The 57,671-nt window shown below is 69.7% G+C and carries 43 protein-coding genes and 3 pseudogenes (2 of these 46 cut by a window edge); 28 read left to right on the top strand and 18 right to left on the bottom strand.

Annotated features, from left to right (window positions below):
* Both J7E96_RS03900 and J7E96_RS03895 read left to right on the top strand, forming a co-directional pair.
* Window positions 1–2,752, top strand: the 3' portion of a protein-coding gene (locus J7E96_RS03900; RefSeq protein ID WP_215127422.1) for a polymorphic toxin-type HINT domain-containing protein. Its footprint begins 4,514 nt before the window's first position; 2,752 of the gene's 7,266 nt are visible here — the last part of the coding sequence; its start codon lies off the left edge, out of view; its stop codon occupies window positions 2,750–2,752.
* Window positions 2,753–2,754: 2 nt separating this feature from the next.
* Window positions 2,755–3,126 (top strand): DUF6188 family protein, encoded by a 372-nt coding sequence (locus J7E96_RS03895; protein WP_215127420.1) that lies wholly within the window; start codon window positions 2,755–2,757, stop codon window positions 3,124–3,126.
* A gap of 125 nt (window positions 3,127–3,251) precedes the next feature.
* Here J7E96_RS03895 and J7E96_RS03890 read toward each other — a convergent pair.
* Window positions 3,252–3,535 (bottom strand): annotated as a pseudogene (locus tag J7E96_RS03890) (tyrosine-type recombinase/integrase); the annotation flags it as partial.
* 72 nt (window positions 3,536–3,607) lie between these two features.
* Window positions 3,608–5,343, bottom strand: a pseudogene (locus J7E96_RS03885) (IS481 family transposase).
* A 606-nt stretch (window positions 5,344–5,949) separates the two neighbouring features.
* On the opposite strand from J7E96_RS03885, the gene J7E96_RS03880 reads away from it, so the two are divergent.
* From J7E96_RS03880 to J7E96_RS38100, 6 genes are all read left to right on the top strand, one after another.
* Window positions 5,950–7,197, top strand: coding sequence for a helix-turn-helix transcriptional regulator (locus tag J7E96_RS03880; protein WP_215127418.1), 1,248 nt, complete (start codon window positions 5,950–5,952; stop codon window positions 7,195–7,197).
* Window positions 7,198–7,354: 157 nt separating this feature from the next.
* Complete coding sequence (locus J7E96_RS03875; protein WP_215127488.1) at window positions 7,355–7,699, top strand: hypothetical protein; 345 nt, start codon at window positions 7,355–7,357, stop codon at window positions 7,697–7,699.
* 51 nt (window positions 7,700–7,750) lie between these two features.
* Window positions 7,751–7,927, top strand: coding sequence for a toxin C-terminal domain-containing protein (locus J7E96_RS38675; RefSeq protein WP_215127486.1), 177 nt, complete (start codon window positions 7,751–7,753; stop codon window positions 7,925–7,927).
* A complete protein-coding gene (locus J7E96_RS03865) occupies window positions 7,924–8,214 on the top strand; it encodes a hypothetical protein (protein ID WP_215127416.1) in 291 nt (96 codons plus the stop codon). The genes J7E96_RS38675 and J7E96_RS03865 overlap by 4 nt, the downstream gene beginning before the upstream one ends.
* Window positions 8,215–8,351: 137 nt before the next feature.
* Window positions 8,352–8,756, top strand: coding sequence for a MerR family transcriptional regulator (locus J7E96_RS03860; RefSeq protein ID WP_215127415.1), 405 nt, complete (start codon window positions 8,352–8,354; stop codon window positions 8,754–8,756).
* Window positions 8,757–8,774: 18 nt separating this feature from the next.
* Window positions 8,775–9,083, top strand: a complete 309-nt coding sequence (locus J7E96_RS38100) for a co-chaperone YbbN (protein WP_285439399.1) — start codon at window positions 8,775–8,777, stop codon at window positions 9,081–9,083.
* A 69-nt stretch (window positions 9,084–9,152) separates the two neighbouring features.
* On the opposite strand, the gene J7E96_RS03850 is transcribed toward J7E96_RS38100, so the two are convergent.
* Window positions 9,153–9,749: an HD domain-containing protein gene (locus J7E96_RS03850; protein ID WP_215127413.1), complete on the bottom strand. Its 597-nt coding sequence runs from the start codon at window positions 9,747–9,749 to the stop codon at window positions 9,153–9,155.
* Here J7E96_RS03850 and J7E96_RS38095 point away from each other — a divergent pair.
* The 5 genes from J7E96_RS38095 to J7E96_RS03830 all read left to right on the top strand — a co-directional run bounded on the left by J7E96_RS38095 (window position 9,748) and on the right by J7E96_RS03830 (window position 14,070).
* The gene (locus tag J7E96_RS38095; protein WP_285439398.1) at window positions 9,748–9,882 is read left to right on the top strand and encodes a hypothetical protein; all 135 of its coding nucleotides are present in this window, start codon (window positions 9,748–9,750) and stop codon (window positions 9,880–9,882) included. The two genes, J7E96_RS03850 and J7E96_RS38095, sit on opposite strands and share 2 nt — an antisense overlap.
* 51 nt (window positions 9,883–9,933) lie before the next feature.
* On the top strand, window positions 9,934–10,815 hold the full coding sequence (locus J7E96_RS03845) for an NAD(P)-dependent oxidoreductase (RefSeq protein ID WP_285439397.1): 882 nt from the start codon (window positions 9,934–9,936) through the stop codon (window positions 10,813–10,815).
* A 42-nt stretch (window positions 10,816–10,857) separates the two neighbouring features.
* Window positions 10,858–11,262: a MerR family transcriptional regulator gene (locus J7E96_RS03840; protein WP_215127411.1), complete on the top strand. Its 405-nt coding sequence runs from the start codon at window positions 10,858–10,860 to the stop codon at window positions 11,260–11,262.
* Between the two features lie 18 nt (window positions 11,263–11,280).
* Complete coding sequence (gene trxA / locus J7E96_RS03835) at window positions 11,281–11,610, top strand: thioredoxin (RefSeq protein WP_251069332.1); 330 nt, start codon at window positions 11,281–11,283, stop codon at window positions 11,608–11,610.
* 150 nt (window positions 11,611–11,760) lie between these two features.
* On the top strand, window positions 11,761–14,070 hold the full coding sequence (locus J7E96_RS03830; protein WP_215127410.1) for an ATP-binding domain-containing protein: 2,310 nt from the start codon (window positions 11,761–11,763) through the stop codon (window positions 14,068–14,070).
* On the opposite strand, the gene glgB is transcribed toward J7E96_RS03830, so the two are convergent.
* From glgB to J7E96_RS03800, 6 genes are all read right to left on the bottom strand, one after another.
* Window positions 14,057–16,612 (bottom strand): 1,4-alpha-glucan branching enzyme, encoded by a 2,556-nt coding sequence (glgB, locus tag J7E96_RS03825; RefSeq protein ID WP_215127408.1) that lies wholly within the window; start codon window positions 16,610–16,612, stop codon window positions 14,057–14,059. The genes J7E96_RS03830 and glgB overlap by 14 nt on opposite strands.
* A 211-nt stretch (window positions 16,613–16,823) precedes the next feature.
* Window positions 16,824–18,347, bottom strand: coding sequence for a phosphotransferase (locus tag J7E96_RS03820; RefSeq protein ID WP_215127406.1), 1,524 nt, complete (start codon window positions 18,345–18,347; stop codon window positions 16,824–16,826).
* 203 nt (window positions 18,348–18,550) lie between these two features.
* Window positions 18,551–20,272 (bottom strand): maltose alpha-D-glucosyltransferase, encoded by a 1,722-nt coding sequence (gene treS / locus J7E96_RS03815; protein WP_215127405.1) that lies wholly within the window; start codon window positions 20,270–20,272, stop codon window positions 18,551–18,553.
* Window positions 20,269–22,257 carry an alpha-1,4-glucan--maltose-1-phosphate maltosyltransferase gene (locus J7E96_RS03810; protein ID WP_215127403.1) on the bottom strand — a complete coding sequence of 663 codons (1,989 nt, stop codon included), beginning with the start codon at window positions 22,255–22,257 and terminating at the stop codon, window positions 20,269–20,271. Before J7E96_RS03810 ends, treS begins: the two co-directional genes overlap by 4 nt.
* 348 nt (window positions 22,258–22,605) lie before the next feature.
* Window positions 22,606–23,814: a S8 family peptidase gene (locus J7E96_RS03805; protein WP_215127401.1), complete on the bottom strand. Its 1,209-nt coding sequence runs from the start codon at window positions 23,812–23,814 to the stop codon at window positions 22,606–22,608.
* Between the two features lie 244 nt (window positions 23,815–24,058).
* Window positions 24,059–24,997, bottom strand: coding sequence for an SDR family oxidoreductase (locus J7E96_RS03800; protein ID WP_215127399.1), 939 nt, complete (start codon window positions 24,995–24,997; stop codon window positions 24,059–24,061).
* Window positions 24,998–25,124: 127 nt separating this feature from the next.
* Between J7E96_RS03800 and J7E96_RS03795 the strand changes: the two genes are divergently transcribed.
* Both J7E96_RS03795 and J7E96_RS03790 read left to right on the top strand, forming a co-directional pair.
* The gene (locus J7E96_RS03795; RefSeq protein ID WP_215127398.1) at window positions 25,125–26,075 is read left to right on the top strand and encodes an AraC family transcriptional regulator; all 951 of its coding nucleotides are present in this window, start codon (window positions 25,125–25,127) and stop codon (window positions 26,073–26,075) included.
* A gap of 329 nt (window positions 26,076–26,404) precedes the next feature.
* On the top strand, window positions 26,405–26,929 hold the full coding sequence (locus J7E96_RS03790) for a hypothetical protein (protein ID WP_215127396.1): 525 nt from the start codon (window positions 26,405–26,407) through the stop codon (window positions 26,927–26,929).
* Between the two features lie 232 nt (window positions 26,930–27,161).
* Here J7E96_RS03790 and J7E96_RS03785 read toward each other — a convergent pair whose 3' ends face one another.
* Window positions 27,162–27,716, bottom strand: a complete 555-nt coding sequence (locus tag J7E96_RS03785; RefSeq protein ID WP_215127393.1) for a GNAT family N-acetyltransferase — start codon at window positions 27,714–27,716, stop codon at window positions 27,162–27,164.
* 282 nt (window positions 27,717–27,998) lie between these two features.
* Here J7E96_RS03785 and J7E96_RS03780 point away from each other — a divergent pair, with 282 nt between their 5' ends.
* The 5 genes from J7E96_RS03780 to glgP all read left to right on the top strand — a co-directional run bounded on the left by J7E96_RS03780 (window position 27,999) and on the right by glgP (window position 36,471).
* A complete protein-coding gene (locus tag J7E96_RS03780; RefSeq protein WP_251069331.1) occupies window positions 27,999–29,477 on the top strand; it encodes a 4-hydroxyphenylacetate 3-hydroxylase family protein in 1,479 nt (492 codons plus the stop codon).
* On the top strand, window positions 29,474–30,898 hold the full coding sequence (locus J7E96_RS03775) for an MFS transporter (RefSeq protein ID WP_308295826.1): 1,425 nt from the start codon (window positions 29,474–29,476) through the stop codon (window positions 30,896–30,898). Before J7E96_RS03780 ends, J7E96_RS03775 begins: the two co-directional genes overlap by 4 nt.
* 303 nt (window positions 30,899–31,201) lie before the next feature.
* Window positions 31,202–32,386 carry a monodechloroaminopyrrolnitrin synthase PrnB family protein gene (locus tag J7E96_RS03770; protein ID WP_215127390.1) on the top strand — a complete coding sequence of 395 codons (1,185 nt, stop codon included), beginning with the start codon at window positions 31,202–31,204 and terminating at the stop codon, window positions 32,384–32,386.
* Between the two features lie 14 nt (window positions 32,387–32,400).
* Window positions 32,401–33,687, top strand: coding sequence for a flavin-dependent oxidoreductase (locus J7E96_RS03765; protein WP_215127388.1), 1,287 nt, complete (start codon window positions 32,401–32,403; stop codon window positions 33,685–33,687).
* A 138-nt stretch (window positions 33,688–33,825) separates the two neighbouring features.
* Window positions 33,826–36,471, top strand: a complete 2,646-nt coding sequence (glgP, locus tag J7E96_RS03760) for an alpha-glucan family phosphorylase (protein ID WP_215127386.1) — start codon at window positions 33,826–33,828, stop codon at window positions 36,469–36,471.
* Between the two features lie 80 nt (window positions 36,472–36,551).
* Here glgP and J7E96_RS03755 read toward each other — a convergent pair whose 3' ends face one another.
* From J7E96_RS03755 to glgX, 4 genes are all read right to left on the bottom strand, one after another.
* Window positions 36,552–38,579, bottom strand: a complete 2,028-nt coding sequence (locus J7E96_RS03755; protein ID WP_215127384.1) for a M4 family metallopeptidase — start codon at window positions 38,577–38,579, stop codon at window positions 36,552–36,554.
* A gap of 236 nt (window positions 38,580–38,815) precedes the next feature.
* Entirely contained in the window at window positions 38,816–40,729 is a 1,914-nt protein-coding gene (locus tag J7E96_RS03750; protein WP_215127382.1) for an ABC transporter ATP-binding protein, read from the bottom strand.
* Window positions 40,726–42,531 carry an ABC transporter ATP-binding protein gene (locus J7E96_RS03745; protein ID WP_215127381.1) on the bottom strand — a complete coding sequence of 602 codons (1,806 nt, stop codon included), beginning with the start codon at window positions 42,529–42,531 and terminating at the stop codon, window positions 40,726–40,728. Before J7E96_RS03745 ends, J7E96_RS03750 begins: the two co-directional genes overlap by 4 nt.
* Window positions 42,532–42,574: 43 nt before the next feature.
* Window positions 42,575–44,866, bottom strand: coding sequence for a glycogen debranching protein GlgX (gene glgX, locus J7E96_RS03740; protein ID WP_215127379.1), 2,292 nt, complete (start codon window positions 44,864–44,866; stop codon window positions 42,575–42,577).
* A gap of 165 nt (window positions 44,867–45,031) precedes the next feature.
* On the opposite strand from glgX, the gene J7E96_RS03735 reads away from it, so the two are divergent.
* The 6 genes and pseudogenes from J7E96_RS03735 to J7E96_RS03710 all read left to right on the top strand — a co-directional run bounded on the left by J7E96_RS03735 (window position 45,032) and on the right by J7E96_RS03710 (window position 51,633).
* Window positions 45,032–46,231, top strand: a complete 1,200-nt coding sequence (locus J7E96_RS03735) for an Ig-like domain-containing protein (RefSeq protein ID WP_308295825.1) — start codon at window positions 45,032–45,034, stop codon at window positions 46,229–46,231.
* 161 nt (window positions 46,232–46,392) lie between these two features.
* Window positions 46,393–47,655 (top strand): Ig-like domain-containing protein, encoded by a 1,263-nt coding sequence (locus J7E96_RS03730; protein WP_215127375.1) that lies wholly within the window; start codon window positions 46,393–46,395, stop codon window positions 47,653–47,655.
* A gap of 80 nt (window positions 47,656–47,735) precedes the next feature.
* Complete coding sequence (locus J7E96_RS03725; protein ID WP_215127373.1) at window positions 47,736–48,503, top strand: enoyl-CoA hydratase/isomerase family protein; 768 nt, start codon at window positions 47,736–47,738, stop codon at window positions 48,501–48,503.
* Between the two features lie 259 nt (window positions 48,504–48,762).
* Window positions 48,763–49,278 carry an ATP-binding protein gene (locus J7E96_RS03720; protein ID WP_215127372.1) on the top strand — a complete coding sequence of 172 codons (516 nt, stop codon included), beginning with the start codon at window positions 48,763–48,765 and terminating at the stop codon, window positions 49,276–49,278.
* Window positions 49,279–49,667: 389 nt separating this feature from the next.
* Window positions 49,668–50,458 (top strand): annotated as a pseudogene (locus J7E96_RS03715) (polysaccharide deacetylase family protein).
* Complete coding sequence (locus J7E96_RS03710) at window positions 50,455–51,633, top strand: YncE family protein (RefSeq protein WP_215127368.1); 1,179 nt, start codon at window positions 50,455–50,457, stop codon at window positions 51,631–51,633. Before J7E96_RS03715 ends, J7E96_RS03710 begins: the two are co-directional and overlap by 4 nt.
* 69 nt (window positions 51,634–51,702) lie before the next feature.
* Here J7E96_RS03710 and J7E96_RS03705 read toward each other — a convergent pair whose 3' ends face one another.
* On the bottom strand, window positions 51,703–52,893 hold the full coding sequence (locus J7E96_RS03705) for a cytochrome P450 (RefSeq protein ID WP_215127367.1): 1,191 nt from the start codon (window positions 52,891–52,893) through the stop codon (window positions 51,703–51,705).
* 488 nt (window positions 52,894–53,381) lie between these two features.
* On the opposite strand from J7E96_RS03705, the gene J7E96_RS03700 reads away from it, so the two are divergent.
* On the top strand, window positions 53,382–53,597 hold the full coding sequence (locus tag J7E96_RS03700) for an EF-hand domain-containing protein (protein WP_215127365.1): 216 nt from the start codon (window positions 53,382–53,384) through the stop codon (window positions 53,595–53,597).
* 35 nt (window positions 53,598–53,632) lie between these two features.
* On the opposite strand, the gene J7E96_RS03695 is transcribed toward J7E96_RS03700, so the two are convergent.
* The 3 genes from J7E96_RS03695 to J7E96_RS03685 are packed head-to-tail and all read right to left on the bottom strand — an operon-like array spanning window position 53,633 to window position 56,760.
* Complete coding sequence (locus tag J7E96_RS03695) at window positions 53,633–54,214, bottom strand: PadR family transcriptional regulator (RefSeq protein WP_215127363.1); 582 nt, start codon at window positions 54,212–54,214, stop codon at window positions 53,633–53,635.
* 26 nt (window positions 54,215–54,240) lie between these two features.
* A complete protein-coding gene (locus J7E96_RS03690; protein ID WP_215127361.1) occupies window positions 54,241–56,289 on the bottom strand; it encodes an NADPH-dependent 2,4-dienoyl-CoA reductase in 2,049 nt (682 codons plus the stop codon).
* Between the two features lie 60 nt (window positions 56,290–56,349).
* On the bottom strand, window positions 56,350–56,760 hold the full coding sequence (locus tag J7E96_RS03685; protein ID WP_215127359.1) for a MerR family transcriptional regulator: 411 nt from the start codon (window positions 56,758–56,760) through the stop codon (window positions 56,350–56,352).
* A 139-nt stretch (window positions 56,761–56,899) separates the two neighbouring features.
* On the opposite strand from J7E96_RS03685, the gene J7E96_RS03680 reads away from it, so the two are divergent.
* On the top strand, window positions 56,900–57,671 hold the 5' portion of the coding sequence (locus tag J7E96_RS03680) for a SulP family inorganic anion transporter (protein WP_251069330.1). The gene runs 719 nt beyond the window's last position; the window shows 772 of its 1,491 coding nt (coding positions 1–772); its start codon is at window positions 56,900–56,902; its stop codon lies beyond the right edge, outside the window.

Genomic DNA, 57,671 nt, shown 5'->3' with positions numbered 1-57,671 from the left:
TCCCGCCAAGGGCGGCCTGGCCGCGGAGAAGATCGTCACCCGCTACAACGAGGACGGACTGCCGCAGTCCACGTCCGGCGACACGTGGTACACCGCGGACGTCACCTACTCGGCCTACGGCGAGGCGATGCGCACGGTCAGCGGTCCGCAGCCGTACCGGGTGTGGACCACCAACTTCCTCCACGACAACACCGGCCAGCTGCGTCGCACCGTTGTGGACAGGGAGACGGCGAACTCGCACCGCGTCGGCGACGCCCGCTACTCGTACGACAATGCGGGAAAGATCACCTCCTTCGGCCAGAAGCTCACCGACGGAAGCCTGTCCACCAACGACAACCAGTGCTTCACGTACGACGCGATGGGCGAACTCGTGCACGCCTGGACCTCGAACGTGGCGTCCTCGGCGGGTGGCGCGGCCTGCAAGAGTCAGGACGGTTCGTCGTGGGGCTACCGCACCGATGGCCTCGCAGTACGCGGACCGGTCGCGGAAGCACCAAACGCGGTCGCCGACACGGCAGCCCCGGACGCGGCTCTCACCGCCTCACTGAACGGCGCAGCCCCCCTGGCGGGCACCGTCTCGGGCGGTACCACGGGCTACTGGGACAGCTACACCTTCGATGTCATCGGAAATCGGGCCGGACTCACGATCCACAACCCGGCCGACTCGACGAAGGACATCAGCCATTCCTACGCCTACGGGAGAACCGTCGCAGGCAACGGCACCGCGCCCCCCGCCAAGACCCAGCCGCACACACTGGCGTACGTGACTTCCACGCCTAGCGGCAGTGGGAGCGTCTACACGAACGACTCCGCGGGCAACACAGAGGTCCGAGACCTCCCGGCCGCGACTCAGCGGCTGACCTGGACCCGGGACAACAAGCTCGCCACCATCACGGACGACGGCGTCACCACCAAGTACGTCTACGACGCCGCCGGCAACCGCCTGCTGGAGAACACTCCTTCGGGCAGCGTGCTCTACCTCGGCGAGACCGAGCTGACGACGGCGGCGGGCAAGATCACTCGCGCGACACGGGCGTACTCCCACCCCGGCGCCCCGATGGTGCTGCGCTCCACCACGAACGGCGCGGCGACCGGCCACAAGCTGGACGTCCTGATCAGCGACCACCTCGGTACGGCGACCACGGTCATCGGCATGGGCGCGACCCAGCCGGTAGCCCGCCGCGCGTTCAAGCCGTACGGAGAGATCCGCGGCACCAAGACGTCGTGGCCCAACACCCGTACGTATCTGGGCGTCGGCATCGACGACCCGTCGGGCCTGACCCACATCGGTGCCCGCGAGTACGACCAGGCGGCCGGACGCTTCATCTCGGCGGACCCGGTCATCGATTTCGCCGACCCGCTCCAGATGAACGGCTACGCGTACAGCAACAACAGCCCGATCAGCTCGTCCGACCCATCGGGCCTGTTCTGCGACGGCTGTGGCATGGACGAGGGCTCGGCCTGGACCCCGGACCACGGCCCGGGCTGCACGACGCAGGGCTGCTACGACACGGACGGGGACTACCTCTACAACCCCAACACCTCGTCCACCACGACCACGTCGACGACCACCACGTCGCCCAAGCCCGCGACGCCCGCCCAGACCGTCAACATCAAGACCGACGGTAAGGGCGTCACCTGGGTCGCGGGCATGCGCCTCCCCTCAGCCCAGGAACTCGCGGCCCGCTTCCCGTTCGCCAAGACCGAGGAAGCGCGCCTCAAGCAGTGGGCCCAGGGGAAGTGCTATCTCCCTGAGGACCAGGGCAGCAGTTTCTGCGGGGCCGCCGAGCAGTTGGGCCTGGTCTCGTACGAGCAGTCGGCGTCCCAGAAGGTCGTCACGGCGATCATCGTGGGCGTCGTCGGCCCGGACGTCGAAGCATGGCAGGGCTGCCTTGGCAGCCCCAACCTTTCCGATTGCGGGGCCGCCGCTCTGGATGTGCCCATATTCAAGGTTCTTAAGGGACTAAAGGTCACTCACAAGGTCATCGACAAGATCGACGACATGTGCGAGATCAACAGTTTCGTACCGGGGACGCTCGTCCTGATGGGTGACGGAACGACCAAACCTATCGAGGACGTCAAGGCCGGCGACAAGGTACTTGCCACCGATCCGGAAACCGGAAGGACCCGGATCAGAGAGGTAACGGCGACGCGCGAGGACACGGCACAGAAGGATCTTGTCCGCGTGAAGGTCGACACCGACGGGGAATCCGGTGGAGAAACCGCCGAGATCACCACCACGGCGGGCCACCCCTTCTGGGTTCCCGAACTCGGCGAATGGCTTGACTCAACTGACTTGATCGCCGGTCAGAGCCTTTCGACCGGGACGGGCTCCCAGGTGCGGATCTCGGCAGTCACGCGTGAGTCGCGACCCGCAACAGTGCACAACTTCACGGTCGCTGAACTCCACACGTACTATGTGCTGGCGGGCTCGACGCCGGTACTCGTTCACAATTCGACACCGTGCCCTACTGCCATCAATCTTGGTTCGCGTCCCTCTGGCGTCGGTGACGATTGGGTGGGGCGGGGTGCTGATAACGGAAAGGGAATCGTGTGGCAGAAGCCTGGGTCGACTGGAAATGCTGACATGGTTCGCGTGATGGATTCGACCGGCAGGTATCCGGATGGCTATGTGCGCTTCCATAACAAGAGTGGCCAGCCGATTGGACTCGACGGGAAACCCGGCTCGAAGGCGGATACGCATATCCCGATGAATCCTGATGGCACTTATCCACTTCCCGCGGGGTGGTAGGCATGAACCTGAACCTTCGAGGTCAAGCAGTTACCCGCGTCTGCTTCGACGCGGCTCTCACGGTCCTGACCAGTGGGGATTGCGAACTCCGCGTCGAGACCGAGGCGATTCTTCAAGCCTCGGCTGGGGATCATGTGTCTTTCGATCCAGAATCACCGGAAGTTGCGGCTCCCCATCTCGTCAGACTGGTCCGTGACGTGATTGCTGAGGCTGAAGTAGGAGGAGTCGGTGATCTCGTGATCGAATTCGAAAGCGGCACGAAACTGACTGTCCTGCCGGACGAGGAATATGAGGCTTGGGGGATTGTCGGGCCTAAGGGGAAGCGAGTGACCTGCATGCCCGGAGGGGAGATTGCGATGTGGAGTGGTGAGTGATATCCGGCCGTAACAGGAGAACCTGATCTCGCATCGCACCTGTATGCAGGAGCAAATTTGTGGCCCCGTCGGGAGCGTTCCGACGGGGCCACAGAGGTGTCTGACGGCAGTAATTGACGGCAACATCAGTGGACGGGTGCTGCGCACAGCGGGGGGTCGTCGCTGCCGTCGGGCTGACTGTTGGCCTCAGCGGGGTTGCGGAGGGCGTGGCCAAGAAGGTCGATGGCGTCGCGCTGGAGGCGGAGCCGGACGTGGGCGTAGACGGTGGCGGTGACGCCGATGTGGGCGTGGCCGAGGAGTTCCTTGATCACGACGAGATCGACGCCCTGTTCCAGGAGCAGGGTGGCGGTCGAGCGCCGGAGGTCGTGGAAGCGGATGCGGCGGAGAGGCCGGCCTTGCGGAGGAGGGTGGTTCAATCCGAGCCTGTCGAGTCTCAGTTGATGATTGACGGGTTGGCGTCGGGTGATGCTTGACGTCTGCCCTAGACGATCTTCCGGCGGTTGTGTTCGCCGGAGTTGCGGACGACCACCTCCTTCCTGGTGACGCGCGGGACGGTGGTGATCAGTTCTTGGTCGTGGAAGACGCGGATAGTGTCCTCGCTCAGGTGGGCGGTGACGACCTGGTGGGCATAGCCGCGGCCGAGCTGGATGCGCTGTCCGGCGACCATGAAGCCGCCGACGTTGCTGACGGTCCGCTCGGCGATCTGCTCGGCGGGCGGTGGCAGCTGCGGCGGTGGGCCGGCCGGACGGCCGCCTTGCGGGCGTCCGCAGGCGGAAGGCGGCAGCGGGCTGGGCAGGGTGGCCTGCAGGACACGCTGCTCGTTCAGGACCTGCAGGACTTTGCCGTCGAGGCGGAGGGTGACCCGCTGTCCGGCGAACGGCCAGCCGATCAGGACCTTGTCGCCGCCCAGGCCGACGTAGCCGACCGCGTTGACGGTCCGGTCCACTTCCACCACGCCGCCGGCGGTCCGCGCTGGGCCGGGGTCGTCCACCCAAGGTCGCGCGGGACGGGCGCCTCCGCCCGCCAGCAGGGCTTTGAGGTCCCGGCCGGACAGCTTGGAGGGCAGGGTCTTGTGCCGTGCGCCACCGATGAGCACATGCAGCCGGTTCACGTCGATCCGCAGCATCACCGTGGTGCCGGCCAGGGCCGGACCGAGCCAGATCTGCTGCCCGCGCAGGCTCAGATTCCCCGACGTCGGCACCACCCGCTCCACCTCGACCGCACCGACCTCACCCTCGGCCATCGGCCAGGCCCGTGCCACCGGCTCTGGTTCAGGCTCCGGTTTTGCGGGCGCCGGGGCGGGGACCGGGTCGAGGCGGGCGGGCAGGACCACCGGCAGCGCGTCCTGCTCGGACAGCGGCCTGGGCACGAATCTGCTGGCCGGGACGGCCATGTCCAGTGCCTGGTGCGGCCGCATCCGGTTGTAGTCCTCCAGCCATCCGTCCACCGTCGTCTGCGCGGCCTCCAGGTCGGCGAACGGCTCGCAGGCATCGAGGAGTTCACGCCGCAGGGTCTGATGAAACCGTTCGATCTTCCCGGTGGTGGTCGGGGACTGCGGGCGGGTGAGCCGGTGGGTGATGCCGTTCTCCCGGCAGATCCGGTCGAACATCGTCTCCCCGGGCTTGCCCGGCGAGAACCGGGCGGTGAACTGCTTGCCGTTGTCGGTCAGCACCTCTTCGGGCGCTCCGAACCGCTCCAGCGCTTGACCGAAGGCCAGACACACCGTGAGTGGTCGTCGATCCCGGTGACCACCTTGCACTCACTTCCATTGGCCAGCAGGATGCCGCCGACGATGTCCATCTGCCACAGCTCCATCGCCGCCGACCGCTCCCACCTGCGGTAATCCGACCGGCGCCGCCTGCGGACCCCGGGCTCGACCAGGCCGTTGCGGATCAGAACCCGATAGACCGTCGCCCTGGAGGGCACTGGTGTGATGCCTCTGCGTTCCAGCTCGTGCACCAGTCTGCGCGGACCCCAGCCGGGATGCCGGCGCCGCAGCTCACACACCACCGCCTCCACCTCCGCCGCGATCCGGTGCGGGCACGAGGCCGGCCGATGCGACCGGTCCGCCAGCCCCGGCAGACCCGACTGCTCGTACTTGCGCACCCACGAGTGCACCGACTGCCTCGACACCCCATACCGGGCCGCGACTTGAGTGACCGGAACCCCCGCGGCGACCTCCATCACTGCGTGATACCGCTGCTCGACCACGCTCAACTCCACCAGCACGGCCCCGACCCTCCCCGCGCACGCCAATCGGACGTGCACAGCCAAGCCGAGGCAAGCGGTGTCAAGCATCAGGTGAAGCCACAACGTCAAGCATCAACCGAGACAAGACATGGTTCAATCCGAGCCGAGCTGTTCAGAGTTTCTTTACTGGTTCAAGGCGGTCCGCTGGCGCGGGCCGCGCGCGCTCCGGCCCGGCGGGGCCGCCGCCCGCTCCTGTCTCCGCCCCGCCGGCGACGACCCTGCCGGTCCGGGCGCGCAACAGCCAGCACAGCAAGCCACCTGGGGCCCTACCCCAGACCCCGGCCCTCCCTCTGAGGGGCAGCGGGGCCGAGTGCGGGTGCGGCTTCGTCGTGGTGAGTGGTCGCGGGTGGGGTCCCTCGTCGCCCGGTCACCGGAGGCGTACCAGGAACCCCCGGGGGCCGCCAAGGCCGAGCGCACGCGTCACGGTGTGAGCCTTGGCGGCCCCCGGGGAACCCTGGCACGGCGAAGCTGCCCGACCGACGAGGGACCCCTCCCGCTCAGCCCGTGATCCTGCCGGAGCCCGGCCCGCCGACTGGTCTCCCGGCGTACCGTGGGGTCGGAGGTGGTGAGTTGATGACTACGGAACTGGCCGACAACGTCCGCAAGTACCGGCGCCGCGCGGGGATGAGCCAGGAGGAACTGGCCCACAGTGCAGGCGTGTCGCCGGGCACCGTACGCAAGGTCGAACAAGGCGGCACCGTCCGCATGGAGACCCTGCACATCCTCGCCCGTGCACTGCATGTGACCACCGCGACCCTGCTGGCCCCGGACGCCCCACAACCCGTCGGACGGGGAGAGGATCCGAACCGGGTCAACCTGATCCAGCTCCGCGCCGCCCTCACCCCACCCGTGGGACTTGCCGACACGGACGGCGAGAGGGCCGAGGAAGAACCGAACCTGCGGCGCTTCCGCCGCACCGTCCACGACGGCGCGGTGCTCTACCACTCCGACAGCTACCAGAGCGTCGCCTCCCAACTGCCCGCCCTCCTGCGCGACGCCAACACCGCAGTTGCCCACTTCGACCACGGCGAAGAACACCACCAGGCCCTTCTGGCCCGCGCCGAGGCGATGCAACTGGCCGGCCGCTACCTGACCCAGGTACGCCAGTACGACCTCGCCTACACCGCCCTGTCCCACGCGATCACCGACGCCCGCCGCACCGGGGACACGCTCACCGCGGCCTCTGGCGTCATCGGCATGTGCTGGCTCCTGCTGCGCCAGGGCCGCCTGGACGAAGCCGAACAACTCGCCGCCCAGACCGCCGACGTGATGGAACCGAGGCTCTCCCGCGCGACACCGGACGAGTGCGCGGCCTGGGGATGGCTTGGCCTGCGCGCCGCCGCAGCCGCAGGCCGCAACAACCGCCCCCAGGAAGCCCGCCAGTACCACCGGGTGGCCACCACCGCCGCAGCCGCCGTGGGCCGGGAGCACACCGGATCGTTCTTCCGGCACTGGACCACCTTCGGGCCGCTCACCGTCGGGATGAAGGGCGTCGAGGACGCCATGGTCCTGGGCGACGCCCGCACTGTCGTCCGCAAGTCCAGCGAGGACGCGATGTCGCCCAAGGCGTGGAAGTACACCGGCAGGCCGAGCGACGACAACTGGAACCGCCACCGGCTCGATGTGGCCCGCGCCCACGCCCGCACCGGCGACCTGACGACGGCTATGGACGAGCTGGCCGGCGTCCGCCGCGCCTCCCCCGAATGGCTGCGGCACCAGCGGATGGCCGCCGAGACCATGCAGGAGATTCTTAAGAAGCGCAAGCGCACCCTCACCGCCGACATGCGCGAGATGGCCGACCACCTGGGCGTCATCGGCTAACTGCCACGTAGCGCAACACGTTCCGCACCGTGTGTCACCAACTACCGTGGCGCGTACCTGGGGTGGCGGGCGGTCAGTGCCTACGGTCCTTGTGTCTCTATCAGCGACCCAGGCCCGGGGGTACACGGTGAACCAGCCCAGGAGCGACGCGGACCGCATGCGCCGCAGGGATCTCCACGACACGGCAGCAGGACTGCCAGGCCCGCGCCTGCTGCCGTGGACCACCCCCGAGGGGAAGCCCTGCTACCTCAGCACCGACGGCCGCGGCTACCTCTCCACCCTCGCCGACAACATCGAGTCGGTGCAGCTGGGCATGGGCAAGGAGCTGCTGGAGTACGCCCGCGACACCACGGCCCCCGGCGCGAAGAGCCTGTCGGCAACCGAATACCGCTGGCTGGCCTGCCGGTTGACCGAAGCTCTGGCCGACGCGCTCCGCGTCGCCGACTCGCGCGGGCAGCGCCTCCGGGACCCGGAAGAGGAGGAGGCGGACGAGGGTGCCTGACTCTGCGGACACCGACGCACCGGTCCGCGACTCCGCACGGGGGCGCTACCGATTAAGGAACAGACGGTATTCACGAACGGGAAGACGTTTATCTCGCAAGATATTGGTAACGGCGATGGCTCGCATAATGGTGGAACCTGGAAGATTGCGAAATCGGTGGAGGACTTGGGAGCGAAAGCGACCAGGACGGCCACTACAGACGCACTCTTGAACAAGATCGGTTGTTGATCAGTATGAGCGGCGACGGCGCCAACGACCAAGAGCTCTATTGGGGCATCGATGTTCCAGGCCTGACCGAGGAAGACGCGTCTCGGTTGGCGTCGACCATCAGGAGTAGCGGGTTGAGTCCTGAGCCGATTTTGGTCAACCCTGAAATGTTTCTGACCCTTCGTATCGACCGGGAAACAGCAGGGGCGTTGAGGTCGGCATTGCTGCGAACTCAGCTGAATCCGATCATCGACGGCCTGCGGGAATCAATCGATGATTGGCTGGATTCCACTGCCGAAGACCTGTGAGGTTCGTCGATGGCAGTGGTGCGGCTTGGTGCTGGAGGCTGAGCCGGACGTGGCGGTCACGCCTGAGTACTGACCATGACGTTGGCCTGCGAGGGAAGCTCTTGCCTTGACGTCGACGTCAAGGATTACCGTCGGCCATGAGAATCGGCGAGCTGGCGGAGCGGGCGGGGACGACCACCCGGGCGCTGCGCTACTACGAGTCCCGCGGGCTCATCCCCGCCCGGCGCGCGGTCAACGGCTACCGCACGTACGACGAGGAGGACCTGCGGCTCCTCCAGCAGATCCGGACCCTTCAGGACTTCGGGTTCGACCTGGAGGAGCCCCGTCCCTTTGTGGACTGCCTGCGGGCCGGCCATCCGGCGGGGGACTCCTGTCCGGCCTCGCTGGACGTATATCGGCGCAAGCTCGACGAACTCGACTCGCTGATCGGGCAGTTGGGCGCCGTACGCACGCAGGTGGGCGCCCAGCTCGCCCGTGCGGAGCTCGAAGCGGGAGCGGCAATACCCGGTGGTCCCGAGCCGCGCTGTGAACTGACGGACTGACGGACTGAGGAGATACTGATGGTGCGAGCAGTGGGTGTGGACGCGGTCACGGACGCGACCTTCGACGATGAGGTCCTGAAGGCCGGTCTTCCTGTTCTTGTGGAGTTCACGGCCGACTGGTGCGGGCCGTGCCGACAACTCGCGCCCGTACTCAGCGACGTGGCCCGGAAGGAGATCGACAAGACCCGCGTCGACCAGGTGCTGGCAGGCCTGGCCCCCTTCGACGAGAAAACCCTCCTCGACGACCACACCGAGGCACCGGACGCGGCGGAGTCGCGGGACCTCCCGGAGGCCCGGAACGACGACAAGGCCCCGGCGAAGGTGTGACCCGCTGACGCGCTGACCCGCTGACGTGACCCGGCCGGTACGGAACCCGATTCCGCACCGGCCGGACGACTATGCGTCGAGCGGGTTCACGACGATTCTGGCGGCGATGTTGTTACGTACCGCCGCTGCCGCCGAGCTGTCCGGCTTACGCTCCGCCTGGTTGCGGAAACACGACAGGAACTCCTCGGCGAGGCCGTGCCGGGGGTAGCGTTCCAGGACTTCGGCCCGGAAGCCGGCAGGGAAGTCGTCCACGTTTCGGCCCGAGATGTCCGTACTGGTTGAGCGCTCCAACAGGTGGCCCTCGGCGTCCATGGCCACGTCGACCTGATCCCACATGTGCCTGACGATCACCTCCGACAGGCGCGTACGGCGCTCCGCGGGCCAGCCGGCACCGGCTGCGAACACCCACGCCACGTGCCCGCCGGCCTCATCGAACGACACTGTGTGGTTGTCGAACTCAGTCGCCAGGCCGATGTCATGGAGCATCGACGCCACATACAGCAACTCCGGGTCGAACGTGATGTCTCGCGACGAGCCGTAGGCCGCCGCCCATATGTAGGCGCGCGCCGAATGGTTGAGGAGCGCAGGGGAACAGTAGGCGGAGGCCACTTCGAGGGCTGCGGCGCACGCGGAGGTACTGGGGATCACCAGATCATCGAGTTTCATGCCGCTGATTGTGGCCTCCGGGATCGAACTGCGTGGACTGGACCCGCAGGCTCTCGACCCGCAGTCGCTGTCGACGCACATCCGGGAGCACATCTTCGCCACCATCACCGAGCTGAGCGTGTACGGGTACTGACTAAAAAGTGGGTACTTGTCGGATGGGCTGCGGCGCCGAAGCATGGTGGTCATGACTTCACACGATCTTGTTCCCGTTACCGTCATCGGGCTCGGCGCCATGGGGCGCGCGCTCGCCGGTGCTTTTCTCGATGCCGGGCATCCCACCACTGTCTGGAACCGTTCCGCCGGCAAGGGTGAGGACCTCGTCGCGCGTGGCGCGGTCCTTGCTCAGACCGCCGAAGAGGCCGTGCTGGCAAGTGAGTTGACCGTCGTGTGTGTTGTGGATTACGACGCCTCGCAAGCCATCCTTGAGCCGCTGGGTGACGTCCTCGCCGACCGCGTGCTCGTCAACCTCACCTCCGACTCGCCGGAGCGGGCCCGTACGGCCGCCGCCTGGGCGGACGCGCACGGCGTCGCGTATCTGGACGGCGCCGTGATGGTGCCGACCTCGCTCGTCGGCGGGCCGGAGGCGCTCATCCTCTATGCCGGGTCGCGGCCGGCTTTCGAGAAGTACGAGAGTGCCCTGAAGGCGCTGGCCGGCAACGCCGCCTACCTGGGTGAGGACCACGCCCTTGCCGCCGCCTACGACCTGTCGATGCTCGACTTCTTCTACGCGAGCATGTCCGGGCTCGTGCACGCCTTCGCCCTGGCGCGCGAGGACAACGTGGCGGCCCAGGCCCTCGCGCCGTATCTGAACACCATCACTGCCATCCTGCCGCCCATCGCCGCCGAGATGGCGTCCGCCATTGACGCGGGCCAATACGACGGAGACGAGGCCAACCTGAGCATGATGACCGCGAGCGTCGACCACCTTCTGCACATGTCGCGGGACCGCGGCCTCGACACGGGTCAGCTGGAGGCGATCAAGTCCGTCGCCGACCGTGCGATCGCCAAGGGGTACGGGGCCGACGGCTGGGCGAGCACGTTCGAGGTGCTCAAGCTCAAGGGCTGACGTCCTTGCCTTGACGTCGGCGTCAAGGATTACCGTCGGGGCATGCGAATCGGCGAGCTGGCGCAGCGCGCGGGGACGACCACCCGCGCACTGCGCTACTACGAGTCCCGCGGGCTCCTCCCCGCCCGGCGCGCGGTCAACGGCTACCGCACGTACGACGAGGAGGACCTGCGGCTCCTCCAGCAGATCCGGACCCTTCAGGACTTCGGGTTCGACCTGGAGGAGACCCGCCCCTTTGTGGACTGCCTGCGGGCCGGCCATCCGGCGGGGGACTCCTGTCCGGCCTCGCTCGACGTGTACCGGCGCAAGCTGGCCGAACTCGACGTGCTGATCGGTCGGTTGGACGCCGTACGCACGGAGGTCGGCGCCCAGCTCGCCCGTGCGGAGCTCGAAGCGGGAGCGGCAATACCCGGTGGTCCCGAGCCGCGCTGTGAACTGACGGATTGACGGACTGAGGAGACATTGATGGTGCGAGCAGTGGGTGTGGACGCGGTCACGGACGCGACCTTCGACGATGAGGTCCTGAAGGCCGGTCTTCCTGTTCTTGTGGAGTTCACGGCCGACTGGTGCGGGTCGTGCCGACAGCTCGCGCCCGTACTCAGCGACGTGGCCCGGGAGGAAGCCGACCGGGTCAAGGTCGTTCAGCTGGATGTGGACTTCAATCCCGAGACGACGCTCCGGTACGGCGTGCTGTCGATGCCGACGCTCATCGTCTTCCGTGACGGTGAGCCGGTGAAGCAGATGGTCGGCGCCCGGCCCAAGCGAAAGCTGCTCCTGGAGCTGGCGGACGCGTAGCCGAGCGACAAGCTGCCACAGGCAAAAGAAATACCCCGGGGAATTGACACCCGGGGTATTTCTCTGCGTATATTGAGCGTTTCCGTGACTTCGTATAAATTGGGTCACAGAGGTGCCGTGTGAACACAGCGTAGCTTGTTGGGAGCTGAATTGTCAACCGAGGAATTTCAGAAAGAGCAGGAATTCATCACCGGTCTCTACGCGCGCCTCGATGACCTGCGTGAAGAGGCCGAGTTCGCCGTGCAGTCCGCGTTGACGCAGGTGAGGACCGGCCAGCAGGCGAAGCTGGAGCGGGATGTGCTGGTGGCCGAGCAGTCCGGGCTGCTCGCCGCATTCAATGCGGGAGAGAGCGGGCTCTGCTTCGGACGGCTCGACTTCCAGGACGGACGCCAATACCACATGGGGCGTATCGGAATCCGGCAGAACGACGCCGAGCGCACGCCACTCGTCGTCGACTGGCGGGCCGACATTGCCCGGCCCTTCTATCTCGCGACCGGTTATTCCCCGATGGGCCTGCGCCGCCGGCGCCACATCACCACCGAAGGCCGCACCGTCACCGCTCTGCACGACGAAATCCTCGACCTCACCGACACCACCCGCACCGGCTACGAGGGCTCCGCCGCCGACACCGTGCTGCTCGCCGCGCTGGACGCGGCGCGCTCCGGACGGATGCACGACATCGTGCAGACCATCCAGGCCGAGCAGGACCGCATCATCCGCGCCTCGCCCCAGGGAGTCCTTGTAGTCGAGGGCGGCCCCGGCACCGGAAAGACCGTCGTTGCCCTGCATCGCGCGGCGTATCTGCTGTACGCCTACCGTGAGCTGCTCGCCCGTCGCGGTGTGCTGATCGTCGGGCCGAATCCCGCCTTTCTCGCCTACATCGGCGAAGTGCTGCCCTCGCTCGGCGAGACCGGGGTCCTGCTCGCGACCGTGGGCGAGCTCTTCCCCGGCGTCGCCGCCACCGGTACTGATACTCCCGCTGCCGCCGAGGTCAAGGGCCGCGTCGCGATGGCGGACGCCCTCGCCCGTTTCGTACGGGGCCGGCAGACCGTGCCCCACCCGGGCATCGAGATCGCGCACGACGACGGCACGCTGGTGCTGGACCGGGCGATGGCGGAGGACGCCCGGGCAGCCGCCCGCCAGACCCTCCTGCCGCACAACCTCGCCCGTCCCCACTTCGCCTTCCGGATCATCGACGCGCTCACCGACCAGCTGGCCGACCGGATTGGATTCGACCCGTACGGCGGCCCCAACTTCCTCGGCCCCGACGACATCGCCCAGCTCGGCAAGGCCATCGCGCTCAGCGACGAGGTGCACGCGGCCATCGACTCGCTGTGGCCGCCGCTCACCCCGCAGCAGCTGGTCGCCGACTTCCTCGTCGATCCCGTTCATCTGCCCGACGTTGATGCCGAGTTGATCCGGCGCGACGGCGGCGAGTGGACGCCCGCCGACGTGCCGCTCCTCGACGAGGCCGCCGAACTTCTCGGCGAGGACGACTCGGCCGCGCGGGCGGCCGAGGAGGCCGAGCGGCAGCAGCGCATCGCGTACGCCCAGGGCGTGCTGGACGTCGCGTACGCCTCCCGAAGCTACGAGTTCGAGGACAAGGAGGACATCGACAAGGACGCGTCCGAGATCCTGGGCGCGCAGGACATCGTCGACGCCGAGCGGATGGCCGATCGCCACGAGGAGGCCGACCACCGCAGCGCCGCCGAACGGGCCGCCGCCGACCGCACCTGGGCCTTCGGTCACATCATCGTCGACGAGGCGCAGGAGCTGTCCGCCATGACCTGGCGGCTGCTGATGCGCCGCTGCCCGACGCGCTCCATGACGCTCGTCGGCGACCCGGCCCAGACCGGGGACGCGGCGGGCTGCGACTCCTGGCAGCAGATCCTCGACCCGTACGTCGGGAGCCGGTGGCAGCACACCCGGCTCGGCGTGAACTACCGTACGCCCGCCGAGATCATGGAGGTCGCGGCCGGTGTACGGCGGGCCGAGGACCCGGCCTTCGAGCCGCCGGGCTCGGTCCGCTCCACCGGTGTACGCCCCCGTGCGCGCGCCACCGAGCCGGACGACCTCGCCCGTACCGTCGCCGAAACGGTGGCGGACGAGGCACCGGCGGAGACGGAAGAGGGACGGCTCGCCGTCGTCGTGCCGCGCGAGCTGCACCCGGCACTGGCCGCCGCCCTCCCCGACGCCGCGCACGGCCGCGCACCCGACCTCACCAGGGCCGTCGTGCTCCTCGACCCCCGGCAGGCGAAGGGCCTGGAGTTCGACACGGTGGTCGTCGTCGAGCCGGGACGGATCCTCGCCGGGTCGCCGCGCGGCGCCAACGACCTGTACGTGGCCCTGACCCGGGCCACGCAGCGCCTCACCGTCGTACACACGGGAGCCCTTCCCGAATGCCTCCGGGAAGGGCTCGCGCAGGGACGGACAGCGGACAAGGGGATCAGGCCGGCTTGAACCACACCGTCGCCAGCGGCGGCAGTGTCAGCTCCAGGCTCGGCCGGCCCCCGTGCGCCCCGCCCGGCTCCGGCTTGAGCGGTTCCGTATTGCGTACGTCGCTGCCGCCGTACCGGGCCGCGTCCGTGTTCAGGACCTCCGTCCAGGCCGGGATGAGGTCCGGGACGCAGAGCCGGTAACCGTGCCGTACGACCGGCGAGAAGTTGGAGACCGCCAGCAGCGGGCCGCTCTTCGCGTCGAAGCGCAGGAACGCGAAGACATTGTCCTCGGCGGCGTCGCCCAGCACCCACGAGAAACCGTCGGGGACCGTGTCCAGCTCCCAGAGGGCCGGCGTGGCGACGTACAGCTGATTGAGGTCGCGGACCAGGTCACGTACGCCCCGGTGGTCCGGCTCCGCCGAGTACGCCGGGTCCAGCAGCCACCAGTCGGGGCCGTGCCCCTCCGACCACTCCGCCCCCTGGGCGAACTCCTGCCCCATGAAGAGGAGCTGCTTGCCGGGGTGCGCCCACATGTAGCCGAGGTACGCGCGGTGGTTGGCGCGCTGCTGCCACCAGTCGCCCGGCATCTTGCTCACCAGGGCCTGCTTGCCGTGCACGACCTCGTCGTGGGAGATGGGCAGCACGTAGTTCTCGCTGTACGCGTACACCATCGAGAACGTCATCTCGTTGTGGTGGTACTTGCGGTGCACGGGCTCCTTGCTGATGTACACGAGCGAGTCGTGCATCCAGCCCATGTTCCACTTCAGGCCGAAGCCGAGGCCGCCGCTGTCGGTCGGGCGGGTCACGCCGTCCCACGCGGTGGACTCCTCCGCGATCGTCACGACGCCGGGGTTGCGGCGGTAGACGGTCGCGTTCATCTCCTGGAGGAAGGAGACGGCGTCCGGGTTGTCGCGCCCGCCGAACTCGTTCGGCGCCCACTCGCCGTCCTCGCGCGAGTAGTCGAGGTAGAGCATCGAGGCGACCGCGTCGACGCGCAGCCCGTCGATGTGGAACTCCTCGCACCAGTACGTGGCGTTCGCGACCAGGAAGTTACGCACCTCCGGGCGCCCGTAGTCGAATTCGAGCGTGCCCCAGTCGGGGTGCTCGGCGCGCCGCCAGTCCTCGTGCTCGTACAGGTTCGGGCCGTCGAACCGCGCCAGCGCCCAGTCGTCCTTCGGGAAGTGGGCCGGGACCCAGTCCATGATGACGCCGATGCCGGCCCGGTGCAGCGCGTCGACCAGGTAGCGGAAGTCGTCGGGCGTGCCCATGCGGGCGGTCGGGGCGTACAGGCCGGTGACCTGGTAGCCCCACGAACCGCCGAAGGGGTGCTCGGCGACCGGCATCAGCTCGACGTGGGTGAAGCCGAGGTCGGCGACGTAGGCGGGGAGCTGTTCGGCCAGCTCGCGGTAGCTCAGGCCGGGGCGCCAGGATGCGAGATGTACTTCGTAGACCGAGAAGGGCGCCTTGTGGATGGGGCGGTCGGCGCGGTGCGCCATCCACTCCTGGTCGTGCCAGGTGTGGTGCGAGGCGGTGACGATCGACGCGTTCGCGGGCGGGCACTCGGTGCGGCGGGCCATCGGGTCGGCGCGCATCGTGTGGCTGCCGTCGGGACGCATGATCTCGAACTTGTAGAGCGCGCCCTCGCCGACGCCGGGCACGAACAGCTCCCAGATCCCGGACGAGCCGAGGGAGCGCATCGGGAACCCGGTGCCGTTCCAGTAGTTGAAGTCGCCGCTGACGCGCACGCCGCGGGCGTTCGGCGCCCAGACGGTGAAGCGGGTGCCGGTGACGCCCTGGTGGACCATCGGCTGCGCGCCGAGCGCCTGCCACAGCTCTTCGTGGCGGCCCTCGCCGATGAGGTAGAGGTCGAGCTCGCCGAGGGCGGGGAGGAAGCGGTACGGGTCCTGGGCCTCGTGCTCGATGCCGTCGTACGTGACGAGCAGGGTGTACTCCGGCGGTACGGCGTCCAGGGGCAGTACGCCGGAGAAGAGGCCGTCGCCGTCGTCGTGGAGTTGCGTACGGTGGCCGTCGGCCAGGACGGTGACGGCCTGGGCGAAGGGGCGCAGCGCGCGGAAGACGACGCCGGTGGGTGCGTTTGTTTCCTGGAACGGGTGGGCGCCGAGGAGGCCGTGCGGGTCGTGGTGGCCGCCTGACAGGAGCCGGTCCCGGTCACTGCCTTCGAGGGCGCCCGGCCGCCGCTTCTTGGGCGTGGGGGGCTTCGCGGGCGTGTCGCTCTCGGCGTCCTGCACGGCCTTCGGCGCGGAGTCCGGCGGTCCTTCCACCGGCTTCGGGGCCCGGCGCGGCTTGGCGGTCTTGGCCGGCTGCGCCTTCGAACGGCCGCGCGCGCCGGTGCCCGGTCCGCGCCCGGTTTCGGCGTCCTGGGCGGCCTTGGGCGCGGAGTCCGGCGGTCCTTCCGCCGGCTGCGGGGCCTGCGGCGACTTGGCGGCCTTGGCCGGCTTCGGGGCCGTGGCGCGCTTGGCGCGCTTGCGGGGCGGGGTGGGCGGATTGGACGGTGCGGGCTGCTCGGCGTCGGGGGACTTGCGGGACGGTGGACGGGGGGTCACGGGTGCGGCCTCCTCGGGAGGATCCGGTCGGGTGCGGTGGACGGGGTCGGGGTTGCTGAATCGCGCCGCGCGAAGGCGGAGGTGCGGGGGCACGGCGGGCCCGCCGCGCGCCGGAGCCACAGGCGGGCCCGGCCGCGCCCGGCCAACTGGGTCGCGCGCATTTTCAGCGGAAGGAAAGGATCCGCCGGCCACGCCCTGGGCATGCGCTGGGTCATGGTGTGGGTCCTGGGGTGCGGTCGGTGGCCGGGGCCGGGCTGCTGTTTCTCGGTGAGCCCAGCGGTGGGGAAGTGGACGAGGCCAGGCGGTGGATGGCCGCCAGGGGGACCGGGAGCCAGTCCGGGCGGTGCCTGGCCTCGTAGAGGACCTCGTACACCGCCTTGTCCGTCTCGTACGCCCGGAGTAGCTCCGGTTCCTCGCGCGGGTCCGTGCCGGAGGCCTTCGCGTAACCCGCGCAGAACGCGTCGCGGCACCGCGTCGCCCACTCCGCGTTCCACGGCTGGTGGGAGCGGGCGGCGTAGTCGAAGGAACGCAGCATGCCCGCCACGTCACGTACGACCGGCTGCGGGCGGCGCCGTTCCGTGAGCGGGCGCGACGGCTCGCCCTCGAAGTCGATCACCGACCATTCGCCGCCCGGTGCGCGCAGCGTCTGACCCAGGTGCAGGTCGCCGTGGACGCGTTGGGCCGGCCACGCCCTCCCCGCCCGCCCCCGCGCCGCGAACGCGTCGAAGGCGGTGCGCAGCGCCGGAACGTACGGGACCAGCGCCGGCACCGCCTGCGCCGCCGCGTCGAGGCGTTCGGTCATCGCCGCGGCCAGCAGTTCCGTCTGCTGCCGGCGCAGGGTGACGGTGGGCAGGGCGCCGGCCAGCGCCGTGTGCACCTCGGCGGTGGCCCGGCCCAGGGCCTGGGCGTCGGCGGTGAAGTCGTTGCCGACGGCGAGGGCCCGCAGCGCACGCTGCCAGCCGTCCTCCGAGCCGCGCAGGAAGGGCTGGAGGACCCCGAGGGTGTACGGCTCGTAGGGATCGTCGGCGTTGTCGGCCTCGTACCAGGCGACCGGCGCCGGCACCCGGTCGCAGCCCTTGTGGGCCAGCGCGAGCGGCAGCTCCAGATCGGGGTTGGAGCCGGGGCTGACCCGGCGGAACACCTTGAGGATGAACGAATCTCCATAGACGAGGGAGGAGTTGGACTGTTCGGCGCCCAGCGGCCTGGGAGTGAGGCCGGGCGGGATTTCCACCGACGGATCGCGCTCGAAGCGCAGCGCCCCCGGTGCGCCCGTGTTGCGCAATCGTTCCAGCAGCAGGCCGGCCAGGCGCGGGTCGAGCAGTGCGTCGTAGACCGTGAGGCCGGCCAGCGGCCCCTCCTGGACGTGCCCGATCAGGGCCTGCGCCAGGCGCGGCGGCAGCGCGGACCGTACACCGAGCAGCAGTTGATAGCAGTCGGCGACCGGCGGCGCCGGTGGGCCGTGGGTGGGCCCGGCGGGCTGCTGGACGCTCACCAGCAGATGCAGCAGGCCCGGAGCGCCCGAGGCCCCCGCGCCGGAGCCGCCCCTGGCGGGCAGCAGTTCCGTGGCGGCGACGAGCGAGAATCCTGTGACCGGGCGTCCCTTGCCCGCGAACCACCGCTGCCTGGGCAGCCATTCGTGCAGCAGCGGCGCCAGCGAGGGGAGCAGCGCCGGTGGAGGGGCTGGAGGAGTGGCGCGGCGGGCGGCCGTACTCCGGATGGATGCAGCCTCCGACATGGCATCGCGTCCTTTCCCCGGGCACACCACAGGATGCGCAGAGTGTCCCGGATTGCGACCGTAGCTGTCCGGGCGGTGCGTGGGGTTCTCCCCGCAGCCGAAACGCGGGAAGTGTCGGGTCGGGGATCGTCCGTACGGACCCGATATGAGGGGGAGAGTGCCCAGGGCGGGGCGGTGGAAACCGCCCCGCACCGGACGGCACTTCAGACGCGCTTGGCCGGCAGGGGCGCCGGGTCCTTGCGCAGCCGGAACCAATAGAAGCCGTGACCTGCGAGGGTCAGCAGATACGGCCATTCGCCGATGGCCGGGAAGCGCACCCCGCCGATCAGCTCGACCGGATGCCGTCCGTTGAAGGTCTGGAGATCCAGTTCCGTCGGCTGCGGGAAGCGCGAGAAGTTGTGGACGCACAGCACCAGGTCGTCCTTGTACTCGCGCAGGAATGCGATGACCGCAGGGTTGGTCGACGGCAGCTCCGTGTACGAGCCGAGTCCGAAGGCGTGGTTCTGCTTGCGGATCTCGATCATCCGCCGGGTCCAGTGCAGCAGCGAGGAGGGCGAGGTCATCGCCGCTTCGACGTTGGTGACCTGGTACCCGTAGACCGGGTCCATGATCGTGGGGAGGAACAGCCGTCCCGGGTCACAGGACGAGAAGCCGGCGTTGCGGTCGGGCGTCCACTGCATGGGTGTGCGTACGGCGTCCCGGTCGCCCAGCCAGATGTTGTCGCCCATCCCGATCTCGTCGCCGTAGTAGAGGATCGGCGATCCGGGGAGGGACAGGAGCAGAGCCGTGAACAGCTCGATCTGGTTGCGGTCGTTGTCGAGGAGGGGAGCCAGCCGCCGCCGGATGCCGATGTTGGCGCGCATCCGCGGGTCCTTGGCGTACTCCGCGTACATGTAGTCGCGCTCTTCGTCCGTGACCATTTCGAGGGTCAGCTCGTCGTGGTTGCGCAGGAAGATGCCCCACTGGCAGTTGGACGGGATGGCCGGGGTCTTGGCCAGGACTTCCGACACCGGGTAGCGGGATTCACGGCGTACGGCCATGAAGATGCGGGGCATGACGGGGAAGTGGAATGCCATGTGGCACTCGTCACCGCCCTTCTTGAAGTCGCCGAAGTAGTCGACGACGTCTTCCGGCCACTGGTTGGCCTCGGCGAGGATCACGGTGTCGGGGTACGACGCGTCGATCTCGGTCCGTACCCGCTTCAGGAACTCGTGGGTACGGGGAAGGTTCTCGCAGTTCGTGCCCTCCTCCTGGTAGAGGTAGGGGACGGCGTCGAGGCGGAAGCCGTCGATGCCCAGATCCAGCCAGAAGCGCAGGGCCGAGATCATTTCTTCCTGCACGGCCGGGTTCTCGTAGTTGAGATCCGGCTGGTGGGAGAAGAAGCGGTGCCAGAAGTACTGCTTGCGGACCGGGTCGAAGGTCCAGTTGGACGTCTCCGTGTCGACGAAGATGATCCGGGCGTCCTGGTACTGCTTGTCGTCGTCGGCCCAGACGTAGTAGTCGCCGTAGGGCCCGGTGGGATCCGCCCGGGACTCCTGGAACCACGGATGCTGGTCGCTCGTGTGGTTCATGACGAAGTCGATGATGACGCGCATGCCGCGGTGGTGTGCGGCGTCGACGAACTCCACGAAGTCGGCGAGGTCACCGAACTCAGGGAGGACGGACGTGTAGTCGGAGACGTCGTAACCGCCGTCGCGCAGCGGGGACTTGAAGAACGGCGGCAGCCAGAGGCAGTCGACACCGAGCCACTGGAGGTAGTCCAGCTTGGCGGTGATGCCCTTGAGGTCACCGACGCCGTCTCCATTGCTGTCCTGGAAGGAGCGGACGAGCACCTCGTAGAACACGGCGCGTTTGAACCACTCCGGATCGCGGTCCTTGGCGGGAGTGTCCTCGAAAGTGTCGTGGACGGGCTCGTTGACGATCATGATGTGGGTGACCCTCCGATCGGCGGGGACGGTCGCAGGACGACGATGTGCGCGGGCGTACGGCCCGGCTCGAGGCGCACATAGTTGGCCCTGCCCCAGTGGTAGGTCTCGCCGGTGAGCTCGTCGCGCACCGGGACGGAATCGGACCATTCGAGGCCGAGTTCCGGCATGTCCAACGAAACCGTGGCCTCCTGGGTGTGGTGCGGGTCGAGGTTGACGACCACCACAACGATGTTCGAACCCGAACGCTTCGAGTACGCGATGACGGAGTCGTTGTCGGCATGGTGGAAGTGCAGGTCACGGAGTTGCTGGAGCGCCGGATGGCGGCGGCGCACGCGGTTGAGAGTGGTGATCAGCGGGGCGATCGAGCGGCCCTCGCGCTCGGCCGACTCCCAGTCGCGCGGCCGCAGTTGGTACTTCTCCGAGTCGAGGTACTCCTCGCTGCCCGGCTTGGCGGGCGTGTTCTCGCACAGCTCGTAGCCCGCGTACACGCCCCAGGACGGCGCCAGCGTGGCGGCGAGCACGGCGCGTACCTCGAAGGCGGGACGGCCGCCCTGCTGGAGGTAGGCGGGCAGGATGTCCGGGGTGTTCACGAAGAAGTTCGGGCGCATGTAGGAAGCGGCGTCGCCGGTGAGCTCCGTGAGGTACTCGGTCAGTTCGTGCTTGGTGTTGCGCCAGGTGAAGTACGTGTACGACTGCTGGAAGCCGATCGCGCCGAGGGTGTGCATCATCGCGGGGCGGGTGAAGGCCTCGGCGAGGAAGATGACGTCGGGGTCGGTGCGGTTGATGTCCGCGATGACCTTCTCCCAGAAGACGACCGGCTTGGTGTGCGGGTTGTCGACGCGGAAGATCCGTACCCCGTGATCCATCCACAGCCGCAGCACTCTGAGCGTTTCCTTGACCAGGCCCGGCATGTCGGCGTCGAACGCGATCGGGTAGATGTCCTGGTACTTCTTCGGCGGGTTCTCGGCGTACGCGATCGAGCCGTCGGCGCGGTGGTGGAACCACTCGGGGTGCTCGGTGACCCACGGGTGGTCCGGCGAGCACTGCAGCGCGAAGTCCAGCGCGATCTCCATGCGCAGGTCGTGGGCGCGCGCGACGAAGGCGTCGAAGTCCTTGAACGTACCGAGGTCGGGGTGGATCGCGTCGTGGCCGCCGGCCGCCGAGCCGATCGCCCACGGCACACCGACGTCCTTGGCGGACGCCGACAGCGTGTTGTTGGGGCCCTTGCGATGGGTGGTGCCGATGGGGTGGATGGGCGGCAGGTACACCACGTCGAAGCCCATCGCGGCGACGGCGGGCAGCCGCTCGGCGGCCGTCTTGAACGTTCCGCCCTTCTGCCGCCCCCTCTTGTCGGTACGAACGCCCTCCGAACGCGGGAAGAACTCGTACCAGCTGCCGTACAGCGCACGCTCACGCTCGACCAGCAGCGGCATCTCGGGCGACGAGGTGACCAGCTCGCGCAGCGGGTGGCGGCCGAGTGCGGCCTCCGCTTCCGGGTCGAGCGCGGCGGCCAGCCGGACGGCCGGGGGCCTCTTGGTGTCGCGCAGCGCGTCGACGGCGGCCAGGACGGCCTCGCGGCCGTCCTTCTTCGGTACGCCGGACGCGGCGCGCTCGTACAGCTCCGCACCCTCCGCGAGTACGAGTTCGGTGTCCTGGCCCGCCGGGATCTTGATCCGGGCGCTGTGGCGCCAGGTGGCCACGGGGTCCGACCAGGCCTCCACGGCGTACGTCCACTGCCCCTCGGCGAGAGGCGTCACGCGCGCCCCCCACCGGTCGGTGCCCGGCGCGAGCTCGCGCATCGGGGTCCAGGGGCCCTCCCGGCCCGCCGGGTCACGCAGGACGACATTGGCGGCGACGGCGTCGTGGCCCTCGCGGAAGACGGTGGCGGTGACTTCGAACGTCTCACCGGCCACCGCCTTCGCCGGCCTTCTGCCGCAGTCGACGGCGGGACGTACGTCCAGGACAGGGATGCGACCGATCATTGGCTCACCTGGGGGCTGTGCGGCCGCGGAGGAGAGCGGCTCGCGTTCGGGGGCTTTCTTGGGGTCTGTCCTTTTTATCTGCTCCGTTGGCGACTGGCGGGGTGCGGGCATCACCGCTCCTGTCCACGTTCACTCGGGTGGACCGACTTGGACGGACTTGGGACGCGTGGGGGGTGCGTAACGTGCGTACCGGAGGAGCCTTCCCTCGTACGTCGGGTGCGCAATCCGGGGCTTTGTTAACTACTGCCGCGTAACGGTGGCTAAAAAAATTGGGCCCGGGCGCCATGCGAAACGGCCCCGCCTTTCGGGCGGGGCCGTCCGTTTTCCGGTGTGCGTGGTGCCGCTGGATCAGTTGTTCACCTGGAGCAGGCGGTTCGGCGTGGCGAGACCCGCGCCGGTGACCTTGCCCTGGACCGCCTTCGCGGTCAGCGCCGTGCTCACGGCCGCCGGGGTCGCCGACGCGTGGTCGGCCAGATACAGCGCCGCCGCGCCCGCCACGTGCGGGGTCGCCATGGACGTACCGGATATGGTCTTTGTCGCCGTGTCCCCCGTGCTCCAGGTGGACGAGATCGCCACACCGGGAGCGAACAGGTCGAGGCCCGGGCCCCAGTTCGAGAAGCCCGCGCGCGCGTCATTGACGTCGGTCGCGCCGACCGTGACCGCTTCCGCGACGCGGGCGGGCGAGTACAGGTTCGCCGGCAGCCCGTCGTTGCCCGCCGCGACCGCGTACGTGACGCCGGACGCGATCGAGTTGCGTACGGCCGCGTCCAGCTGGGTGTTGGCGTAGCCGCCGAGGCTCATGTTCGCCACGGCGGGCTTCCTGGCGTTCTTGGTGACCCAGTCGATGCCCGCGATCACCTGGGCCGTCGTACCCGAGCCCGCGTTGTCGAGCACGCGTACGCCGACGACCTCGGCCTTCTTCGCGACGCCGTACTGCGCGCCCGCGACGGTGCCGGCCACGTGTGTGCCGTGCCCGTTGCCGTCCTGGGCGATGGCGTCGTTCTCGACGAAGTCCCAGCCGCTGCTCGCCCGGCCGCCGAAGTCCTGGTGGGACGTGCGGATGCCGGTGTCGATGACGTACACCTTCACGCCGCCGCCGGCGCTGTCGGGATAGGTGTACGACTTGTTCAGGGGGAGGCCGGGCTGGTCGAGCCGGTCCAGGCCCCAGGTCGGGTTCGTCTGGGTTTGGTCCAGCGACACCATGGTGTCCTGGACCACGGAGGCGACGTCCGGATCGGCTGCGAGGCGCTTGGCCTGCGCCTCGGTCGCTCTCACCGCGTAACCGTTGAGCGCGGTGCTGTACGTGTGGCGGATGTCCGCCCCGTACCGCTCCGCGAGGTCGCTGCCGGCCTCGGACGGAGCCAGGATTCCGCCCGAGCCCGTCTTCAGCGTGACGATGTAACTGTTGCCGACCGAGCCGGGTGAACCGGCTCCCAGTATTCGCCCCTCGGCGGGAGCGGCCTGCGCGGGCAGCGTGATGGCCGAAAGAACCGCTGCCGTGGTGACAGCGGTGACGGCCCCCGCAAGACGCGGGCGAGTATTTCGCGTTTGTGCCATGTGCTGAGACGCCTCCTCAACTTGGCGCACGTACTGCGGAGTTGGCCCGGCCCTCGCTGCCGGTCCCTCGTGCTGCTGCCACAGACGAAGCCTGTGGGAAGCCTCTCGTGCGCTGTGAAGCACTACAAGACCGCACGTGGGGGCGGAATTGGCCATATCGCCGGTGAGGGCATTGAGGAGGTGATCACTCAGGTCGTTCGCAGGTCGTCCAGAACGAGGAGACCCCGGACCGGAAGACTTCGGGCTAGGAGGCCGCGGCCACGTCGTCCGACCAGATCTGCCACGGCTGCCTGGCCACCCACTCGTCCACCGGCGCCGGCTTCACGGACAGCGCCTCGGCGGAGCTGCCGTCGTCGCCGGCCATCAGCTCGGGGCCCGCGCCGCTCGCCATGTAGTGGTAGATGCCCGCCACACCGGCCGCACCCTCGGGGCCGATGACCTTCGCCAGCCCCTCCTCGAAGACGTGCGGCGGGAGCGCCACGTAGTGCACGTCCCGGCCGAGGCCCTGCGCGAACGCGTCCGCGAGCTCGTCGCCGGTCAGGCTCTGCGAGCCGCCGATGTCCAGCGTGCGGCCGGCGACACCGTCCACGGTCAGCGCCGCGTACACCGCCTCGGCGAGATCCCGGTGGGAGATCCAGGCGGTCCTGATGTCGGCGGGCAGCGGGTAGGCGAGTACGCCGTCCCTCGCCAGCGCCGGGCCGTTCCACGGGCTGAAGAGGTTGTCGAGGTAGACCGGCGGCCGCACCACGACCAGCTCCACCCCGCTCCCGCGCAGGCTCTCCCGCAGCACCGTCTCGGCGAGCCGCCGGGTCTCGAAGGCCGCCACATTGGTGGAGGCCTCGGGGACGCGTGTGTTGGCGTTGTAGACGACCCTGCGCACTCCGGCCCCACGCGCGGCGTCCGCGATGTTCTGCGCGTACGTCCGGACTGTCTCGGTGTCGTACACCAGCGGCATCACGACCGAGGCGTGTGTGGCGCCCTCGAAGAGGTGGCGTACGTCGTCCGGGTTCGCGAGGTCGCCGGCGATGAAAGCGGCTCCGTCGAGCTCGGGGCGTTCGCTGTCGGGCTTGCGGGTCAGTGTGCGGACGCGGTGGTTCCGCTCGGCCAGCAGACGGGCCACCGCGCCACCCTGGAAGCCGGTCGCCCCCACGACCGCGACGCGCATCGAAATCTGATCGGACATGAGTGTGTAGAGCCCTTCGATAGGGTGAGGCTGTTGCCGTGAACGGCCTTTCCAGGCTGACGGTGGGGGCTTCGGCCGATCAATTAACAAACCGGGGCGAGGGTTGAGGGATCGTCCAATGGACGGCATGGAACGTGCAGGCCACGATGGTGAAGACCTGCTCAGCGAGCTGCTGAAGCCCTTGCGTCTCACCGGCGTTTTCGACAGCCGATGGCATGTGAACGCCCCGTGGGCGATCGAGGGCGACGCCGAGCAGAGTTGCGCCGTACTCCACTACATCGTCGAGGGCGGCTGCTGGATCAGCGGTGAGGGCCAGACCCCTCTCGAACTGGACGCCGGCGACCTCGCCGTCTTCCCGACCGGGACCGCGCACCGGCTCTCCGACCGGCCGGACCGGCAGGGTGTGCCGCTGCGGGCCGTGCTTCCCGAGCGGCAGCCCGGTACGTCCGGCGAGATCAGGATCGAGGGCAGCGGGCCCGCGAGCCGGCTGCTGTGCGCCGGGTTGCACTACGACGCGAGCGCCGCCACCGGCCTGTACAAGGCGCTGCCGTGGGCCCTGGTCCTCGACGGCCCGCAGGTCGCCGCCGAGCCGCTGCTCCGGGACACGTTGCGCCTGCTGGCGGCCCCGGACCGGCCCGTCGGGCCGGGCGACCGGCTCATTACGCTACGCGCGTTCGAAATGGCGCTGGTGCTGGCGCTGCGGCCGCTCCTGCGGGATCTGGCGGACAATCCGGCCGCGCTGCCGGTACTTCGCCACCCCGGCATCAGCAGGGCCATGGTGATCATCGCGACCCGGTTCGCGGAGCCGTGGACGATCGAGTCCCTGGCCAAGGAGGTCGGCATGTCGAGGTCGGCCTTCACCGCCGCCTTCCGCAGTCTCGTCGGGGACGCGCCGGCACGGCATCTGACGGGGCGGCGGATGCAGGAGGCGGCGCGGTTGCTGGGGGAGACGACGGTGGCGCAGTCGGCGGTGCCGCAGCGGGTCGGTTACCAGAGCGCTGTGGGCTTCCACCTCGCATTCCGTAAATGGTTCGGGACGACGCCTGGGGAATACCGGATCGCTGCGGGCCTGGCGTAGGGCGTGCCGCTGCGCGCCCTACGGCGCTCACCGCGACACTTCCCCGACCCCTAGCGGCCGAGGGCAACAACAAGTACGTGGGTGCGTATAACCCCTTGCCCGAACCGCCCAGTCCGCAGACGTGAAGGCCGGCGTAAACGAGAAGGCCTCCGCGAGGTAGGAACCTCAGCATTCGGCAGGCAGGCCGTTTCCCTAGCCGCCGAGCAGTCAGTTAAATGCGTCTGAGCGCCGTTTGCTGCGACGCATCTCTGCTGCTGAGTTCACAGCGCCGCCCCGAGGCCATTCAGGTTTCGTGGGTGGCGCTCGCTCTCGCTCTTGAAAGGAGACTCGTGACCAGTCCCGACAGCGCATTCCTCACCCGCGCGTCCGAGGCCGCCTTCGAGCTCGGCGCAGATGGCTACCGCCTGTCCGCAGTGACGATCAGGTCTCGGCATATCGCTTTCACCGACACCGGGACCACACCAGATCCGCCGCTCTACGCAGACGGCGAGCCGCCCCCCGTGCCGGGGCGCGCAGGACGGCGCGAATACGATTGGCAGCCCGCCACCGACGCACCGGCGTGGATGAACATGGCGTGGCTGCTAGAAGACCTGGCCGCCTGGATTGGGCCGATGGCGGAGGAACACGTCACGCTCGTCGGTGTGGAGTCATCGCACCCTCACTGGTGCGATGTGCTGGTTCGCGATGGCGACACGCCGTATCGGGTGCGCATCGCGCTGGCCGGCCGGAGGGACCCGCTGGACTTCCCCGGCATGTATCTGCGCGACCTGTTCTCCGAAGGACGCGCCCGCGACCATCTCGCCCCAGAGACCGAGGAGGGCACGCCCATTGTGGACCTGCGCACGGTGCTCTGAAGCGGTCTTGGACGCACGGCAGTGTCTCGTGACGCAGGGCGTCCGATTCAGGCGTTCGATGCAACAGTGCAGCGCCGCGACGGTACGGAGGAACGGGGCACGGTGGGCGCCTACGCCAACAACACCGGTGGTTCGGGGCCCGGTATGCAGCGCTCAGCTCGGCAGCCGAGCGTTTCTGGTAGTCCTGGTTGCGCCAACGGATGCCTTAACGCGCGAGGCGTCTGCCATGCGCTCAGCGCAGGTCGAGCAGCATCACGTTATGGAGGTCCGCGCCCTCCCACGGCCGTGCCTCGCCGATCTTGCGGTAGCCCCACGTCCGATACGCGGCTGACGCCGCCTTGCTGTCCGGGTGAACGTTGAGCAGCACCCGCTCCGCCTCGACACCGTCGATCAGCGCCTCGTGAAGGCGCCGCGCAACGCCCTGCCCTCGCCACGGTGCGCGTACGGCAAGTTCCATGAGCCCCAATGTCCGGTGCCCGTCCTCGCGGCGCATGTCGGCGGGTACGGGCTCGGTCAGTCGGTCCCACCATTCCGCGTCGGACCCGAGCGAGTGGCCGTATGCCATACCGACCGGCTCACCATCCCCGGTACGGGCCAGGGCGGCGCGAAAGGTGGCTCTGCGTGTCTGGGAGTGGAAGCGCCGGAACGTGGCCGTGACGTCGTCCTCGGTCTCGTTGTACGGCGGTTGTGCGAACGCTTCGGCGTAGACCAGCCTGAACGCGTCCTCGGCACGCTCGGCGGCCGGCCCGTCCATGCGCTCAACGGTGACGGTTCCCTGCTGCGTCATGTGGTGCCCCTTCGGACGGTCTCGTGTACCCGGCCGCCTGCCGTAACTGCGCCAGTCTGCTCACGAACCCGCCTGCCCGCCTTGCGACTTCGGTTTTTCTCTCACCATAGTCCGCCAAAACGTCCGGCCCGCTGTGCCGGCCGATGACGGAACAGCCCCGCAGGGCCCGCCGCGCGCTCGCCGACTGGCCGGTTCATAAGGACCGGTGGACGGGTGTTCATTGCCCGGGCGGGCGCGGCGAGACAGGCTCGGCAGCGGCAGTGCCGTTCCGCATGAGGAGAAATGGTGACGAGGTCCGGTCAGGATTATCTGGAATCGCTGCGAGACGGCCGAGAGGTGTGGCTGGACGGCGAGCGCGTCAAGGACGTCACCCGGCACCCGGCTTTCCGCAACACCGCGGGATCCATCGCCAGTCTCTTCGACCTCGCCCACGACTCGGAGCACTCGTCCGTGCTCACCTCGGACGGTGTGCACCGGGCGTACGCCATCCCGCGATCGTACGAGGACCTGGTCGCCCGGCGCCAGGCGTACAAGGTGTGGGCGGAAGCCAGCTTCGGCTTCCTCGGCCGTACGCCCGACTACATGGCCGGCGGCGCCGCCGGATTCGCCGCGCTCCCGCAGGTCTTCACCACGGAGTCGTTCGACGGAGCGGCGAACGCGCTCGCCTATCACCGGCGGCTCGCCGACGGCGACCTCTATCCGACGTTCACCATCACCAATCCGCAGATCGACCGCACCAAGTCCGCCTCCGAGCAGGAGGAGGACGACCTAGTGGTCCGCGTCGTCGCGGAGCGGGACGGCGGGATCGTCGTACGCGGCGCCAAGATGATCGGCACCGGCGCTGTCTTCGGCAACGAGGTCATCGTCGGGACGATCGAGCCGCTCGCCCCGCAGGACATCGAGCACGCCGTCTGCTTCTCCGTGCCGATCGACACCCCGGGGCTCAAGTTCCTCTCGCGTACGTCGTACGAGGCGCAGGCGCGCAGCGTCTTCGACAACCCGCTCTCCTCCCGGTTCGATGAGAATGACGCCCTGCTCGTCTGCGAAGACGTCTTCGTGCCGTGGGAGAACGTCCTCGCCTACCGCAACGTCGACGCCAGCTTCAAGATGTGGTGGCAGACCCCGGCGTACGTCAACTTCGTGCACCAGGCGGCGACCCGGTTCTGGACGAAGCTGGAATTCCTCACCGGGCTCGCCATCCTCATGACCAAGGCCAACAACACCTACAAACTGCCGCCCGTCACCCAGGCCATCGGCCGGCTGATGGGCAAGGTCGCGCAGGCCAAGGCCTTTGTGCTGGCCGCGGAGGCGTCGTACGAGAACGTCGAGGACGGGCAGGGCGTCAAGCCCGGCAAGGAGATCTCCTTCGCGCAGCGCATCATGGCCGGCGAGCTCTACCCGCAGGCCGTGCAGGAGATCAAGATGCTCGCGGGCGGCGGCGTCATCCAGCTGCCCGCCTCCGCCGAGGACCTGCTGCACCCGGAGCTCGGGCCGCTCGTGAGGAAGTACATCCGCTCGCCCGGACACCCCGCCGAGGACCGGATCAAGCTGCTGAAGCTGGCCTGGGACGCGCTCGGTTCGGAGTTCGCCGGACGGCACGAGCAGTACGAGCGCTTCTATCACGGCGCCCCGCACATCTACCTGATGCAGCAGGCATGGGAGGGCGACACCGGAGCGTGCGAGTCGCTCGCGCAGGCCTGTCTCGACGGCTACACGCTGGGGGCGGGCGGGACGGGCGGCGAGGAGCGCTCGGCGCTGTGAACCGCTCTCCGAAAGCCGCGCTCGCCCTGCTCGCCTCCACCCAGCTGCTGCTCATCATGGACACCGCGATCATCAACGTCGCGCTGCCCTCCATCGGTGAGGATCTGGGCTCGGGCTCGGCGGGACTGTCGTGGGTGGCCAACGCCTATCTCATCACCTTCGGCGGGTTGTTGCTGCTCGGTGGGCGTACCGCCGATCTGCTCGGCCACCGGCGGCTGTTCGTCGCCGGGCTCGGTGTGCTCGCCGCCGCTTCCGCCGTCGGCGGGCTCGCGCAGAGCTCCGGCGCGCTCGTCGCCGCCCGCGCCGTCCAGGGCGTGGGCGCGGCGCTGGCCGCGGCCGCCGCGTTCGCGCTGCTGCTGATCCTGTTCCCGGACGGGCCCGGGCGGCACAAGGCGCTCGGCGCGTTCGCCGCGATGGGCGGGCTCGGCGGCGTACTGGGAACCGTCTTCGGCGGGGTGCTGACCGACCTGCTCGGCTGGCGCTCCACCTTCTGGCTCAATGTGCTCGTCGGGCTGCTGCTCGGCGTACTCGCCCTGCGCCTCCTCGACGGCGGTACGCGCTCCGCCGAGCGCGGCTTCGACCTCGGCGGCGCGCTCACCGCGACCGGCGGGCTCGGGCTGATCGCGTACGCCCTCGTCGGCGCCGGGGATGCGGGCTGGACCAGCGGGCGCACGCTCGCCGCCGGCGGCGCCGGACTGGTGCTGCTCGCCGCCTTCGCCGTACTCGAAGGAAAGATCGCCCGGCCGCTGGTGCCGCCCGCCGTGCTGCGGCGGCCCGCCCTGCGGCTCGCCAATGTGCTGAGCGCGCTCGCCCAGATGGCGCTCTTCCCGATGTTCTTCCTGGTGAGCCTCTACCTCCAGAGCGTGCTCGGTTACTCGCCGCTCGTCGGCGGGCTCGGCCTGCTGCCCCTGTCGATCGTCGTCGTTCTCACCGCGCCCCAGAGCGGGCGCCTCATCGCCAGGCTCGGACTGCGCGCCACGATGATGCTCGGCTTCGGGCTGCTCTTCGCCGGTACGGCCTGGCTGGCCCTCGCGCTCGCCGCCGAAGGCACCTTCTTCACCACCGTCCTGGCCCCGAGCCTCGTGCTCGGCGTCGCCCTGCCGCTGGTCATGGTCACCACCAACGTCGCCGCGACCGCCGACGCGTCGCCCGAGGAGACGGGGCTCGCCTCCGGGCTCATCAACACCAGCCAGCAGTTCGGCTCGGTGCTCGGCCTCGCCGTCCTGGTCGCCGTCGCCACCACCGTCACGGACGCGTCCACCAGCGCCGCCGCCACCGCCGAGACCGCGGGCTTCAGGGCCGCGCTGCTCGTCGGCGCCGTCTTCGCGGGCGTGGCCGCACTCCTCTGCGCGCGGCTGCGCCTCCCCGCGCCGCCCGAGGTCCCCGCGAGCCACGAGCGGGTGGGGGACGCCGTGAAGTAGGGCTCGGGCGGGCGGCGTTGTGAGGCGCCGCCCGCCCGCGCGCGGCACTTGCCGCGCTCCGGCGCGCCACGGCGTGCCGTACGGCACGGGCTGAACCGCCCGGCGTACGGACGCCCGGGCCACAGAGCCGGCACCGCGCGACGGGACGGCCACAAACCGCCGCCGCGATCGATCCGGGGCCGCCACCACGGACCGCACCACCGCACTGCGAACACTTCCGCCGCGCCCACACCGCGGCGGACCCACGCCGTCGGCCGCACCGCATGGCATCCACCGCATCCCATTGCCCGAGGGGGGCATCCCATGACCACGCACCTCACGCATCTCACGCGCGTCCCGGATCTCACGCGCCTGAACAACAACATCGCCGACTTTGTCGCGCCCGGTCTCGACGCACGCAACGAACCGCGTTACCGGATATCCCAGATACGCCAGGCCGACCCACTGGCCGCCGACCCGCTGCTCGCCGCACTGCCCGCGATGAACCGCGACGCCGACGTCGCCGCGCTCACCGTCTCCCTGCGCACCCTGCTGCCGGACGCGGACATGCTCGCCCGATGGAGCGTCGTCGAGTCGCTCGCCGCCATGCGCGACCTCGGCATGATCCTCGGCTCCCTCAAACGGCACGGCACGGAGCCGCTCGCCGTCGTCCCCGAAGCCCTGCCGGTGCTGGAGGCGCTGGGGCGGCGTACCGACATGGTGCCGCGCGACACCGTGCACCACTACACGACGTGGAACCCCACCGGCGTACGCCAGCGCATGTACACGGGTGAGGAGATGGAGGGCAATCTCCAGGACGCCGTCCGCATGGTCTTCCCCAGCCTCGCCGCCTCGCTCGACACCTGCGCCGCGCTGGCCCGCCTCGAACCGCACGATCCGGGGTTCGCAGTCGCCCTCGACCGCACCGCCCAGCACGTCCAGTCCATGGTCGACTCCATCGACTTCACCGTCGCCAACGTCTCGCCGGTCTTCTTCGCGCAGATCCTGCGCCCGTACTTCGAGGAAATCGGCGTCGCGGGCCGCGACTACCTCGGCCCGGCCGCCGCCCAGGTGCCGCTGTGGCTGGTCGACCTGACGCTGTGGCAGTGCGACCACAGCAGCCCGCAGTACGACGGGTTCCTCGCCGAATCGGTGCAGTACAGCCTGCCGGCCTGGCGCGACTTCTACGCCGTCCACAGCGGCGGCACCTCCGCCGTCTCCAAGCTGGCCGCCGCCCTCGACTGGGAGAGCGCGGACCGGGTTTCCCCGCAGGTGGCCGCCTCCGCCGTCTCCCTCGCCCGCGTACTGCGCATCCTCAAGACCTTCCGGGCCCGTCACATCGGCATCGCGCGCAAGGCGTACAGCGAAGAGGTGCGGCTGTACGACGTGGGCTCCGGCGGCGCCCCGATCGAGCTGCTGCGCTCCGTGCTCGACCTGACGCGGGACAACGAGACCCTGGTGCGCCGCACGACCGAGCGGCACCGCGCCCCGGTCGCCTCAAACGTCTGAAGGGCTGCCCACCGATGACCCACATCCTGATCGCCGGCGGCGGCATAGCCGGGCTCACCGCCGCCCTGAGCCTGCACGCGGCCGGCTTCGGCCGGATCACCGTGGTCGAGGCGGCGCGCGAGATCCAGCCGGTCGGCGCCGGGCTGAACATCATGCCCAACGCCGTGCGCGAACTCGACGCGCTCGGGCTCCTCGGCGTACTCGACCGGCAGGCCGTACGCACCCGCGAGCTGCGCTACTACCACTGCTCCGGCGGCCTGATCTCCCGCGAGGCGCGCGGTCTCGAGGCCGGTTACCGCTGGCCCCAGCTGTCCATCCACCGCGGTCATCTGCAACTGGCGCTGGCCGACGCGGTACGCGAGCGGCTGGGCGCGGACGCCATCGTCGGCGGCGTCCGGGTGACCGGGCTGACCACGCTCGCGGACGGCCGCGCGCACGTGGAGCTGGAGCACCGCGACGGCGGGACCCGCGCGCACTCCGCCCTGGAACCCGACGTACTGATCGGCGCCGACGGCATCCGCTCCACCGTCCGCACCGCACTCGACCCGGGCAGCGCCGAGCCGCCGTGGAACGGCATGCTCGTCTGGCGCGGCACCTCGCGCATGGACGCCGATCGGGCCGGTACGTTCATGTTCATCGCGGGCTCCGACCGGCAGAAGGCCGTCGTCTACCCCATGACCGAACCGGACCCGCAGACCGGGGAAGTGCTCGTCAACTGGGCGCTCGCGATGCCTGCCGAGTCCATCGACGACGCCTCGCGCGGTGACTGGAACCGGCCGGTGCCGATCGGCAAATTCCTGCGCCATTACGAGGGCTGGGAGTTCGACGGCGTCAGCGTCCCGGACGTACTACGAGCCGCCGACCGCGCGTTCGAATACCCCATGGTGGACATCGCCCCCCTGGAGCGCTGGACCCACGGCCGTACGACGCTGATCGGCGACGCCGCCCACGCCATGTACCCGATCGGGTCGAACGGCGCGACGCAGTCCATCGTCGACGCCCGCGCCCTCGCCCACGCCATGGCCCGGCACGCCGACCCGGCCGAGGCACTGGCGGCGTACGAGACGGAACGCCGGCCCGCGATGACCGAACTCCAGCGGGCCAACCGGCGGCTCGGCCCCGAGGTCGTCATCAACCTGGCGCACGAGCGGGCGCCCGGCGGATTCACCGACATCGACGAGGTGATCCCGGCCGAGGAACTGGCGGCCATCTCCGCCCGGTACGCGGTGACCGGGGCGTTCGACCCGGTCACCGTCAACCTGGGATCGCCGTACGACGTCGGCGTGCACGCCCTGCGCTGACCCCCGCGCTGACCCCCCGCGCCCGCAGTGCGCCGTGGCTGCGGGGGGAGGCGTGGCACTACCTTCGTCAGGGAAAGGCCGGACACACACCGCCGTGCGTCCGACCCGGTTCGTATGTCCCCTGCGAAGGTGGAACACGTGAAGGCCATTCGTCGATTCACCGTGCGCCCCGTTCTTCCCGAACCCCTACGACCACTCAGCGACCTCGCCCGCAATCTGCGATGGTCCTGGCACACCGAGACCCGCGAGCTGTTCCAAGCCGTGGACCCCGAAGGCTGGGCAGCCGCTGGGGGTGATCCCGTACGGCTGCTCGGGGCCGTACCTGCCGGGCGGCTGGCCGAGCTGGCCCAGGACCGGCGCTTCCTGCGCAGACTTAACGCCGCCGCAGACGACCTGGACGACTATCTGCGCGGCCGCCGGTGGTACCAGTCGCAGTCCGCGACACCGGAACTGCCCGCCGCCGTCGCCTACTTCTCACCCGAATTCGGAGTCACAGCGGCTCTGCCCCAGTACTCGGGCGGCCTCGGCATCCTCGCCGGGGACCACCTGAAGGCCGCCAGTGACCTGGGCGTACCCCTTATCGGGGTGGGCCTCCTCTACCGGCACGGATACTTCCGGCAGAGCCTGTCCAGGGAAGGCTGGCAACAGGAGCACTATCCCCTCCTTGACCCCAACGAACTCCCCGTCTCCCTCCTCCGGGAGCCCGACGGCACGCCGAGTCAGGTTTCCCTCACCCTGCCCGGAGGGCGGTCCCTGCGGGCCCACATCTGGCAGGCGCGCGTCGGGCGCGTACCGCTGCTGATGCTCGACTCGGACGTCGAGGAGAACGCGGCGGGCGAGCGCGATGTCACCGACCGGCTGTACGGCGGCGGCAGCGAGCACCGGCTGCTCCAGGAGATGCTGCTCGGCATCGGCGGGGTGCGGGCGGTCCGCTCGTACTGCCGCCTGACCGGCCACCCGGCCCCCGAGGTGTTCCACACCAACGAGGGGCACGCCGGCTTCCTCGGCCTGGAGCGGATCCGGGAACTGGCCGGCGAAGGGGTGGAATTCGACCCCGCTCTGGAGTCGGTCCGCGCTGGCACCGTCTTTACGACGCACACACCGGTCCCGGCCGGCATCGACCGCTTCGACCGCGAGCTCGTCGCGCGCCACTTCGGGGACTCCGGCGAACTGCCGGGCGTCGACGTCGGGCGCATCCTCCAGCTCGGCATGGAGACGTACCCGGGCGGCGAGCCGAACCTCTTCAACATGGCGGTGATGGGCCTGCGGCTCGCCCAGCGCGCCAACGGCGTCTCCACCCTCCACGGCGCGGTCAGCCGCCAGATGTTCTCGGGGCTGTGGCCCGGCTTCGACCCCGAGGAAGTACCGATCACCTCGGTCACCAACGGCGTCCACGCGCCGACCTGGGTCGCCCCCGAAGTCATGCGCCTCGGGGCGCGGCAGATCGGTGCGGGCCGCGCCGAGGACGCCCTGTCGGTCGGCTCCCTCGGCGGGTCCGACCGGTGGGACAGCGTCGCCGACATCGCCGACGCCGACATCTGGGACCTGCGGCGCACCCTGCGCGAACAGCTGGTCCAGGAGGTACGGGAGCGCCTGCGCGCATCGTGGCGCCAGCGCGGCGCGGGCGACGCCGAGCTCGGCTGGATCGAGGAGGTGCTGGACCCGGACGTCCTGACGATCGGCTTCGCGCGCCGCGTCCCCTCGTACAAACGCCTCACCCTGATGCTGCGCGACCGCGACCGCCTGATGGACATGCTCCTCCACCCCACCAGGCCGGTCCAGATCGTGGTGGCGGGCAAGGCGCACCCGGCGGACGACGGCGGGAAGCGGCTGGTGCAGGAGCTGGTGCGGTTCGCGGACGACCCGCGCGTACGCCACCGGATCGTCTTCCTGCCCGACTACGGCATGGGCATGGCGAAGAAGCTCTACCCCGGCTGCGACGTCTGGCTGAACAACCCCCTGCGCCCGCTCGAAGCCTGCGGAACGAGCGGCATGAAGGCCGCCCTCAACGGCTGTCTCAATCTGTCGGTGCTCGACGGCTGGTGGGACGAGTGGTTCGAGCCGGACTTCGGCTGGGCGATCCCGACCGCCGACGGCGCGGCGACGGACGAGGACCGCCGGGACGAGCTGGAGGCCAGTGCCCTCTACGAGCTGATCGAGCAGCGCGTCGCGCCGCGCTTCTACGACCGGGGGCGCGGCGGGCTGCCCGACCGATGGATCGAGATGGTCCGTCAGACCTTGGTCAGGCTCGGCCCGAAGGTGCTGGCGGGGCGCATGGTGCGGGAGTACGTCGAGCGGCTGTACGCCCCGGCCGCCGAGGCGCACCGGGCGCTGGTACCGGAGGCGGCCCGCGAGCTGTCGGACTGGAAGGCGAAGGTGCGTGCGGCGTGGCCGCACGTCAGGGTCGACCATGTCGAGGCGCTGGCGGCGACCCCGGTCAACGGCACGGCGGAGCTCGGCTCGACGCTCGGCCTGCGCGTACGCGTGGCGCTCGGCTCCCACCTGACCCCCGACGACGTGGAGGTGCAGGCGGTGGCGGGCCGGGTCGACCCGGACGACGCGATCGGCGAGGCCCAGACCTTCCCGCTGAAACCGGCGGGCGGCCCGGACCTGGAGGGCCGCTGGATGTACGAAGGCCCGCTGGCCCTCGACCGCACCGGCCCCTTCGGCTACACGGTCCGCATACTGCCGTCCCACCGCCTGCTGCCGCACAGCGCGGACCTGGGGTTGGTGGCACTGCCGACGGAGGCGACGGGGGAGGGCGCGGGCGTACTGATGCGCTGACGCGCCGAACCGCCCGCACGCCGAGCGGCCCCGGAGGAACGTGTGTTCCTCCGGGGCCGCTCGATCCGTTCCCGCCGTTACTACGGGAACGTCACCTTGAAGCTGTTGATGTAGCCGGTGTCCTGCGCCGCCACGTCCTGGACCTTCAGCTTCCAGACCCCGTTGGCCGTCTCGGACGACGCGTTCACCGTGTACGTCTCCTTGACGTTGTCCGCGGAGTCCGAGCCGCTGGAGCCCTTCAGCCGGTACGCCGTACCGTCCGGCGCCAGCAGGTCGATGACCAGGTCACCGCGCCACGTGTGAACGATGTCCACGCCCACCTTGAGCGTGCTCGGCGCCGCACCCGTCTTGGTCGAGGTGACCGACGAGGTGACCGCCGCGCCGTTGTCCGGGATCGGGACATCGGTGGTGTTCTCGAACGACGTGCCCGTCCCCGGGTCGCCACCGCCCGGCCGCGTCCCGACGTTGACGCCGGCCCACGCGTCCGCCACGGCCTTGTACTCCGCGCTGGTGGTGCCGTACAGCTCACCGGCGACCGCGAGCGTCCCGGTCCGCGCACCCGCGTAGTTCGTCGACGACCCGAACTTCGTCGTCAGCGCCTTGAACCAGATCTGCGCGGCCTTCTCCCGGCCGATGCCGGTCACCGGCAGCCCGTCGGAGGTCGGCGAGTCGTAGCTGACCCCGTTGACGGTCTTCGGTCCGCTGCCCTCGGAGAGCAGGTAGAACCAGTGGTTCGCCGGACCGGACGAGTAGTGGACGTCGATGCTGCCGATGCCCGAGTACCAGGCGTCCTTCGACGAGCCGTCCCGGCTGGGCTTGTCCATGTAGCGCAGCGGCGTGCCGTTGCCCCGGATGTCGATCTTCTCGCCGACCAGGTAGTCGCCGACGTCCTTGGGGTTGTTGGCGTTGAACTCGACCGCCGCCGCGAAGATGTCGGACGTCGCCTCGTTGAGGCCGCCCGACTCACCGCTGTAGACCAGACCGGCGGTGTTGGAGGTGATGCCGTGCGTCATCTCGTGCGCGGCGACGTCGATCGAGGTCAGCGGCTTGGCGTTGTTCGCACCGTCGCCGTACGTCATGCAGAAGCAGGAGTCCGACCAGAAGGCGTTGACGTACGCGTTGCCGTAGTGGACCCGGGAGTACGCGCCGACGCCGTCACCGCGGATGCCACTGCGGCCGTGCACGTTCTTGAAGTAGTCCCAGGTCAGGCCAGCCCCGTACGCCGCGTCGGCACCCGCCGTCTCCAGGTTCTGCGGGGTACCGTCACCCCAGACGTCGTCCGGGCCCGAGAAGAGGGTGCCGGTGCCCGACGTACCCCTGTTCAGGTTGTACGTCTTGTGGTTGCCGCGCCCGGTGTCGGTGAGGGTGTACGAGGGGGCGGAGCCCACCGTCACCTGGCCGCTGTACTGGGTGTTGCCGGTGCCGTTGTGAATGGCCTGCCACTCGTAGATCTTCTTGCCGGTGGAGGCGTCGGTGACGACGTGCAGCTCGTTCGGGGTGCCGTCGTGCTGGAGGCCGCCGACGACCGTCTCGTACGCGAGTGTGGGCTTGCCCTGCCCCATCCACACCACCTTGCGCGGGGCACGGTCCGCCTCGGTCTTCTTCGACCCCTCGGCCTTCGCGGCGCCCAGCGCCTGCTTCTCCGCGACGGCGGGGGCGACCTCGGCGCTCATGTCGATGGACTTGAGCTGCGCCTTGGAGGCCTTGGTCACGCCCTCCGTCTTGCCCGCCTTGGTCTCGGCGACGATCAAGTCACCGCCGAGGACGGGGAGTCCGTCGTACGTACGCTCGTACCGCGTGTGGGTGGTCCCGTCGCGGTCCTGGACGACGTCGCGTACGGCGAGCTTTTCCTTGGCGCCGAGCCCGAGGTCCTTGGCGGTGGCCGCCTTGGTGGCGTTGGCCTCGCGTATCAACTCCGCACGCTGGGCGGGGGAGAGCTTCGCGGGCAGGGCGCCGGGGTCGGCCTTCCCCGCTGCGACGGTCTTCGGGGCGGCGGCCTGGGGATCGCCGGCCGATGCGGTGCCGGCCTGTACGCCGACGGTGAGCAGTGCTGCGGCTGTGAGCAGCGCGCCGGTCGCGGTGGCACGTCGTCTGGGCGTGGATCTCACGCGAACTCCTTCTGCAAGGGGGGTGGCGGGCGGCTTGGGTGGGCTGCCCGGGCAGAGCCGTGCGGAGCAAGGTGAAGCGCGGAACGGGGGAAGAGTGACAGGGGTGAGGACCCCCTGTCAGGACCGCGTCAAGAAGTTGGCCGGAATTCGTCCGTTGCCCGAATAGTCATGTTCGCTGAGCGGACGCTTCGCGGGCTGTTCACCGCGAGGCAGTATGGCCGCGCCGGAGCGCGACATCAGGCCAGGCTGTCTCGCCAGGCCCGGTGCAGGCCGGCGAAGTGGCCCGTGCCGCCGATGAGTTCGCTGGGGGAGCCGTCCTCGACGATGCGGCCGTGTTCCATGACCAGCACCCGGTCGGCGATCTCCACCGTCGACAGCCGGTGCGCGATCACCACGGCCGTACGCCCGCGCAGCACCGTGTCCATCGCGCGCTGCACCGCCCGCTCGCCCGGGACGTCCAGGGACGACGTCGCCTCGTCGAGGATCAGCACCGCGGGGTCGGCCAGCAACGCGCGGGCGAAGGCGACCAGCTGCCGCTGACCGGCCGAGATGCGGCCGCCCCGCTTGCGTACGTCCGTGTCGTACCCCTCGGGCAGGCCGCTGATGAAGTCGTGCGCGCCGATCGCCTTCGCGGCCCGCTCGATGTCCTCGCGGGTGGCGTCCGGGCGGCCGATGGCGATGTTCTCGGCGACCGTACCGGAGAACAGGAACGCCTCCTGGGTCACCATCACCACCCCGCGCCGCAGCTCGGCCACGGCGAGATCGCGCAGGTCGGTGCCGTCGAGGAGGACGCGGCCCCCGGTCGGATCGTAGAAGCGGGCCAGCAGCTTGGCGAGCGTCGACTTGCCCGCGCCCGTCGATCCGACGACGGCGACGGTCTGGCCGGCGGGCAGCGTCAGGCTGAAGCGCGGCAGGACCTCGCCGCCGGTGCGGTAGGCGAAGCTGACGTCGTCGAAGACGACCTCGCGGCCCGGCCCGCCGTCCCCGAGGGCGGGCAGTTCACGCGGCTCGGCCGGTTCGCGGACGGTCGGGGTCTGGGCGAGCAGGCCCGCGATCTTCTCCAGGGAAGCGGCGGCCGACTGGTAGGAGTTGAGGAACATCCCGAGCCGGTCGATCGGGTCGTACAGCCGCCGCAGGTAGAGCACGGAGGCGGCGAGGACGCCGAGCTCCAGCCTGCCGTCCGCGACCTGGTAGGCGCCCCACAGGACCATCCCGGCGACCGCGGTGTTGGCGACCAGCCGGGAGCCGACGACGTACTGGGCCATCTCCAGCAGGCCGTCGCCGTTCGTCCGCTCGTGGCGGTGGTTGAGCACACGGAACTCGGCGTCGTTCGCCCGCTCGCGCCGGAACGCCCGTACCGGCCGGATGCCGTTCATCGTCTCAGCGAACTTCACGATGACGGCGGCGATCGCCGTCGACCGCTTGCTGAAGATGACGGAGACGCGGGCGCGGTAACGCCGGATGAGCAGATACAGCGGTACGAAGGACAACACCGCCAGCCCGCCGATCCCCGCGTCGAGATACAGCAGCAGCGCGCAGATGTAGACGCAGGAGAGGATGACGCCGATCAGTTCCTGCAAACCCTCGCTGAGCAGCTGCCGCAGCGACTCCACGTCGGTCGTCGACCGCGAGATCAGCCGCCCGGACGTATACCGCTCGTGGAAGTCGACGCTCAGCGCCTGCGCGTGCCGGAAGATCCTGCCGCGCAGATCGAGGAGTACGTCCTGGTTGACGCGGGCGGCGAGCCGGATGAAGGCGTACTGGAGCAGGCCCGCGCCGACCGAGCACAGCAGATAGCCGGCCGCGACGGCGACCAGCGGCCCGAAGTCGTCGCGCCGCAGGGCCGGTACGCCGCGGTCGATGGCGTACGCGACGAGCAGCGGCCCCGCCTGCACCGCCGCCTGCTGGAGCAGCAGGAGAAGCGTGGCTACGCCGACCCTGACCCGCCGGGGCCGCAGCAGCGACCGCAGCAGCGCCCCCGTCGCCCCTCTGGGCGCGGGCAACGCGTCCCGGTCAAAGGAATCCCCACCCCGCTCCCCGCCTCCGGCTTCCGTCCCGGGCTCCGCTGCGGTCCCGGTGCCCGCCCTCGCCCCGGCCGCGTCGTCGGCGTCCGCCCGACCGTCCGCCTGGCCGTCCGCGGTGGTGGTCATGTCTTGGCCCCCCTTTCGCCGACGGGCCGGCCGTCGGACGTCCCCGACATCAGCCACGCGTACTCCGCGCTGCTGTGCAGCAGTTCGTGGTGGGTGCCGACGGCCGTGATGCGGCCGGCGGAGAGCAGCGCCACCCGGTCCGCGAGCAGCACGGTGGACGGGCGGTGCGCGACGACGAGCGCGGTCGTGTCCGCCAGGACCTGCCGCAGCGCCGCCTCCACCAGCGCCTCCGTATGCACGTCGAGCGCCGACAGTGGATCGTCGAGCACGAGGAAACGCGGCCTGCCCACCACCGCCCTGGCCAGCGCCAGCCGTTGCCGCTGACCGCCGGACAGGCTCAGCCCCTGCTCACCGACCTGCGTGGCCGTGCCCTGCGGCAGCCGGTGTACGAAGCCGGCCTGCGCGGTGTCCAGGGCCCGGTCCAGGTCGGCTTCTTCCGCGTTGCCGCCCGCGCCCATCAGGACGTTCTCCCCGACAGTCGCCGAGAACAGCGTCGGCTCCTCGAAGGCGACGGACACCAGCTCCCGCAGCCGCTCGCGCGGTATCGCCGTGATGTCCTGCCCGTCGAGCGTGATCCGCCCGCCCGTCACTTCGTGCAGCCTCGGTACGAGCGTGGTGAGCGTCGTCTTGCCGCTGCCGGTGGCGCCGACGAGGGCCATCGTCTCGCCCGGCCGTACGTGCAGATCGATGTGGGCCAGGACGGGCGGAGTTCCGGGGGACGCGTCGGGGTACCGGAACTCGACCCCCTCGAAGACGATCCCGTCCCGGACAGGAGCTGCCGTAACCAGCGGCGCGCCCTCCTCCGTCTCCTCCCGCGCGTCCATCACCTCGAAGTACCGCTCGGTCGCCGTCGCCGCGTCCTGGCTGATCGCGAGCAGGAAGCCGATCGACTCCACCGGCCAGCGCAGCGCCAGCGCCGTCGACAGGAACGCCACCAGCGTGCCCGCCGACAGCTCGCCGTCGGCGACCTGCACCGTGCCGAGCACCAGCGCCGCGCCGATCGCCAGTTCCGGCAGAGCCGTGATGACGGCCCAGATGCCGGCCAGCAGCCGGGCCTTCGTCAGCTCCGTGCCCCGCAGCGTCAGCGACAGCTCACGGAAGGCCTGGGCCTGACTGCGGTGCCGGCCGAACCCCTTGATGACGCGGATTCCGAGCACGCTCTCCTCGACGACCGTCGTCAGGTCGCCGACCTGGTCCTGGGAACGCCGCGCGACCAGTGAGTACTTCGACTCGAAGGCAAAGCACAGCATCACCAGCGGAATCACGGGCGCCAGCAGCACCAGCCCCAGCGACCACTGCTGTTGCAGCAGGATGACGAAACCGACCAGGATCGTCACCCCGTTGACCAGCAGGAACGTCAGCGGAAACGCCAGGAACATCCGCAGCAGCATCAGATCCGTGGTCCCGCGCGACAGCAGCTGCCCCGACGGCCACCGGTCGTGGAAAGCCACCGGCAGCCGTTGCAGATGCCGGTACAGATCGCCCCGCATCGCCGCCTCCACCCCGGCGAGCGGCCGCGCCACCAGCCACCGCCGCAGCCCGAAGAGCGCCGCCTCCGTGATCCCGAGCAGCAGCAGGTACAGCGCGCCGAGCCACACCCCGCCCGGGTCCCGGTCCGCGACCGGACCGTCCACGATCCACTTCAGGACCAGTGGGATGACCAGGCCGAGGCAGGAGGCCAGCACCGCGACGAACGCCGCGCAGGCCAGGCGTGTGCGCACCGGGCGCACGTAGGGCCACAGGCGCAGCAGTGAACGTACGGCCGATCTGTCCTTGGCAGGTGGTGCATCCGTTCCGGTCATCAGGATCGAGCGTACGGTTCACCACTGACAGCGCTCAGCGAATTTACGCCGACCTCGCCTTCAGCAGAAGCACCGATCTGCCCGGCACGGTGATCGTCCCGCCCGCCGGGTGCACCGTCCCCGGCGCCGCTTCCTGGCTCTCCTGCGACGTGTCCACGACCAGTTCGTACGTCCGCGCCCACGGCGGCCCCGGCAGCACGAAACTCACCGGACTGTCCCCCGCGTGCAGTACGGCGAGAAAGCTGTCGTCCGTGATCTTCGCTCCGCGCGCGTCGCGTCCCGGAATGTCACGGCCGGACAGGTAGAAGCCCACGGTAGGGGCCGGGGCGTACCAGTCCTGCTGCGTCATCTCCCCGCCGCGCGGGGTGAACCACGCCAGGTCGCGCAGCCCGTCCGCCGCCTGCGCGCGCCCCGAGAAGAACGCGCGGCGCCGCAGCACCGGATGCGCGTGCCGCAGCGCCAGCAGACGGGACGTCAGCTCGAAGAGCTCCCGCCAGCCGGGGTCATCCAGCAGCGACCAGTCGATCCAGCTGACCTCGTTGTCCTGGCAGTACGCGTTGTTGTTGCCGCCCTGCGTACGCCCCATCTCGTCGCCCGCGACCAGCATCGGCACGCCCGTCGACAGCAGCAGCGTCGTCACCAGGTTCCGCAGCTGCCGCCGGCGCAGGGCGTTCACCCCGGCGTCCTCGGTCTCCCCTTCCGCGCCGCAGTTCCACGAACGGTTGTCGTTCGTCCCGTCCCGGTTGCCCTCCCCGTTCGCCGCGTTGTGCTTCTGGTGGTACGACACGAGGTCCCGCAGTGTGAAGCCGTCGTGCGCGGTGATGAAGTTGACCGAGGCGTACGGGCGACGGCCGCCCCACGCGTAGAGATCGCTCGACCCCGACAGCCGGTAGCCCAGGTCCCGGACATCCGGCAGCGCGCCCCGCCAGAAGTCCCGTACGGCGTCCCGGTAGCGGTCGTTCCACTCGGTCCAGAGCGGGGGGAAAGCGCCCACCTGGTAGCCGCCGTTCCCCACGTCCCACGGCTCGGCGATCAGCTTCACCCGGCGCAGCACCGGGTCCTGCGCGATCACCGCGAGAAAGGGCGACAGCATGTCGACGTCGTGCATCGAGCGTGCGAGCGCCGCCGCGAGGTCGAAGCGGAAGCCGTCCACGCCCATTTCGGAGACCCAGTACCGGAGCGAGTCGGTGATCAGCCGCAGGACGTTCGGCTGTACGACGTGCAGGGTGTTCCCGCAGCCCGTGTAGTCGGCGTACCGTCTGGCGTCGTTCTGGAGCCGGTAGTAGCCGCGGTTGTCGATGCCGCGCAGCGACAGCGTGGGCCCCAGCTCACCCGCCTCCGCCGTGTGGTTGTAGACCACGTCGAGGATGACCTCGATGCCGGCGGCGTGCAGGGCCCGCACCATCTCCTTGAACTCGCCGACCTGCTGCCCGCCCGTCCCCGACGCCGCGTAGGCGGCGTGCGGCGCGAAGTAACCGATGGAGTTGTAGCCCCAGTAGTTGCGCAGGCCGCGCCGCAGCAGGTGGTCCTCGTGGGCGAACTGGTGCACCGGCAGCAGCTCGACCGCCGTCACCCCCAGCCGCTGGAGATGCTCGATCGCGGCCGGATGCCCCAGTCCGGCGTACGTACCGCGCAGCTCCTCCGGAATGCCCGGATGCAGTTTGGTGAAGCCGCGCACGTGCAGTTCGTAGATGACGGAGTCCGCCCACGGCGTCTTGGGCCGCCGGTCGTCCACCCAGTCGTCGTCGGGCGCGTCATCGTGCACCACCACGCCCTTGGGCACGAACGGCGCCGAGTCCCGGCCGTCGCGCACGGTGTCCGCGACGTTCTGCTGGGGCCAGTCCCTGACGTGCCCGTACACCTCCCCCGGCAGTGTGAAGTCGCCATCGACGGCCCGCGCGTACGGGTCGAGCAGCAGCTTCGCGTGGTTCCAGCGCGCGCCGGTCCACGGGTCCCAGCGGCCGTGCACACGGAAGCCGTAGCGCTGCCCCGCCCGTACGCCCGGTAGGAAGCCGTGCCAGATCTCGTGGGTCAGCTCGGTCAGCGGGCAGCGCGTCTCGTTGCCGTCCTCGTCGAAGAGGCACACCTCGACGGCCTCGGCCCCGCCCGCCCACAGTGCGAAATTGGTGCCCGCGACACCGTCGGGGCCGACGCGAAAGCGTGCCCCCAGCGGAGTCGGCGCGCCCGGCCACACGCGTGGCCGGCCCGGGGCGTGGCCAGGGCGCCGCCCGTTGACCGCGGCCGGGGCGGCCGCGGGGCGGCTGTCGCTCACCGCCTCGGGCACCGCTGCCGGCACCGCCTCCTGTACTGCCTCCTGCTCGGCTGCGCTGGACACCTGTAAGCCTCCCGCGGCTCGTTGGGACCGGCGGATCCTTGAGGCGTACGGCGTCCCGGCCGTGGCCCCCTCGCGTGGTCCTCCCACCTGTTCTTCCCGTAACGGGGCTCGTACTCACGTTTCCCCTGGAGGGGGGCGGTCGTTGGGCCGGACGTGAGAGACGCAGTGAGACGCGCACGGGCGGCCCTGACCGCCCTACTGGCAGGGGCGGGACTGATCGCCGGGCTCGCGGGATGCACGGCCGACGGCGATTCGCTGTTCGGCGGGAAGCCGCGTTCGCCCAAGGACCACATCCGGATCGTTCCCGAGAACGGCGCGACGGGAATCAGGGCCGACGGCCGTATCGAGGTGAAGGTCCCCGACGGACAACTGGAGCGGGTTCAGGTCGTACGGGTCGAGGACGCCGATCAGCACGAGGTCACCGGCCGGATCGCGGACGACGGGCTGAGCTGGCGGCCGGACGCCGGACCGCTGCGGCTGGCCGCCAAGTACACGGTCGACGCGGTCGCCCTCGACGGACACGGCCGGCGCTCCGCCCGGCGCACCTCGTTCACGACGGTCGTCCCCGAGCACCGGTTCATCGGGTACTTCAAGCCGGAGAACCGGTCCACCGTCGGCACCGGAATGATCGTTTCTTTTTCCTTCAACCGTGCCGTCGTCAACCGCGCCGCCGTCGAACGCGCCATCAAGGTCACCTCCCAGCCGCCGGTGGAGGTGTCGGGCCACTGGTTCGGCAACCAGCGCCTCGACTTCAGGCCGCGCGACTACTGGAAACCGGGCACCCGCGTCAGCGTCGACCTGCGGCTGCGCGACGTCGAGGCCGCCCCCGGCGTGTTCGGCATCCAGCACAAGGCCGTCGGTTTCACGGTCGGCCGCTCCCAGGTGTCCACGGTGGACGCGGAGGCACACACCATGGTCGTACGGCGCGACGGCGAGAAGCCGGTGAGTGTGCCGGTCAGCGCGGGGGCGCCGAAGAGCACGACGTACAACGGAAAGATGGTCGTCACCGAGCTGTACGACGTCACCCGGATGGACGGCAGGACCGTCGGCTTCGGCGGCGAGTACGACATCCCGGACGTACCGCACGCGATGCGGCTGACGGCTTCGGGGACCTTCCTGCACGGCAACTACTGGGCTCCGGCGAAGACGTTCGGATCGGCCAACACGAGCCATGGATGCATCGGGCTGCGCGATGTGAAAGGCGGCAGTCCGGACACTCCGGGCGGCTGGTTCTTCGACCGCACGCTCATCGGGGACGTGGTGGAAGTGGTGAACTCCCGCGACCGGCAGGTCGCTCCCGACAACGGCCTCGGCGGCTGGAACATGGACTGGGACCGCTGGAAGGCCGGTTCCGCGGTGAAGTGATTCTCCCTCCCCGCTCTCGCGGGTACTTGGAACTGAACGGTGACATATACCGGGATCCCGGGACGCGACCGGTGTGATTACCATTCACCAGGCGCGCGGTTGCCGCGCGGTGGGGGTGCGGGCCATGGCTGAGGCCGGGCCGTGCGAGGGGAGAACGAAAAGTGAAAAGGCAGCCGATATTGGGGACATCGGCCGGAGCCCGGCGGGGGCGCGGATCTCGGCGCGGGGGGCCGGGACTGCTGGCCCTGCTGCTGGGGGCGATGCTGCTGTTCGTCACGGCGTGCGGGGGAAGCGGTGACTCCGGCGGTGGCGACGGCAAGGGCGAGAAGGACGGGGCGGGGAAGGCCGCCGACACCAAGGCGTCGCAGGCCGTGGTGACGATCGCGCCCAAGGACGAGGCGAAGAACGTCGCCACGAGCGGCGCTCTGAGGATCGGCGCGGACAAGGGCAAGCTGACGTCCGTCACGGTCGAGGACACCAAGGGCAACGAGGTCGAGGGAAAGATCACCGCGGGCGGCGCCGTCTGGGAGCCGACGCACCACCTCGCCGCCGCGACCAAGTACAAGGTCCACGCGATCGCGAAGGACTCCGAGGGCCGTGAGTCCGCGAAGGACACCACCTTCACGACGCTCGTACCGAAGAACACCTTCGTCAGCTACTTCACGCCCGAGGACGGCTCGACGGTCGGCGTCGGAATGCCGGTCTCGCTGCGTTTCAGCCGCGGCATCACCGCACCGGAGGACGTAGAGAAGGCCATCAAGGTCACGGCGGAGCCGTCGGTGCCGATCGAGGGCCACTGGTTCGGCAACGACCGCCTCGACTTCCGCCCCGAGAAGTACTGGGCGGCGGGCACCAAGGTGACGCTGAAGCTCAACCTCGACGGCGTCGAGGGCCGGCCCGGCGTGTACGGCAAGCAGTCGAAGACGGTGAAGTTCACGGTCGGCCGCAGTCAGGTCAGCGTCGTGGACGCCAGCGCCAAGAAGATGGTTGTCAAGCGCGACGGCAAGGTCTTCAAGACCATCCCGATCACCGCGGGCGCCCCGTCGACGACGACGTACAACGGCCAGATGGTCATCAGCGAGAAGTACCGGGTGACGCGCATGAACGGCGCCACCGTCGGCTTCGGCGGCGAATACGACATCAAGGACGTGCCGCACGCGATGCGCCTGTCCACCTCGGGCACTTTCATCCACGGCAACTACTGGGCGGGCGCGGGCACCTTCGGGTCGGCCAACGTCAGCCACGGGTGCGTGGGGCTGCGGGACGTGCGGGGCGGATGGGACAAGCAGACCCCGGCCGCCTGGTTCTTCAACAACTCGATCCTCGGTGACGTGGTCGTCGTGAAGAACTCCCACGACAAGCAGATCCAGCCGGACAACGGCCTCAACGGCTGGAACATGTCCTGGGCGGAGTGGAAGAAGTAACACACGCCGTACGTACGGGCCCGGTGCTGTTGTTCACAGCACCGGGCCCGTTGTCGTTAACGGGGGCTAACCTCGCTCGTATGACTGTGAATCTCGAAGTCTCCGAGGGCGTCGGCACCATCCGCCTGGCACGCCCCCCGATGAACGCACTGGACATCGCCACCCAGGACCGGCTGCGCGAGCTCGCCGAGGAGGCGACCCGGCGCGACGACGTGCGCGCCGTGGTCATCTACGGCGGCGAGAAGGTGTTCGCGGCCGGCGCGGACATCAAGGAGATGCAGGTGATGGACCATGCGGCGATGGTCGTACGCTCCAAGGCCCTCCAGGACTCGTTCACCGCGGTCGCCCGCATCCCGAAGCCCGTAGTCGCCGCGATCACCGGCTACGCGCTGGGCGGCGGCTGCGAGCTCGCCCTGTGCGCCGATTTCCGTATCGCCGGCGACAACGCCAAGCTCGGCCAGCCCGAGATCCTGCTCGGCCTGATCCCCGGCGCCGGCGGCACGCAGCGGCTCGCGCGGCTGGTCGGCCCCTCCAAGGCCAAGGACCTGATCTTCACCGGGCGCCAGGTGCGCGCCGACGAGGCGTTGGCGATCGGCCTGGTCGACCGGGTCGTGCCGGCCGCCGAGGTGTACGAGCAGGCGCACGCCTGGGCCGCGAAGCTCGCGCAGGGCCCCGCGATGGCGCTGCGGGCGGCCAAGGAGTGCGTCGACGCGGGGCTGGAGACGGACGTGGACACCGGGCTCACCATCGAACGCAACTGGTTCGCGGGGCTGTTCGCCACCGAGGACCGGGAGCGCGGCATGCGCAGTTTTGTCGAGGAGGGGCCCGGCAAGGCCAAGTTTCTCTGATGCACGGCAAGTTGGCGTGAAGTTGGCGGGTAATCCTCACGGGGGGTTTAACCCAGTCTTAACGCAGCATGAAGGGCGCCTTGTGGGGGGGTTTCGGTGACCGGCCGTACGCGTTATGTCACCGCAGGTCATAAGGGGTGCGGTGGGCGCTTTGCTGCCACTGGCATATGCCAACCCGCACCCTCGGGCGGGGGTGTTCCGGGGGGCCGATTCCCCCGGAACGGCCCCGGACGGCCTCGCGGGCGGCCATGATGGTGGCATGTCGGGGCTGGAGGGTGTGGAACAACCGCGGCCGCGCGGCAGCGCGACTGCCGCGCGGTGGACGCCGACCGTAGAGGACGAACAAGCGTTCAAAGCAGTGGAGTTGTTCGGGAATCCGACGGATGAGGAAGTCCGGCTGCCTTCTCGTCCGGAGTCGGCGGCCACGGCGCGGCGGCTCACGCACTGCGTGGTGTTCCGCCAGTGGGGGCTCTCCCCGCAGACCGCGGAGTACGCGGTGCTGCTCGTCTCGGAGCTCGTGGGCAACGCCGTGCGGCACACCGGCGCCCGCGTCTTCGGGCTGCGCATGCTGCGCCGCAGGGGCTGGATAAGGATCGAGGTGCGCGACCCGTCGCGCGGCCTGCCGTGTCTGATGCCCGTGCGCGAACTCGACACCAGCGGCCGCGGGCTCTTCCTCGTCGACAAGCTCTCCGACCGGTGGGGCGTGGATCTGCTGCCGCGCGGCAAGACCACCTGGTTCGAGATGCGGGTCTCTGACCGCATCGTCGAGCGCTGACGGTACGGCGAGCTGACGGGTACACAAAAGCCCCCTGCGGCCGGGGTGCGGCTCTTCGGGGGCTTTTGTGGAGCGCCGTGGAACGAGGGGGTGTGATCCACGGCCGCTGTGACGACGACCTGGCCCGGGTCAATGGGGGTCGTGGCGCTGACTATGGCAGACAGGTGAGCACGGCGCCAAAAGCCCACCCTGGGGCAAACCGTGCAAGATGGGGCACTCTTAAGATGAATCAAAGGTGAGTTGAGCCACTCGCCTGGTAATACGCGCATAAATATGAGCGCAGGTGAGTGGATCCATACCCGGAACGGGTGCGGAGCGGCTCGCCGTAAGACGACCCGCTAGGCCCCGAATTGGCTCAATCGTTACTTTTTGGTCGCATTACCCCTTAAATGGGGCGCGTGACACTGACATGCCGCCGCAGCGTGCTGCGCGCGGGAGCGGGAGCCGCCGGGGCGGCCGTCGCGGCAGCGCTCGCCACCAGCTGCGGCGCGGGCGCCGGGTCACCCGCTTCCGTACCGTCGCTCCCCGTACCGCCCGCCGCGCCGCGCCCCGCCCCAGCCCCCACCGTTTCCCCGGCCTGCCCGTCCAGATCACCCACGGCCCGCGCGACCGCCCCCGCATCGCCCTCACCTTCCACGGGCAGGGCGACCCGGCCATCGCGAAGGCCGTGCTCGCCGAGGCCGAGCGGGCCGGCGCCCGCCTCACCGTCCTCGCGGTCGGCAGCTGGCTCGACGCCCATCCGGCGCTCGCCCGCCGGATCCTCGACGGCGGCCACGACCTCGGCAACCACACCCGGCGCCACCTCACCATCTCGGCCATGGGGGAGCGGGAGGCGTACGCCGAGATCAGCGGCTGCGCGGACCGGCTGCGCCGGCTCACCGGCTCCATCGGCACCTGGTTCCGCCCATCGCGCACCCAGTACGCCACCCCGCTCGTGCAGCGGCTGGCGCGCCGGGCGGGCTATCCGCACGTCCTCTCGTACGACGTCGACTCGCTCGACTTCACCTCTCCCGGCGCCCCGGCCGTCACCCGGAAAATCGCCGGGGAAATCCGCAACGGATCCGTGGTGAGCCTGCACCTCGGCTACGCGGACACGGTCACCGCCCTGCCCGCCCTCCTCGACGAACTCGACCGCCGCGGCCTGCGCGCGGTGACGACCACGGAGCTGCTGACCCGATGACGACGATCACCCGACGTACGACCGCGCTGCTCGCCGGCGCCCTCCTGGCGGCCCTCGCGGGCTGCGCCGACCCCTCAGGCCCGGCCGAGGCCCGCGGCACCAAGGGCGTAGCGCCGCCCGCCAAGGTGAAGAAGACCGCGCCGCCCGGACTGCCGGGGATGCCGCCGGTGCTCGACACCAAGGACGTGTACGCCGCGGACCGGCCGAACCAGCTGTCACCGGTCGTCAAGGACTTCCCGTCGCGCGTCTACGTCCCCAACACCAACTCCAACACGGTGTCGGTGATCGACCCCAAGACGTACAAGGTCATCGAGACGATCCCGGTGGGCATCCAGCCGCAGCACGTCGTCCCGTCCTGGGACATGAAGACCCTGTGGGTCAACAACAACCGCGGCCACACCCTCACCCCGATCAACCCCGCCACAGGCAAGGTGGGCAAGCCGGTGGAGGTGCACGACCCGTACAACCTCTACTTCACGCCCAACGGCAGGTACGCCGTGGTCATGGCGTCGATGGACCGCGAACTGGTCTTCCGCGATCCGCACACCATGGACCGCGTCAAAACCGTGCCGGTGAGCTGCGCGGGCGTGAACCACGCCGACTTCTCCGCCGACGGGCGCTACTTCGTCGTCTCCTGCGAGTTCTCCGGCGAGCTGCTGAAGGTCGACACCGAGAAGATGCAGGTCGTCGGCCAGCAGAAGCTTCCGTTCGAGGGCGCGATGCCGCAGGACGTGAAGATCTCGCCCGACGGCAAGACGATCTACATCGCCGACATGATGGCGCACGGCATGTGGGTCCTGGACGGCGCGAAGTTCACCACCCCCAAGCTGCTGCCGACCGGCAAGGGCTGCCACGGGCTGTACGTCTCGCGCGACTCCAAGGAGATGTACGTATCCAACCGGGGCGAGGGCTCCGTCTCCGTCTTCGACTTCGCGAAGAACAAGCTGACGAAGAAGTGGCACCTGCCGGACGGCGGAAGCCCCGACATGGGCGGTGTCTCGGCGGACGGCAAGGTGCTGTGGCTGTCCGGGCGGTACGACTCGGAGGTGTACGCGATCGACACCACCACCGGCAAGCAGCTCGCCCGTATCCCGGTCGGCGGCGGCCCGCACGGCCTGGCGGTCTACCCGCAGCCGGGCCGCTACTCGCTGGGCCACACGGGTATCTTCCGCTGAACCTCCAGCCGCTGAGGCGTTCGAGGAGCGGGGCCCGGGGCGAAACCCCGCTTACCTGCTCCCGGCCCCCTACCAGAGCACCGGCAACCGCTCCGGCAAGCGCTTGATGAAGCCCGTACGCCACACCAGTTGCTCCGCCGGCACCGCGAGCCCCAGCCGCGGCATCCGGTCCACCAGCGCCGCCAGAGCCGTCTCCGCGTGCGCGCGCCCCAGCGCCGACGCCGGGCAGAAGTGCCGGCCGCCGCCGAAGGACAGATGCGGGTTGTGTTCGCGGTTCAGGTTCAGCTTCTCGGGGTCCTCGAAGACCTCCGGGTCGAAGTTGGCGCCCTCGACGAGGACCAGGACCAGATCTCCCTTGCGTACGAGAACGTCACCGAGCTGTACGTCGGCGAGCGCGAGCCGGGGCAGGCCGTCGCCGATCGACAGATTCCAGCGCAACAGCTCGTCGACGGCCCGGCCCATCCGGTCGGGATGGTTGCGCAGATACCCGATCAGCTCCGGCCGCTGGAGCAGCGCGAGCACCGCCAGCACCAGGAAGGCGGAGGTCGAGACCGCGCCCGCGCCGAACAGCGAGGCGGCGACCGTGGCGAGCATCTCGTCCGTCAGATGCGCCGACTCGGCGTCTTCGCGCAGCGCCGCCAGCTCACCGAGCAGCCCCGAGCGTTCGGACACGGGAGCGTTCAGCCGCTCCACCATGTAGCCGACGTCCTTGTACCAGTTGAGCTTCGAGCCCTCGAAGGGGTGCGCGCTGGTCATGAACGCGATGTCCAGGCTCGACATGAGCCGCGGCCAGTCCTCGAACGGCACCCCGAGAACCTTGCAGTGCAGCGCCGCCGAGAAGGGATCGGCGAACCCCGCCCGGAGGTCCACCGGCGGCCCCCAGGCCATCAGGTCGTCGATGAGCCGGTCCGCCGTGACGCGAAGCCAGCCGTCCAGCCCTACGCCGGCACGCGGGTTGAGCGCCTTCATCACCGCACCGCGCAGCCCGGCGCTGTTGATGTTCCCCATGTTGCTGACCACCTCGGGCGGGATGGTCATCGCGTACTGCCGGGGCACGCCGGGGGTGGCCGTGTCCTTGAGGCTGAACCGCTCGTCCTCCAGCACCTGTTTGGCCAGCGCGTAGCTGCTCACCAGCCAGGCGCTGTCACCGGTGAGTGTGCGCACCCGGGCCACGGGCTGCTGCTCGCGGAGCCAGGAACACTCTTCGGGGAGTACGTCGCCCCGTCGGGAGAGGGGGAATTCAAGCAGCTTGTCGGTCATCGTCCGCAGTCCTTCCGTAGGCATCGGGTTTTACGACGGCACAGGCAAAGCGCTGACGGGCCGTCACGGAAGTGCTCCACCATCGCGTCGCAGCTCTCGCGGAATTCGTCGTCCGTGGCTATCGGGGCGTGGTCGCCCCCGGAGCAGATGGTGCGGCGTTGGGGGGTGTAGGGCTGGATCGTGAATGCGTCAGTCGTAATGGCCACTGATGGAAACGCCCTTGGCGCCGCTAGTCCCGGGGAGCCCTGTGCTCCTGGTGTGGCGACGACGCCATGAAGTTATCGCCCGTCGGCGGAGAGTTACGAAGCGGCCCCGGGTATTGGCCGGAACTCAGCACTTTGGGGCGAAAACCCCACTGTCCCGCGCGGAGAGTTTTACGGAGAAATACTTCAGCGCGCCACCACCGAACCCGGGTGCCCGGCAGGGCCCGTGACCGGCCCGATAATCTGTGCGGGTTCTGATCAGCACCAGAAGGGGTGGGTCCATCCATGGCGGACATCGAGTCGGCGCGCAAGGCTTTCGAGCGGTACGACCTCAACGGGGACGGGGCGATCTCGGCGGTCGAGTACAAGAGCGTCATGGCGCAGCTCGGTGACCCCTACGTCACCGAGACGGTGGCCCAGGCCGTGATCAACTCCCACGACGGCAACGGTGACGGCAAGCTCACCTTCGACGAGTTCTGGGCGGCCCAGAACAAGGGCTGACCGCCGCGTACGGCACGGGCCCGGAATCTCCCCGCTCAGGGCGTGGATTCCGGGCCCGTACGCGCATCCGCAGCCGTTTCTTCGAGGTCGTCGAGCTCAGCCTGCGCCGCCTCCAGCCAGCCGACCCAGAAGCTCTCCAGGTCGATCCCCGCGCGCAGGACCAGATGCCGCAGCCGGTCACTCCGACTGTCCTTGCCCGCGCCGAAGTCGCGTTCCTCGATCGCGCGGTACTCCGCCAACTGTGCGCGGTGGATTGCCAGATGGCGGCGTACCTCCGCCTCCAGGCCCTGCGTGCCCACGACACCCGCCGCGCGCAGGCGCAGCAGGAGTGCGTCGCGGATCGGCTTGGGATCCTCTATCTTCCCCACCCACGCGGCCAGTTCGTCGCGCCCGGCCGGCAGGACCTCGTACTCCTTCTTCTGCCCGCGCGTCGGCTGCTGCGGCTGGGGCAGGGCCCGGATCGCGCCGGACTGCTCCAGCTTGGCCAGCTCGCGGTATATCTGCTGGTGCGTGGCGGACCAGAAGTAGCCGATGGACTTGTCGAACCTGCGGGTCAGCTCCAGCCCGGACGACGGCTTTTCGAGCAGGGCGGTGAGGATCGCGTACGGGAGGGACATGAGCGCATCCTAGGCAGGGCTCCCCGTCACAGGGTGGCCGCCAGCTCCGTCCCCTGCCGGATCGCGCGCTTGGCGTCCAGCTCGGCGGCGACATCGGCGCCGCCGATGAGGTGCACGGGCAGCCCGGCGGCGAGCAGCGTGTCGTACAGCTCGCGGCGCGGTTCCTGCCCGGTGCACAGGACGACCGTGTCGACGGGGATCAGCCGCTGCTCGCCGTCGACCGTGACGTGCAGTCCCTCGTCGTCGATACGGTCGTACGCCGCGCCCGCGACCATCGTGACGCCGCGGTGCTTGAGCTCGGTGCGGTGGATCCAGCCGGTGGTCTTGCCGAGCCCGGCGCCGACCTTCGTGGCCTTGCGCTGGATCAGGGTGACGGTGCGGGTCTGCGGGGCGCGGACCGGGGCCTGGAGGCCGCCGCGCGTGCCGTACTCCATGTCGACGCCCCACTGGCGGAAGAACACTTCGGGGCTGAGGCTCGCCGAGTCGGTGCCGGCCGGGTCCGACGACGTATCCGTCAGGAACTCCGCCACGTCGAAGCCGATGCCGCCCGCGCCGATGACCGCGACGCGGTCGCCCGCCTTCGCGTCGTCGCGCAGGAGGTCGAGGTAGCTGACGACGCTGGGGTGGTCGATGCCGTCGATCTGCGGAATGCGCGGGGTGACGCCGGTGGCGAGGACGATCTCGTCGAAACCGGCGGCGGTGAGGGATTCGGCGGTGGCGTGCGTGCCGAGACGTACCTCTACGCCGTGCTCGTCGAGCTGGTTGCGGAAGTAGCGCAGCGTCTCGTTGAACTCCTCCTTGCCCGGCACCTTGCGCGCGATGTTGAGCTGGCCGCCGATCACGTCGGAGGCGTCGTACAGCGTCACCGTGTGGCCGCGCTCGGCGGCCGTCACCGCGCAGGCGAGCCCGGCCGGACCGGCGCCGACGACGGCGACGCGCTTGGAGCGGCGGGTGGGGGAGAGGACCAGCTCGGTCTCGTGGCAGGCGCGCGGGTTGACCAGGCAGGAGGTGATCAGGCCGCTGAAGGTGTGGTCGAGGCAGGCCTGGTTGCAGCCGATGCAGGTGTTGATCGAGTCGGAGCGGCCGGCCGCCGCCTTGGCGACGAAGTCCGGGTCGGCGAGGAAGGGGCGGGCGAGCGAGACCATGTCCGCGCAGCCGTCGGCGAGCAGTTCCTCGGCGAGCTCGGGGGTGTTGATGCGGTTGGTGGTGACGAGGGGGATGTTGACCGAGCCCATGACCCGCTTGGTCACCCAGGCGTACGCGCCGCGCGGCACGGAGGTCGCGATGGTGGGGATGCGGGCCTCGTGCCAGCCGATGCCGGTATTGATGATGGTCGCGCCGGCCGCCTCGACCTCACGGGCGAGCGTGATGACCTCGTCGAGGGAGGAGCCGCCGGGGACCAGGTCGAGCATCGACAGCCGGTAGATGAGGATGAAGTCCGGGCCGACGTGCTCGCGCACGCGGCGGACGATCTCGACCGGGAAGCGCATGCGGTTCTCGTACGAGCCGCCCCAGCGGTCGTCGCGGTGGTTGGTGTGGGCGGCGATGAACTCGTTGATCAGGTAGCCCTCGGACCCCATGATCTCGACGCCGTCGTAGCCTGCCGACTTCGCGAGTCCGGCCGTACGGACGAAGTCCTCGATGGTCTCCTCGACCTCGGCGTCGGTCAGGGCGTTCGGGGTGTACGGGCTGATGGGGGCCTGGATCGCGCTGGGGGCGACGAGGTCGGGGTGGTAGGCGTACCGGCCGAAGTGCAGGATCTGCATCGCGATCCTGCCGCCCTCGCGGTGTACGGCGTCGGTCACCTGCCGGTGCTGCGCGGCCTCCTCGGGCGTGGTCAGCTTCGCGCCGCCGGGGTAGGGGCGGCCGCGGTCGTTGGGGGCGATGCCACCGGTGACCATGAGGCCGACGCCGCCGCGCGCGCGGGTCGCGTAGAACTCGGCCATGCGCTCGAAGCCGCGCTCGGCCTCTTCGAGTCCGACGTGCATCGAACCCATCAGCACGCGGTTGGGGAGCGTCGTGAAGCCCAGGTCGAGGGGGCTCAGGAGATGCGGGTACTCAGTCGTCGGACTCATGCCGCAATGTGTAGTCCACGCGGGACGTGTTGTGCAACAAGTTGCATAAAGGTCGTGGTGTTACTTCGGCAACATCCGCGACGACGGCGTGCGCTCGTGCAGGGTGCGGGCGAATTCCTCGGCTCGTTCCAGCTGGGTCCGCAGATCGCTCACGCGCTCGGCGGCCGCCCGCTCGAAGCCCCGTACGCGCTCCAGCAGCGCCTCCCGCTCGTCGTCCGCCGGCGGCTCGGGCGCGTCGAGCCGGTCGGTGGCGTCCAGCAGGTCCCGCATCTGGTCCAGCGTGAATCCGAGCGGCTTCATGCGGCGTACGACCATCAGGCGCGCGACGTCGGCCTCGGTGTAGAGGCGGAAGCCGCCCTGGGAGCGGGCGGACGGGGTGACCAGGCCGGTCTCCTCGTAGTGCCGGATGGTCCGCAGGGACAGCTCGGTCCTGGCCGCGACCTCGCCGATCTGCATGTGCTTGCTGTCCACGCCCGGTGGCCTCTCGTCCGTCGTCGTACGCCTGTCGTCGTACGCTCGTCGCGATCTCTACCCTAACGTCAGGGTAGAGTTGCTCCGCGCCGGTGAATGCCGGTCCCGGTTCCCCCTGCGCACGACAGGCTCTATTCTCTTGCCCTCCTTCGCCCTGCCCCGCCCGGTCCGCCCCGTCTGGCTCTCCCCCAAGGTCTTCCGTACCGAGTTCCTGGCCGGGCTGGTGGTCGCGCTCGCGCTGATCCCCGAGGCGATCTCGTTCTCGATCATCGCCGGTGTCGACCCGAGCATCGGTCTCTTCGCCTCGTTCACCATGGCCGTCACCATCGCGTTCGTCGGCGGCCGGCCGGCGATGATCTCGGCGGCGACGGGAGCGGTGGCCCTGGTCATCGCCCCGCTCAACCGTGAATACGGCCTCGGGTATCTGATCGCCTGCGTCATTCTCGCGGGCGTCTTCCAGATCGTTCTCGGTGCGCTGGGCGTTGCGAAACTGATGCGGTTCGTGCCGCGCTCGGTGATGGTCGGATTCGTCAACTCGCTCGCGATCCTGATCTTCATGGCCCAGGTGCCGGAGCTCACCGACGTTCCGTGGATGGTGTATCCGCTGGTCGCTGCCGGGCTGGCGCTCATGGTGCTCTTCCCCCGGATCACCAGGGCGGTTCCGGCGCCGCTGGTCTCCATCGTCATCCTTACGACGGTCACGCTGGCCGCGGGCATCGCCGTACCGAATGTGGGGGACAAGGGCGACCTGCCGTCGTCCCTGCCGGTCCCGGGCCTGCCGGACGTGCCGTTCACATTCGAGACGCTGAAGATCATCGCGCCGTACGCGCTGGCGATGGCGCTGGTGGGCCTGATGGAGTCGCTGATGACGGCCAAGCTGGTCGACGACATCACTGATACGCACTCCAGCA

Source organism: Streptomyces sp. ISL-96 (genome assembly GCF_018614035.1).
Taxonomy (GTDB): Bacteria; Actinomycetota; Actinomycetes; order Streptomycetales; family Streptomycetaceae; genus Streptomyces.
The sequence above is the reverse complement of the archived record's forward strand: the minus strand, read 5'-3'. Positions and strand labels throughout refer to the sequence as shown.

Bases quoted from the DNA above. Each gene is read 5' to 3' on its own strand.
- trxA (WP_251069332.1), top strand. From the start codon at position 11,281: ATGGTGCGAGCAGTGGGTGTGGACGCGGTCACGGACGCGACCTTCGAC.
- J7E96_RS03810 (WP_215127403.1), bottom strand. From the start codon at position 22,257: ATGATCGGTCGCATCCCTGTCCTGGACGTACGTCCCGCCGTCGACTGC.
- J7E96_RS03725 (WP_215127373.1), top strand. From the start codon at position 47,736: ATGACTGTGAATCTCGAAGTCTCCGAGGGCGTCGGCACCATCCGCCTG.
- J7E96_RS03895 (WP_215127420.1), top strand. From the start codon at position 2,755: ATGAACCTGAACCTTCGAGGTCAAGCAGTTACCCGCGTCTGCTTCGAC.
- J7E96_RS38095 (WP_285439398.1), top strand. From the start codon at position 9,748: ATGCCGCTGATTGTGGCCTCCGGGATCGAACTGCGTGGACTGGACCCG.
- J7E96_RS03695 (WP_215127363.1), bottom strand. From the start codon at position 54,214: ATGTCCCTCCCGTACGCGATCCTCACCGCCCTGCTCGAAAAGCCGTCG.
- J7E96_RS03845 (WP_285439397.1), top strand. From the start codon at position 9,934: ATGACTTCACACGATCTTGTTCCCGTTACCGTCATCGGGCTCGGCGCC.
- J7E96_RS03710 (WP_215127368.1), top strand. From the start codon at position 50,455: ATGACGACGATCACCCGACGTACGACCGCGCTGCTCGCCGGCGCCCTC.
- J7E96_RS03690 (WP_215127361.1), bottom strand. From the start codon at position 56,289: ATGAGTCCGACGACTGAGTACCCGCATCTCCTGAGCCCCCTCGACCTG.
- J7E96_RS38100 (WP_285439399.1), top strand. From the start codon at position 8,775: ATGGTGCGAGCAGTGGGTGTGGACGCGGTCACGGACGCGACCTTCGAC.
- J7E96_RS03770 (WP_215127390.1), top strand. From the start codon at position 31,202: ATGACCACGCACCTCACGCATCTCACGCGCGTCCCGGATCTCACGCGC.
- J7E96_RS03705 (WP_215127367.1), bottom strand. From the start codon at position 52,893: ATGACCGACAAGCTGCTTGAATTCCCCCTCTCCCGACGGGGCGACGTA.
- J7E96_RS03785 (WP_215127393.1), bottom strand. From the start codon at position 27,716: ATGACGCAGCAGGGAACCGTCACCGTTGAGCGCATGGACGGGCCGGCC.
- J7E96_RS03875 (WP_215127488.1), top strand. From the start codon at position 7,355: ATGCGCCGCAGGGATCTCCACGACACGGCAGCAGGACTGCCAGGCCCG.
- J7E96_RS03700 (WP_215127365.1), top strand. From the start codon at position 53,382: ATGGCGGACATCGAGTCGGCGCGCAAGGCTTTCGAGCGGTACGACCTC.
- J7E96_RS03720 (WP_215127372.1), top strand. From the start codon at position 48,763: ATGTCGGGGCTGGAGGGTGTGGAACAACCGCGGCCGCGCGGCAGCGCG.
- J7E96_RS03820 (WP_215127406.1), bottom strand. From the start codon at position 18,347: ATGTCGGAGGCTGCATCCATCCGGAGTACGGCCGCCCGCCGCGCCACT.
- treS (WP_215127405.1), bottom strand. From the start codon at position 20,272: ATGATCGTCAACGAGCCCGTCCACGACACTTTCGAGGACACTCCCGCC.
- J7E96_RS03745 (WP_215127381.1), bottom strand. From the start codon at position 42,531: ATGACCGGAACGGATGCACCACCTGCCAAGGACAGATCGGCCGTACGT.
- J7E96_RS03800 (WP_215127399.1), bottom strand. From the start codon at position 24,997: ATGTCCGATCAGATTTCGATGCGCGTCGCGGTCGTGGGGGCGACCGGC.
- J7E96_RS03750 (WP_215127382.1), bottom strand. From the start codon at position 40,729: ATGACCACCACCGCGGACGGCCAGGCGGACGGTCGGGCGGACGCCGAC.
- J7E96_RS03780 (WP_251069331.1), top strand. From the start codon at position 27,999: ATGGTGACGAGGTCCGGTCAGGATTATCTGGAATCGCTGCGAGACGGC.
- J7E96_RS03795 (WP_215127398.1), top strand. From the start codon at position 25,125: ATGGAACGTGCAGGCCACGATGGTGAAGACCTGCTCAGCGAGCTGCTG.
- J7E96_RS03880 (WP_215127418.1), top strand. From the start codon at position 5,950: ATGACTACGGAACTGGCCGACAACGTCCGCAAGTACCGGCGCCGCGCG.
- J7E96_RS03840 (WP_215127411.1), top strand. From the start codon at position 10,858: ATGCGAATCGGCGAGCTGGCGCAGCGCGCGGGGACGACCACCCGCGCA.
- J7E96_RS03765 (WP_215127388.1), top strand. From the start codon at position 32,401: ATGACCCACATCCTGATCGCCGGCGGCGGCATAGCCGGGCTCACCGCC.
- J7E96_RS03850 (WP_215127413.1), bottom strand. From the start codon at position 9,749: ATGAAACTCGATGATCTGGTGATCCCCAGTACCTCCGCGTGCGCCGCA.
- J7E96_RS03805 (WP_215127401.1), bottom strand. From the start codon at position 23,814: ATGGCACAAACGCGAAATACTCGCCCGCGTCTTGCGGGGGCCGTCACC.
- J7E96_RS03860 (WP_215127415.1), top strand. From the start codon at position 8,352: ATGAGAATCGGCGAGCTGGCGGAGCGGGCGGGGACGACCACCCGGGCG.